Source organism: Nitrospirota bacterium (assembly GCA_016195565.1).
Lineage (GTDB): Bacteria > Nitrospirota > Thermodesulfovibrionia > Thermodesulfovibrionales > UBA1546 > UBA1546.
Map to the genome: position 1 here is coordinate 1 of JACPZK010000030.1, position 51,972 is coordinate 51,972.

The 51,972-nt window shown below is 43.5% G+C and carries 58 protein-coding genes and 1 tRNA gene; 24 read left to right on the top strand and 35 right to left on the bottom strand.

Annotation, left to right across the window (positions count from 1 at the left end; all coding sequences use genetic code 11):
* The 16 genes from HY035_09775 to HY035_09850 form a co-directional block, all read right to left on the bottom strand.
* Positions 1-281 (bottom strand): response regulator (locus HY035_09775; GenBank protein MBI3378666.1); only part of this gene is annotated, 281 nt, incomplete at its 3' end.
* A gap of 10 nt (positions 282-291) precedes the next feature.
* Positions 292-648 (bottom strand): four helix bundle protein, encoded by a 357-nt coding sequence (locus HY035_09780; GenBank protein ID MBI3378667.1) that lies wholly within the window; start codon positions 646-648, stop codon positions 292-294.
* Positions 649-720: 72 nt separating this feature from the next.
* Positions 721-1,533 carry a HAMP domain-containing histidine kinase gene (locus HY035_09785; GenBank protein ID MBI3378668.1) on the bottom strand — a complete coding sequence of 271 codons (813 nt, stop codon included), beginning with the start codon at positions 1,531-1,533 and terminating at the stop codon, positions 721-723.
* Positions 1,518-2,189 carry a hypothetical protein gene (locus HY035_09790; protein ID MBI3378669.1) on the bottom strand — a complete coding sequence of 224 codons (672 nt, stop codon included), beginning with the start codon at positions 2,187-2,189 and terminating at the stop codon, positions 1,518-1,520. The genes HY035_09785 and HY035_09790 overlap by 16 nt, the downstream gene beginning before the upstream one ends.
* Before the next feature lie 72 nt (positions 2,190-2,261).
* Positions 2,262-4,469 (bottom strand): 1,4-alpha-glucan branching protein GlgB, encoded by a 2,208-nt coding sequence (gene glgB / locus HY035_09795; GenBank protein MBI3378670.1) that lies wholly within the window; start codon positions 4,467-4,469, stop codon positions 2,262-2,264.
* A gap of 83 nt (positions 4,470-4,552) precedes the next feature.
* Positions 4,553-5,143, bottom strand: coding sequence for a UbiX family flavin prenyltransferase (locus HY035_09800; protein ID MBI3378671.1), 591 nt, complete (start codon positions 5,141-5,143; stop codon positions 4,553-4,555).
* 170 nt (positions 5,144-5,313) lie between these two features.
* Positions 5,314-5,982 carry a uracil-DNA glycosylase gene (locus HY035_09805; protein ID MBI3378672.1) on the bottom strand — a complete coding sequence of 223 codons (669 nt, stop codon included), beginning with the start codon at positions 5,980-5,982 and terminating at the stop codon, positions 5,314-5,316.
* 103 nt (positions 5,983-6,085) lie between these two features.
* Positions 6,086-6,937: an NAD(+)/NADH kinase gene (locus HY035_09810; GenBank protein ID MBI3378673.1), complete on the bottom strand. Its 852-nt coding sequence runs from the start codon at positions 6,935-6,937 to the stop codon at positions 6,086-6,088.
* Complete coding sequence (tsaE, locus tag HY035_09815) at positions 6,912-7,355, bottom strand: tRNA (adenosine(37)-N6)-threonylcarbamoyltransferase complex ATPase subunit type 1 TsaE (protein ID MBI3378674.1); 444 nt, start codon at positions 7,353-7,355, stop codon at positions 6,912-6,914. The genes HY035_09810 and tsaE overlap by 26 nt, the downstream gene beginning before the upstream one ends.
* 17 nt (positions 7,356-7,372) lie before the next feature.
* A complete protein-coding gene (gene pgeF, locus HY035_09820) occupies positions 7,373-8,077 on the bottom strand; it encodes a peptidoglycan editing factor PgeF (GenBank protein MBI3378675.1) in 705 nt (234 codons plus the stop codon).
* A 253-nt stretch (positions 8,078-8,330) separates the two neighbouring features.
* Positions 8,331-9,887 (bottom strand): NAD(P)H-hydrate dehydratase, encoded by a 1,557-nt coding sequence (locus HY035_09825; GenBank protein MBI3378676.1) that lies wholly within the window; start codon positions 9,885-9,887, stop codon positions 8,331-8,333.
* Positions 9,884-10,711 (bottom strand): DUF4384 domain-containing protein, encoded by an 828-nt coding sequence (locus tag HY035_09830; GenBank protein MBI3378677.1) that lies wholly within the window; start codon positions 10,709-10,711, stop codon positions 9,884-9,886. The genes HY035_09825 and HY035_09830 overlap by 4 nt, the downstream gene beginning before the upstream one ends.
* A gap of 105 nt (positions 10,712-10,816) precedes the next feature.
* Positions 10,817-12,172 (bottom strand): ankyrin repeat domain-containing protein, encoded by a 1,356-nt coding sequence (locus HY035_09835; protein MBI3378678.1) that lies wholly within the window; start codon positions 12,170-12,172, stop codon positions 10,817-10,819.
* 30 nt (positions 12,173-12,202) lie between these two features.
* Positions 12,203-12,469, bottom strand: a complete 267-nt coding sequence (locus HY035_09840; GenBank protein MBI3378679.1) for a hypothetical protein — start codon at positions 12,467-12,469, stop codon at positions 12,203-12,205.
* Complete coding sequence (locus tag HY035_09845; protein MBI3378680.1) at positions 12,466-12,657, bottom strand: hypothetical protein; 192 nt, start codon at positions 12,655-12,657, stop codon at positions 12,466-12,468. Before HY035_09845 ends, HY035_09840 begins: the two co-directional genes overlap by 4 nt.
* A gap of 93 nt (positions 12,658-12,750) precedes the next feature.
* The gene (locus HY035_09850; GenBank protein ID MBI3378681.1) at positions 12,751-13,395 is read right to left on the bottom strand and encodes a hypothetical protein; all 645 of its coding nucleotides are present in this window, start codon (positions 13,393-13,395) and stop codon (positions 12,751-12,753) included.
* 113 nt (positions 13,396-13,508) lie between these two features.
* Here HY035_09850 and HY035_09855 point away from each other — a divergent pair, with 113 nt between their 5' ends.
* From HY035_09855 to HY035_09865, 3 genes are all read left to right on the top strand, one after another.
* Entirely contained in the window at positions 13,509-14,954 is a 1,446-nt protein-coding gene (locus tag HY035_09855; protein ID MBI3378682.1) for a HAMP domain-containing protein, read from the top strand.
* On the top strand, positions 14,955-16,334 hold the full coding sequence (locus HY035_09860; GenBank protein MBI3378683.1) for a sigma-54-dependent Fis family transcriptional regulator: 1,380 nt from the start codon (positions 14,955-14,957) through the stop codon (positions 16,332-16,334).
* A gap of 108 nt (positions 16,335-16,442) precedes the next feature.
* Entirely contained in the window at positions 16,443-16,868 is a 426-nt protein-coding gene (locus HY035_09865) for a hypothetical protein (protein ID MBI3378684.1), read from the top strand.
* A 39-nt stretch (positions 16,869-16,907) separates the two neighbouring features.
* Here the strand turns inward: HY035_09865 and HY035_09870 are convergent, their stop codons facing one another.
* Positions 16,908-17,747, bottom strand: a complete 840-nt coding sequence (locus tag HY035_09870; protein MBI3378685.1) for a cyclic nucleotide-binding domain-containing protein — start codon at positions 17,745-17,747, stop codon at positions 16,908-16,910.
* 114 nt (positions 17,748-17,861) lie between these two features.
* Between HY035_09870 and HY035_09875 the strand changes: the two genes are divergently transcribed.
* The 8 genes from HY035_09875 to HY035_09910 all read left to right on the top strand — a co-directional run bounded on the left by HY035_09875 (position 17,862) and on the right by HY035_09910 (position 22,376).
* Entirely contained in the window at positions 17,862-19,028 is a 1,167-nt protein-coding gene (locus HY035_09875) for an LL-diaminopimelate aminotransferase (protein MBI3378686.1), read from the top strand.
* 298 nt (positions 19,029-19,326) lie between these two features.
* Complete coding sequence (gene folK / locus HY035_09880; GenBank protein MBI3378687.1) at positions 19,327-19,785, top strand: 2-amino-4-hydroxy-6-hydroxymethyldihydropteridine diphosphokinase; 459 nt, start codon at positions 19,327-19,329, stop codon at positions 19,783-19,785.
* A gap of 67 nt (positions 19,786-19,852) precedes the next feature.
* Entirely contained in the window at positions 19,853-20,125 is a 273-nt protein-coding gene (locus tag HY035_09885) for a DUF4258 domain-containing protein (GenBank protein MBI3378688.1), read from the top strand.
* 9 nt (positions 20,126-20,134) lie between these two features.
* Positions 20,135-20,356, top strand: coding sequence for a YgiT-type zinc finger protein (locus HY035_09890; GenBank protein MBI3378689.1), 222 nt, complete (start codon positions 20,135-20,137; stop codon positions 20,354-20,356).
* A 256-nt stretch (positions 20,357-20,612) separates the two neighbouring features.
* Complete coding sequence (locus tag HY035_09895) at positions 20,613-20,831, top strand: addiction module protein (GenBank protein MBI3378690.1); 219 nt, start codon at positions 20,613-20,615, stop codon at positions 20,829-20,831.
* Entirely contained in the window at positions 20,831-21,133 is a 303-nt protein-coding gene (locus HY035_09900; GenBank protein ID MBI3378691.1) for a type II toxin-antitoxin system RelE/ParE family toxin, read from the top strand. The genes HY035_09895 and HY035_09900 overlap by 1 nt, the downstream gene beginning before the upstream one ends.
* 186 nt (positions 21,134-21,319) lie before the next feature.
* Positions 21,320-21,643, top strand: coding sequence for a hypothetical protein (locus tag HY035_09905; GenBank protein ID MBI3378692.1), 324 nt, complete (start codon positions 21,320-21,322; stop codon positions 21,641-21,643).
* Between the two features lie 109 nt (positions 21,644-21,752).
* Complete coding sequence (locus tag HY035_09910) at positions 21,753-22,376, top strand: hypothetical protein (GenBank protein ID MBI3378693.1); 624 nt, start codon at positions 21,753-21,755, stop codon at positions 22,374-22,376.
* On the opposite strand, the gene hisH is transcribed toward HY035_09910, so the two are convergent.
* The 8 genes from hisH to HY035_09950 all read right to left on the bottom strand — a co-directional run bounded on the left by hisH (position 22,377) and on the right by HY035_09950 (position 31,676).
* Positions 22,377-22,991, bottom strand: a complete 615-nt coding sequence (gene hisH, locus HY035_09915; GenBank protein ID MBI3378694.1) for an imidazole glycerol phosphate synthase subunit HisH — start codon at positions 22,989-22,991, stop codon at positions 22,377-22,379. It lies immediately after the preceding gene.
* A 173-nt stretch (positions 22,992-23,164) separates the two neighbouring features.
* On the bottom strand, positions 23,165-23,677 hold the full coding sequence (locus tag HY035_09920) for an NADH-quinone oxidoreductase subunit B family protein (GenBank protein MBI3378695.1): 513 nt from the start codon (positions 23,675-23,677) through the stop codon (positions 23,165-23,167).
* Positions 23,674-25,248 (bottom strand): NADH-quinone oxidoreductase subunit C, encoded by a 1,575-nt coding sequence (locus HY035_09925; GenBank protein MBI3378696.1) that lies wholly within the window; start codon positions 25,246-25,248, stop codon positions 23,674-23,676. The genes HY035_09920 and HY035_09925 overlap by 4 nt, the downstream gene beginning before the upstream one ends.
* Positions 25,245-26,693: a hydrogenase 4 subunit F gene (locus HY035_09930; protein MBI3378697.1), complete on the bottom strand. Its 1,449-nt coding sequence runs from the start codon at positions 26,691-26,693 to the stop codon at positions 25,245-25,247. The genes HY035_09925 and HY035_09930 overlap by 4 nt, the downstream gene beginning before the upstream one ends.
* A gap of 1 nt (position 26,694) precedes the next feature.
* Complete coding sequence (locus tag HY035_09935; GenBank protein MBI3378698.1) at positions 26,695-27,360, bottom strand: formate hydrogenlyase; 666 nt, start codon at positions 27,358-27,360, stop codon at positions 26,695-26,697.
* 1 nt (position 27,361) lies between these two features.
* Positions 27,362-28,312, bottom strand: coding sequence for an NADH-quinone oxidoreductase subunit H (locus HY035_09940; protein MBI3378699.1), 951 nt, complete (start codon positions 28,310-28,312; stop codon positions 27,362-27,364).
* Positions 28,309-30,351, bottom strand: a complete 2,043-nt coding sequence (gene hyfB / locus HY035_09945; protein ID MBI3378700.1) for a hydrogenase 4 subunit B — start codon at positions 30,349-30,351, stop codon at positions 28,309-28,311. Before hyfB ends, HY035_09940 begins: the two co-directional genes overlap by 4 nt.
* Before the next feature lie 230 nt (positions 30,352-30,581).
* Positions 30,582-31,676 (bottom strand): nitronate monooxygenase, encoded by a 1,095-nt coding sequence (locus HY035_09950; protein MBI3378701.1) that lies wholly within the window; start codon positions 31,674-31,676, stop codon positions 30,582-30,584.
* Positions 31,677-31,844: 168 nt separating this feature from the next.
* Between HY035_09950 and HY035_09955 the strand changes: the two genes are divergently transcribed.
* The 8 genes from HY035_09955 (at position 31,845) to HY035_09990 (ending at position 39,329) form a co-directional block, all read left to right on the top strand.
* Positions 31,845-32,237: a DUF948 domain-containing protein gene (locus HY035_09955; GenBank protein ID MBI3378702.1), complete on the top strand. Its 393-nt coding sequence runs from the start codon at positions 31,845-31,847 to the stop codon at positions 32,235-32,237.
* Entirely contained in the window at positions 32,234-32,545 is a 312-nt protein-coding gene (locus HY035_09960; protein ID MBI3378703.1) for a YtxH domain-containing protein, read from the top strand. Before HY035_09955 ends, HY035_09960 begins: the two co-directional genes overlap by 4 nt.
* Positions 32,546-32,553: 8 nt before the next feature.
* Positions 32,554-32,898 carry a hydrogenase maturation nickel metallochaperone HypA gene (locus HY035_09965; protein ID MBI3378704.1) on the top strand — a complete coding sequence of 115 codons (345 nt, stop codon included), beginning with the start codon at positions 32,554-32,556 and terminating at the stop codon, positions 32,896-32,898.
* A 45-nt stretch (positions 32,899-32,943) separates the two neighbouring features.
* On the top strand, positions 32,944-33,591 hold the full coding sequence (gene hypB / locus HY035_09970) for a hydrogenase nickel incorporation protein HypB (protein ID MBI3378705.1): 648 nt from the start codon (positions 32,944-32,946) through the stop codon (positions 33,589-33,591).
* Between the two features lie 6 nt (positions 33,592-33,597).
* Positions 33,598-36,096 (top strand): carbamoyltransferase HypF, encoded by a 2,499-nt coding sequence (locus HY035_09975; protein ID MBI3378706.1) that lies wholly within the window; start codon positions 33,598-33,600, stop codon positions 36,094-36,096.
* On the top strand, positions 36,080-37,150 hold the full coding sequence (hypD, locus tag HY035_09980) for a hydrogenase formation protein HypD (protein MBI3378707.1): 1,071 nt from the start codon (positions 36,080-36,082) through the stop codon (positions 37,148-37,150). Before HY035_09975 ends, hypD begins: the two co-directional genes overlap by 17 nt.
* Positions 37,151-37,399: 249 nt before the next feature.
* On the top strand, positions 37,400-38,446 hold the full coding sequence (gene hypE, locus HY035_09985; protein MBI3378708.1) for a hydrogenase expression/formation protein HypE: 1,047 nt from the start codon (positions 37,400-37,402) through the stop codon (positions 38,444-38,446).
* Between the two features lies 1 nt (position 38,447).
* The gene (locus tag HY035_09990; protein ID MBI3378709.1) at positions 38,448-39,329 is read left to right on the top strand and encodes a patatin-like phospholipase family protein; all 882 of its coding nucleotides are present in this window, start codon (positions 38,448-38,450) and stop codon (positions 39,327-39,329) included.
* Between the two features lie 255 nt (positions 39,330-39,584).
* On the opposite strand, the gene HY035_09995 is transcribed toward HY035_09990, so the two are convergent.
* The 3 genes from HY035_09995 to HY035_10005 form a co-directional block, all read right to left on the bottom strand.
* A complete protein-coding gene (locus tag HY035_09995; GenBank protein MBI3378710.1) occupies positions 39,585-40,895 on the bottom strand; it encodes a hypothetical protein in 1,311 nt (436 codons plus the stop codon).
* Between the two features lie 2 nt (positions 40,896-40,897).
* Positions 40,898-42,391, bottom strand: coding sequence for a hypothetical protein (locus HY035_10000; protein MBI3378711.1), 1,494 nt, complete (start codon positions 42,389-42,391; stop codon positions 40,898-40,900).
* A 64-nt stretch (positions 42,392-42,455) separates the two neighbouring features.
* Positions 42,456-42,532 (bottom strand) — tRNA-Pro (locus HY035_10005).
* Positions 42,533-42,634: 102 nt separating this feature from the next.
* On the opposite strand from HY035_10005, the gene HY035_10010 reads away from it, so the two are divergent.
* The 3 genes from HY035_10010 to HY035_10020 all read left to right on the top strand — a co-directional run bounded on the left by HY035_10010 (position 42,635) and on the right by HY035_10020 (position 44,321).
* Positions 42,635-42,943, top strand: coding sequence for a zinc ribbon domain-containing protein (locus HY035_10010; GenBank protein MBI3378712.1), 309 nt, complete (start codon positions 42,635-42,637; stop codon positions 42,941-42,943).
* A complete protein-coding gene (locus HY035_10015; GenBank protein ID MBI3378713.1) occupies positions 42,943-43,698 on the top strand; it encodes a sugar phosphate isomerase/epimerase in 756 nt (251 codons plus the stop codon). The genes HY035_10010 and HY035_10015 overlap by 1 nt, the downstream gene beginning before the upstream one ends.
* A 218-nt stretch (positions 43,699-43,916) precedes the next feature.
* Positions 43,917-44,321, top strand: coding sequence for a hypothetical protein (locus HY035_10020; protein MBI3378714.1), 405 nt, complete (start codon positions 43,917-43,919; stop codon positions 44,319-44,321).
* Between the two features lie 146 nt (positions 44,322-44,467).
* Here HY035_10020 and HY035_10025 read toward each other — a convergent pair whose 3' ends face one another.
* The 7 genes from HY035_10025 to HY035_10055 form a co-directional block, all read right to left on the bottom strand.
* Entirely contained in the window at positions 44,468-45,001 is a 534-nt protein-coding gene (locus HY035_10025; GenBank protein ID MBI3378715.1) for an adenine phosphoribosyltransferase, read from the bottom strand.
* 10 nt (positions 45,002-45,011) lie between these two features.
* Complete coding sequence (mtnP, locus tag HY035_10030; GenBank protein ID MBI3378716.1) at positions 45,012-45,782, bottom strand: S-methyl-5'-thioadenosine phosphorylase; 771 nt, start codon at positions 45,780-45,782, stop codon at positions 45,012-45,014.
* An 84-nt stretch (positions 45,783-45,866) separates the two neighbouring features.
* Positions 45,867-46,637, bottom strand: a complete 771-nt coding sequence (locus HY035_10035; GenBank protein MBI3378717.1) for a ribonuclease H-like domain-containing protein — start codon at positions 46,635-46,637, stop codon at positions 45,867-45,869.
* The gene (locus HY035_10040) at positions 46,634-48,268 is read right to left on the bottom strand and encodes a phosphomannomutase (protein MBI3378718.1); all 1,635 of its coding nucleotides are present in this window, start codon (positions 48,266-48,268) and stop codon (positions 46,634-46,636) included. The genes HY035_10035 and HY035_10040 overlap by 4 nt, the downstream gene beginning before the upstream one ends.
* Positions 48,269-48,473: 205 nt before the next feature.
* Complete coding sequence (gene tkt, locus HY035_10045) at positions 48,474-50,525, bottom strand: transketolase (protein MBI3378719.1); 2,052 nt, start codon at positions 50,523-50,525, stop codon at positions 48,474-48,476.
* A gap of 23 nt (positions 50,526-50,548) precedes the next feature.
* Positions 50,549-50,980, bottom strand: coding sequence for a type II toxin-antitoxin system VapC family toxin (locus HY035_10050; GenBank protein ID MBI3378720.1), 432 nt, complete (start codon positions 50,978-50,980; stop codon positions 50,549-50,551).
* A gap of 3 nt (positions 50,981-50,983) precedes the next feature.
* Positions 50,984-51,157, bottom strand: a complete 174-nt coding sequence (locus tag HY035_10055; protein ID MBI3378721.1) for a hypothetical protein — start codon at positions 51,155-51,157, stop codon at positions 50,984-50,986.
* 294 nt (positions 51,158-51,451) lie between these two features.
* Here HY035_10055 and HY035_10060 point away from each other — a divergent pair, with 294 nt between their 5' ends.
* The gene (locus HY035_10060) at positions 51,452-51,688 is read left to right on the top strand and encodes a hypothetical protein (GenBank protein ID MBI3378722.1); all 237 of its coding nucleotides are present in this window, start codon (positions 51,452-51,454) and stop codon (positions 51,686-51,688) included.
* Between the two features lie 44 nt (positions 51,689-51,732).
* Positions 51,733-51,912 (top strand): RHS repeat protein, encoded by a 180-nt coding sequence (locus tag HY035_10065; GenBank protein MBI3378723.1) that lies wholly within the window; start codon positions 51,733-51,735, stop codon positions 51,910-51,912.
* Positions 51,913-51,972 lie beyond the last annotated feature (60 nt).

Here is a 51,972-nt window from a genome sequence, read left to right on the forward strand (position 1 = left end):
CCAAGCTTCTCCTTTTCCTCTGTCATTGCATATGCCGTAAGAGCTATTATCGGTATCTTTGCAGTGGACTGATTTGACTTGAGTATTTTTGCGGCCTCAAGGCCGTTCATCTTCGGCATCTGTATATCCATAAGTATGATGTCAGGGATTTCCTTCTTAGCGGTCTCAACAGCTTCTTTGCCGTCCCTTGCAAGAATAGCGGCATGTCCCCCGGATTCCACTATGACCTTAAAAAGCTTAAGGTTATCTTCATTGTCTTCAACAATAAGTATCTTGTTCACAGTTCACCGTTCACTGTTCACGGATAGAATTTTTAAGAGCGTTTATCCTTTTAACAAGTGTATCACATCTTTCATATAAGGCATTGAATTCCTCAGACTTTATATAATTCTGCTTTTTTGATATTTCAAGTAAAGGGATGCATTCATATCCGGAAGTTCTTGCCATATCAAGAAAATGCCTAAACTCTTTCTTTGTTCGCCCACTGCCCTCAGCAATATTCAGGGCTATAGACATAGCAGCCCGTCTTATTTGATTTGTTATTCCGAAGATTTCTTCTTTCGGGTATCGTTTAGTAACCTCATAAATTTCATTTGCAAAATCTAAGGCTTCTTTATACACCTCCAGTTTTTCAAAACTAAAACCCATGTCATCCTCTGTTCACAGTTGACAGTTCACTGTTCACAGCAAAAGACAGTTTCTCAATCTGTGAACCGTGAACTATTTTCTTATCGGTATTATAAATATAAACCTGCTTCCCTTTCCTTCCTCGCTCTCAACCCAGATTCTTCCGCCGTGAAGTTCAACAATCTTCTTGCTGATGCTGAGGCCCAGCCCTGTGCCTTCATATTTCTTTGTAAGCGTAGATTCAAGCTGCTGGAAGGGCTGAAAGAGTCTCTTCTGGTCTTCAGAAGAAATGCCGATGCCGGTGTCAGTGACACTGATTTCTATGAAATCAGCGAGTTCACGGTTCACTGTTGACGGTTCACTGTTCACAGCGGAAGACTCTTTTTCAATCTGTGAACTGTGGACTGTGAACTGTGAACTGCTTTGTCCGTGAACTGTGAACTGTGAACTTTTCTCTTCGCCGTGAACTGTGGACTGTGAACAGTGAACTAAGCGTGCTTGCACGGAGACCGAGCCTCCATCATCCATAAACTTGAAGGCATTTCCGAGGAGATTCAGGATAACCTGTTTTATCTTTCTTTCATCTGCTGTTATAAGGCATGTATCATAAGGAATATCTGATCTTAATCCGATACTGTGCTTTATGGACTTTTCTTTGAATAGCAACAGACATCCTTCAATAAGCTGTTTCAGGTCAAAGTCGCTCAATTCGAGTTCCATCTTGCCTGCCTCTATCTTTGAAAGGTCCATGATGTCATTAATAAGCCTTAAAAGGTGTCTGCCGCTCTTCCATATATTCAGGACATATTCTTTCTGCTCGTCTGTGATGCTGCCTGCCAGTCCTTCAGTCAAAACCTCTGAAAAGCCTATAACTGAATTCAACGGCGTCCTCAGTTCATGCGACATATTCTTTCAAGCTCCCCGGACTTTTCCTCTACTAATTTCAGCGCAGAGGAGCGGTCATGCAGCAATATCTGAAATGTGCGAGCCCTCGCTCGTTGTTGTAATAATACAAGTCCAATGAGGTATAAAAACAACAGACCTGCTAATGTCATAAGCGCATGGTTCGCTTTGCTCCCGGCTGAAATATCCTCGTGGATGGGTATCTCCCCATCACCTAACCTGCTCATGGTGTTCAGAAGCCTTTCGCTGGCTATGCCCAGGTCATAAAGCGAGATAGCGTGATAATAATCAAACAGATACCGTTCTGTAATCACCCATTCTTCATACACCTTTGATAGCTGAACCACATTCCTGAATAAATCGGGGTTGTATTGTGCAAGTTGCTTGTAACGAAAGAGGCGAGAATCTGCTGATTCAACTGCCTTTGAGAAATCACTGTAAGCGGATTTTATATTGCCGGTTTCAATCAGACGGCTTTCAGCTTCTTTGATCTCAAGGAACGGCCGCCTCATGTCATCCAGCATCTGAATCGCCTTCTGCCCATTTTCACCCTGTTTGATTTTTGAGGGAATATTAAGTATAAAAATTGTGCCAGTAAAGACAACGCATCCTGAAATTACTAAGAGCCAGAAATGATATTTTTTATCAAGGCTAATCATACTGGTATAAGTATATCAGAAAAAGTTAGAGCAATATAGCAAAACCCTTTTCAAATTAATATGCAAGCAGTATCAGTCTTTTAGCCTGTCAGACTTGAATACGACAACCGCCAGCGGCGGCAGTGTGATGCTTATGGAATGAGGCCTTCCATTCCATGAAATATCTTCCGATAAAATATCCTCCGCATTGCTGATTCCACTTCCCCAGTATCCGGCAGAATCACTGCTTAAAATCTCTTTATATAAACCCGATTCAGGCACGCCTATCCTGTAATTATATCTCGGCAAAGGAGTAAAGTTGCACACAAACACCAGAAAATCGTCAGCCCTTTTCCCCTTTCTTATAAATGATATTACGCTCTGTTCTGTATCGTGAAAATCTATCCACTCAAAACCTGAATAATTAAAATCAACCTCATGCAGCGGAGGCTCTGTCCTGTAAAGCCTGTTCAGGTCTCTTATATAATGCTGAAGTTTTTGATGAGGCTCGTACTGAAGCAGGTGCCAGTCCAGGCTGTGGTCAAAGTCCCACTCATCCCACTGCCCGAACTCGCCTCCCATAAAAAGCAGTTTTTTGCCCGGATGTCCGTACATGAAACCATACAGCAGTCTCAGGTTTGCAAACTTCTGCCACATATCTCCGGGCATCTTGCCGAGCATTGAACTCTTCCCGTGCACAACCTCATCATGAGAAAGCACGAGCATAAAATTTTCAGTAAAGGCATAAAGCAGGCTGAACGTAAGATTGCTGTGGTGATGTTTCCTGTAAATAGGGTCTTTTGAAAAATATTCAAGAATGTCATGCATCCACCCCATATTCCATTTAAGACTGAAGCCAAGCCCGCCAAGATGCGTCGGCCTTGACACCCCTGTCCACGCAGTTGATTCCTCTGCGATTGTGAGGATGCCGGGATGCTGCCGGTGAACAATTTCATTGAATCTTTTCAGAAAATCTATCGCCTCCAGGTTTTCCCTTCCTCCGAAAACATTTGGAACCCATTCGCCTTCTTTTTTTGAATAATCAAGGTAAATCATTGAGGCCACGGCATCAACACGCAAACCGTCTATGTGATATTTTTCAAGCCAGAAGAGCGCGCTTGATATTAAGAAATTCCTTACCTCATTTCTCCCGTAGTTGAATATCAGCGTGCCCCAGTCTTTGTGCTCGCTTTTCCTTGGGTCTGCATGTTCATAGAGCGCTGTGCCGTCAAAATTTCCAAGGCCATGCGCATCTTTTGGAAAATGCGCTGGAACCCAGTCAAGGATAACACCGATATTGTTCTGGTGGCATTTATCCACAAAGTACATAAAGTCTTCAGGCGCCCCGTGTCTGCTTGTCGGAGCAAAATACCCTAATGTCTGATAGCCCCATGAAGCGTCCAGCGGATGCTCTGTTACAGGCATAAGTTCAATATGGGTATATTCCATATCCTTTACATAGCCGATCAGTTTATCAGCAAGCTCTCTGTAAGTGAGAAAACGGTTTTCTTCCTCCGGCACACGCATCCATGAGCCAAGGTGCGCCTCATAAACAGAGACAGGAGATTCAAACCAGTTTTTTTCTGAACGCATTCTAAACCATTCGCTGTCATTCCAGCGGTATTTGTTGATGTCATATACTACAGATGCGCTTTTGGGCCTGGCCTCAAAATAAAATGCATATGGGTCTGCCTTCAGAAATATTTCGCCGGACTTTGACTTTATCTCAAACTTATAAACCTCTCCTTCATCAAGCCCCGGCACAAATATCTCCCACACGCCTGATGAGCCCAGGACGCGCATCTGATGCCTTCTTCCGTCCCAGTTGTTGAAATCACCCGCAACGCTGACCCGTTTTGCATTCGGCGCCCATACTGCAAAATGAATGCCTTTAATCCCATTAACCTCAATAACGTGGGAGCCGAGTTTTTCGTATTTCTTGTAGTGGCTTCCCTCGCCTATAAGATGAAGGTCAAAATCCGAAAGCACAGGCAGGAATGAATAAGGGTCAAAAAATTCAGCAATGCGGTTATCGGATGTTTTTACCTTGAGTTTATATTGGAAAAAATCATTTCTATTTTCAAAGTTTTTTTCAAAAAAGCCTGCTTTGTGGGTCTTTTCCATTTCATGGGATTTGTTTTGGACGACATCAACAACCCATGCCCTATCAGTTTCAGGCATGAATGCGCGGACTGTTACTGCCTTTTTGCCGCCGGTTTTTACTTCATGCATCCCAAGCGCTTGAAAAGGATCCCAGTGCTCCGCTTTAATAATCAGCTTGATATGTTCTTTAAGTGTCATTGATTTCAAGTTAAAAATTGAAAGTTAAAAATTAAAAGTTCATACAACTCCCAACTCTTAACTTTTAACTCTAAACTCTTTTTTTAGCCCCATCTCTTATAAATCTCATGTTCCACTCCGACAGCGTCAAGGATTTTGCCTGCAATGAAATCAACGATATCGTCAATCTTCTTGGGCTTGTGATAAAAGGCCAAAACAGGAGGCGCAATCTTCACCCCGATTCTTGAGAGCTTGAGCATGTTCTCAAGATGTATTACGCTGAACGGCATCTCCCTCGGCGAAAGAAGCAGTGCCCTTCCCTCTTTTATCGTCACATCAGCAGCCCGCTCTATGAGGTTATTTGCATAACCATTTGCAATGCCCGAAAGCGTTTTCATGGAACACGGCACAACGAGCATCCCGTCTGTTTTAAATGAACCGCTTGAAACCGGAGCGGCAAGATCGTATTCGCTGTGGTAATGGATTTGTTTTGAGTTGAAATGCTTTCTGATTTTTCTCTCAGTCTCAGCGCTTGTCTTTCCGCTAAAATCAATTCCGGTTTCATCCTTGATTATTGAGAAAGACTGCGAAGAAACGAGCAGATGTAACTCGGAATTTTTTATCAGTTCCTTAAGAACCCGTATCCCGATTATGGAACCGCTTGCACCGCTTATGGCAAAAACGTATTTCTTCATCTTAAACACCGATTGTCATTGCGAGCACCCAAAGGGTGCGTGGCAATCTTGTCTTTTGGGATTGCGGAGCCTGTTCCGAGCCTGTCTTGAGATTGCTTCGGCTCTCCTTGAGAGCCTCGCAATGACAGGCGAGGAATCTCACTCCTCGCAATGACATTTGTATTAGCATATTATTTCTTCAGCCTCTCAAGAACCTTCTGGGCATCTTCCCAGACAAGCCATTTGTCTTTCGGGTTTCTCAGGAGATACGACGGATGAAATGTCGGCATCAGCGGAATATTTTCAAACTGATAGAATTTTCCTCTCAGCTTGCCTATCGGAAGCTTCATGCCGATAAGCGTTTGTGTAGATATGCGGCCCAGCGAAACTATAACCTTCGGAGAGATTATATCCGCCTGTTTTTTTATGAACGGAGAACAGGCGCTAATCTCGTCTTCTTCGGGGTCTCTGTTGAAAGGAGGCCTGCACTTCACGATATTGCCGATATAGACATCCTCTCTCTTAAATCCCATCTTCTCTATCAGTTTTGTAAGCAGCTGTCCTGCCTTGCCCACAAAAGGCCGCCCTTGAATGTCTTCGTCTTCGCCGGGCCCCTCGCCAATGAACATTATTTCCGCATCTATGCTGCCTTCACCAAAGACAATGTTCTTTCTCCCCTTTGAGAGCTTGCACCGATGGCAATCGCCGATTTCATCGCGAAGCGTTTGCAACACATCCTTCTTTTGCTGTGAATTGAGCGCAGATGCACGATGCACGATGCACGATGCATGACTTTTTTTATCCTGAGTCTTGCATCCTGTATCCTGTATCGTGTTAAGAGGGATTCTCTCAATCCCCATCGCCTGATAGAATTCAAGCACGCTCTTTATGTCTTCAGCTATATTTTTCATTTTTAAATTTTCAACTCTTAACTTAAAACTTTGAATTTTGAATTTTGAATTTTTACCGTTCTCCCCATTTAAGCTTTGTCCTCAATATCTGGAAGTAATCCCTCTCAAACGGGATGATAAGCCTTGTCTTGAATGGCGACCTCTTGATCTCCACAACGTCATCCTTCATGAGAGAAAATCCAACCTGACCGTCAAGCGTAAGGAACACATCCTCACTTGCAGATTTAAGTATTATTTCTATAAGCGCGTCATCAGGAAGCACAATGGGCCTGTTTGTCAGCGTATGCGGGCATATAGGCGTAAGGATAATGCAGTCAAGCGTCGGATAAAGCACAGGGCCGCCTGCTGACAATGAGTATGCTGTTGAACCTGTCGGAGTTGACACGATAAGCCCGTCCGCCTTAAAGATGGTTACATAGGCCTTGTTAATATATGTTTCAAGGTCAATAATCCTTGCAAGGGCGCCTTTATTTATAACCACATCATTCAGCACAGTATATTCAGTAATTTTTTCCCCATGCCTGTGTATGTGCGCGGTAAGCATCATCCTGTCTTCAATGGAATATTCGCCTGAGAGTGTCTTGTCCATTGCATTGCACACTTCCTCTTTCTGAACCTCTGTAATAAAACCAAGCCCTCCGAGATTTACTCCGAGAATAGGAATGCCTTTTTCGCAGACAAGGCGTGCAGCATTGAGCATTGTCCCGTCGCCGCCAAGAACGATTATCATATCAACAAGGGCAGGCATTTCAGAGCGCGGATAGCCCTTCATCTTAAGCAAAGCGGCTGTTTCCGAATCCAGAAAAACCTCAAGCCCTTTATTATTCAGCCACGGCAGAAAATCTTTTAAAATCTCTGCCGGTTCTGTCCTTCCTGCCTTAGATATGATTCCAATCTTTTTCATCTATTCCCTCAATCGTAATGTCCCTTGCTTCTGTATCTATAATAGCAAATTTTACCCTTATAAAATCATCCTGAATTTCTCCGAGGCGTTCAGCCCATTCAATAACGGTAATGCCGTCGCTGTAAATATAATCCCATATTCCTGTTTCATCAATATCAGCGTCTTTTTCAAGCCTGTAAAGGTCTATATGATAGAGCGGGATTTCGCTGTTATATTCCGCAATTATAGTAAAACTTGCGCTTGTAATATCCCTGTCTGAAAAGCCCAGCGCCTGCGCAATGCCTTTAACAAATACTGTCTTGCCTGCGCCAAGTTCGCCATAGAGGCAGACAACACTATGAGGCTTCAGCAAATTCCCGAGCCTGAAGCCTATCATCTGCGTCTCTTCCGAATTTCTGCTTAAAAACTTTATAGCCATATTATTTTTTTATTCATTTAAAGAATCCCTATAAACCCGCCTTGCCTTCCTGTAGTCCCCTTTGCAAACCTGTATGAATAAAACTTGTCAGGATGACAATATGTGCATTCTTCAGATACCCATATATTTTCTTTGGGAACGCCGGCAGATACCGCCTGATACTTATTTGCCGATGCAAGGTCAAGACAATAAAATCCCCCCATCCCCCCTTTACTAAAGGGGGGCAAAGGGGGATTATGATATTCGCCATTGCCTGTTGCCTTTTCAACTGATTCAAGGACCTCATACCCTACATGGTAACAACACCATCTTATGCTCGGGCCTATGGCTATCTTAATATCAATAGGGAAAGAACTGAACCTCTCCTGCATTGCTTCTATTGTCTTCTTAAGTATTGAAGCTGCCGTGCCCCTCCACCCTGCATGAACAACGCCGATTACATTTTTCTTCGCATCATACAGAAGCACAGGAACGCAGTCCGCAACCTGAACACCAAGCAAAACACCCTTATTGTTAGTTATAACGGCATCTGCAATTGTGGGACTCAAATCTGAATCCAGCACAAGCACTTTGTCTGTATGTTTCTGTATCGGCAGATAAATCTTTTGCTTATCAATGGATGCAGCTCCGGATATTTTTTCAGGGTCAGCGCCCGGAGATTTGCCTGTAAAAAAGGCTTTCACATGACTGCCGAATATATCGGGGAATATAAGCGTTTCCATTAGTTATATAGTACAGATATATTGATAAGCAGGGTTATTTTGAGTGACTTTCGGGATTTTTCGGTAACGGTTCTTAACGAAATGCAGCGGCCACATCCTCGACTGTCTGAGACCAAAGGTCGAGTTTCGAGGATGTAGTGGAATGAGTTTAGAACTGTCGAAAAATCTCGCAGGAAACGAAAGGCAGCCCTGCTTATCATAAATGGAATAAGCGGAAATACTATGTCTTGCCTGTTGAAGCATAGTTCATAAATCATTTCTTCAGAAGAGAAAACGCCTCTGGAATCGCATCTATAATATCGGATGCAATCAGCGAATGCTCTCCCTTGCTTTTCGCAGCGATGTCTCCGGCAAGCCCATGCATATAAACTCCAAGAATTGACGCCTCAAGCGGGTTTAAACCCTGCCCTAAAAACCCTGAAAGCATTCCCGTCAGAACATCCCCTGTTCCTGCGCTCGCCATACCCGAATTGCCTGTTGGGTTGATGCATACCCTGCCTTCCGGCTCAGCAATAACCGTCGGCACACCTTTAAGAACAAGATACGTTCCGGTTTCTTTTGAAAATTTCATTGCAGTATTTATCCTGTTTCCTTCAATTTCAATAGTTTGTTTTTCTAACCCCTTATCCCTAACCTCTGACCTCTGAATTAGTCTCGCCATCTCTCCTGCATGAGGCGTAAGAATTATCGGTGCCTTCGCTTTTTTGAGAATCTGTTTATTACCCTGAAGTGAATTTATAGCATCAGCATCGATAAGTGCAGGCGCTGTTGAATTCAATAAAAGTTCTCTGACAAGTTTTTTGGTGTCACCGGTAACAGAAATCCCCGGTCCTATTGCAAGAACATCAGCCTTTTCAGAAAGAAATTCCAGAATCTTTTCCAATGCCTTTGACGAAAGCGTCCCGTCTCCTTTGTCAGGCAAAGGCAGGGTCATCTCTTCTGTAACCCTTGATTGGAAAACATCCAGCAGTGATTCCGGAACTCCTACTGTCACAAGCCCTGCGCCCACCCTTAGACATGCCTTTGCGCACATGAATGCAGCGCCTGTCTTGCCTCTTGAGCCTGCAATAACAAACACATGGCCATAATCGCCTTTATACGAATATCTCTGCCTCTCAGGAATTAACAGGGACACATCTCTTTTTTCAAGAAGCTCTGCTTTAAGCTTTTCCGAGTGAATGAGTTCTTCAGGAAAACCGATATCTCCAATAAAAAGTCTTCCGGTATGATCAGCGCCCGGATAAAGCAGATGCCCTCTCTTTGGAAGGCCGAATGTTACAGTATAATCCGCCCTGACAGCCTCACCCATAATCTGACCGGTATCAGACGATATGCCTGATGGGATGTCAACAGAAATTACAGGAGAATCCGAGGCATTGATAAACGATATAATCTCAGCCGTCTTTCCTGAGATATTTTTGCTTAAACCGGTGCCGAAAATTGCATCTACAACCAAAGCGCTGTGAAGGTCTTTTTCTGTGATATAATCCCGAAACTCAATCGGCACACCTGACTTCTTCGCTATCTTGTATTGCGTCAGACAGTCCGGGCTAAGCTTGTTTTCCTTTGAAAGAAGAATGATTTTTACATTCCAGCCCCATTCATGAAGATTTCGCGCAGCAACAATGCCGTCTCCGCCGTTATTGCCTCCCCCCGAAAGGACAATCACCTTTCTCCTTTCATACAATTCCCTTATTTCCTCCGCAACAACAAGCCCTGCCCTCTCCATAAGGACAGTTCCTGAGATGCCATAACCCTTTATGGTCATCCTGTCAATCTCTCTCATCTCTTCTGCTGTAACAACTTTCATCTTCTTTCAATCCTGTAAACCGTTGTCGCCTCTGCCCAGTCTGCAGGCTCAAGCTGGTTAAGTCGTTTGACGAGGTCGCTTATCATGCCAGTTGATTTTGCATCGTAAACCTTGAATGCCCCTTCCTGAAAACCAAGCGGAATCAGTTCCTCTTTTTTATTCGTAACTATTATTTTAATCCTCTCCTCTGCAATTTTTCCTTTAAAGTCAGGAAGGAACATTGCCGTCAATCGTATACGGCTTCCGGGTGTAGGAAAAGTGTAGGCAATAGAGGCTTTAATAAAATTTTCCTGATTTACTGAATTTGGAAGCAGGAGCGTGACAGAGCCATCTGCTGCTACCGAAAAAATATACACGTAAGAATCCCTGTTTGTTTGAAAAAAAATCTTTACTTCATCTCCCTCTCTTAAAACTGCCTTTGAAAGCGAGAGTTTTACAGATATGCCTTCGCCTTTTTCAGGATACACAGGCTCAACAAGCGCTTTGAGTTTAATTCTGTAAAGGTTTCTGTCTTTTTCATCCCATCCCTCTTTTATAATCTCTGTCTTTTTAATCTTTCCTCTTACTGCTGCATAAATCAAATCCTCTGCAAGCTGGCTGTTAGAAACAAGGGTATGAGACCTAAGAAATACTCCTACTGCCTTTTCCACTGCCTTATTTTGAGCATCAATCTTTGCCCGTTCTTTAACTTCTTTCTGGGTTTCTATCTCTCCCATAATTGCCATACCTTCCGATTCAACCCATACAGGTTTTTCAGAGGCAAAAGACAGTGTGCCGATCAACATCATCATGACGACTACAATAAGCAACACCAATTTCGTCATTCCTGCGGAAGCAGGAATCCAGTCTCTTTTCTTAAAGAATATATCTGGATTCCGCATCAAGTGCGGAATGACAGAGAGCAAAATAACCGCAAATAATCTTCTCATTTAATTCCTTAAAAACACCTTCTTTTTCTCAGGCGCTATCAACTGCGGAGTCTGTTCATTGTTATACACCTTTATGGCTGTGCGTCCAACATGAGGTTTTAAATAATCAAACAGTTTTCCTATTTCTATTATGCCGTCTTTGATTCCCTTTAGCAGAAAATAGGTAAACAGTCCGTGCCCTTTCTCCTCATAAGTTGAACTTATCTGATCTCCTGATGAGGCGGACAGGACTATCATATTTTTTGAAAGCTTTATATCATGTTCAAGGTTCATTACCAATGGCCTTGCTCCTTTTGCAATAACAGATTTCCCCCCTGCTCCTGAAAAGCACGAATCCAGTGCAACGATTATCTCCTTTGCCTGAAGTTTGTTGAGTGATTCATAGAGTTTCTTCAAAGGATAACCTGTCTGTTCAATAAATGACGGGTCTCCGTCATAAGGCACAAGATAGGCATCTCCTGTTTTTGGGTTAGGCGCGCCGTGTCCTGAATAGTAGATAAAGACTGTGCCGTCTTTCTCTGCATTATTCGGCAGCCATTTTTCAAAGTATTTTTCAAAATCGCTCTTTGCAGCATGTTCATTTGTTAGTGTTACAACATTCTCTTCTGGATAGCCCATTACCTTTGTTAGATATTCTGTCATTGTCTTTGCATCAGCTACCGCATAATCTGCCTTCGGAAGCTTCTGGCGGTATTGCTCAATGCCGATGACTATAGCATAGGAGTTTTTGTTTTGTTTGGTTTTAATTGCAGGAAGTTCGTCAACATCGGATTTAATGGCAGGAAAAACTTCTTGAGAGGGTTTGGATGCTGCTATTGCAGGCTGACTTGCTATTTCCTGCTTTGGCTTGAATTTTTTAAGCGATGCAATGCCCTGCTTGCAAGAAGGAGCAAACTGAGGATACTGAACTGCATATGCTTCTAACCATGCAATGGCTTCATTTATATCACTGCCCTTATCTATTAAGAGCCTTGCATTCTTTGTTTTGCCAAACAATGCAGCATACATCAAAGCAGTCATGCCCCAGCTGTCTTTTGCATTAACATCAGCGCCTCTGTCTATAAGGGTCTTTACAATCTCTGTATGACCTTCATATGCCGCCCCCATCAAAGCAGTCACGCCATAGCTGTCTTTTGCATTAACATCAGCGCCTTTTTCAAGCAAATCCCTTACCTTAACAATATCCCCATTTTTCGCCGCATCATATAGCGGTTCGGCATCGGCATACCCTGTCATCGCCATACCTACAAGCAGGATAAAGATTACGCTGATTAATAAAACAACACCCCTCTTAAATTCTCCCCTTGGCAAGGGGAGACACAGAGGGGTAATCTCTTTTAAGCCTTTCATTTTCATAACCCTGCCTCCTGAAAAACTGACATAAAATTATTTATATATGTTCCCTCTGAAATCTACTACATCAACAAAGATTGATTTGGATTCGATACGTGGCTTGAGGATAATTCTGATTTTACCTTTGCGGATACGATAATAACCGGCCCACTCACCCTTCAACTTCTTAACATCTATATTGATATTTAAGCCTGTTATTTTAAGAATAAAGTTCTTAATTGATTCTCTAACAACGTCTTTTATTCCATGTTCTTCAATGAAATCATCGGCCCTTTTCGAATATTCTATATTCCAGTTCATACATTTATTGCTTCTGCATGCGCTGATTTCTTTTCTGGCTTTCCATAGTGGCTGATAATTTCGTGCATCTCCTTATCAGAAACCTCGGGGAAAAACATAAGCCGCAGTTTTGCTAATTCCTCTTCCAAGGCTTCTTTTACTGATTCTTTTATAATAGTTTTTAGCTCCTCATGTCTTACAGCTTGCATATTGAAACCTCCTTTCCAATCCTATTTTATAAACCTACAATCTCATGCATTTTAAGTCAAGGTAATTTTCACATTTCCCAAGCCAAAGACTATTCAATCTGATTTAAGGATAAGATTCATCCATGCCATATTAAATACATCTCCGTAATCTCTGAGAAAATCCTTCATCGTACCATTTGGATTTTCGTTCTTTGTGTATCTCCTGAACATCCTGTTCACATACTCAAGAACAGTCTTTTTATCTTCAGCCCTGAACGGATAAACGCTTCCGCTCATCACATGCCCCTTATCAAGAGACAGAAGCCGTGCAGCGAATATATCGCCTTTTTTCAGGCCTTTTGTTAATGCCTTTTCCTTCAGGGAAACCTCTACTCCCATAAGCAGGTCTTTAAGCAGAACTCTCTTATCCTTGGAAACTGAGACTGCTTCATAGAGGCTCAATAAGGAGCCTTTTATTTTATTCAGAAGCGTAAGTTCACCGTCTTTTAATCCCGCGGCATTCTTTCTGTATAGGTCAATAAATGTTTCTCCATTATTATTGGCTTTGTAATCAAATATAAGCCAGTCCTCAAAATTTACAAATCCTATGTAGAGGGCATTCCCGCTAAGGAATTCATCAGGATTTTTATCATCCCAGAAATATGCATATGCCTTGTCTATTGCATCGGCATGATTTGCCCTTACATAATTTATGATTGATTGAATAAGTTCTGTTTTGAGCGCCTCTTCTTTGGACATGCATTTCTCCTTATAATCTCAAAAAATATATAGGAAATATATCATGTTGCAGAAGAAAGTAGCAAGCAAACCACTGCTTGATTTCCAATTTCCATACCTGATAAGCTAAATGCATGCTAAAAGACTTTTTTCTCGGCCTTTCTCTGAATAAAAAGCTCATCCTGATGATGATATTCCTGAGCTTCATCCTTACGTCAATCCTTATGGTTTTGTATTCGCAATCCGAGAAGGCGCTGCATAAGGCATTTGAGGCGCAGATTGTTGAGCTTTCAAAGGCAATTCAGATAGGCGTTAAAGAGATAACAAGCCAGGGTTCTACGGATGAGGCAAGACTCCAGCAATACCTTCAGAGCCTGAATGTAAAAGATGTAAAAGAAATCTCTATAATCAGCAATGCCGATGAGATCATTGCAAGTTCAAACCCTACAAAGATTGGCAAACCTCTGAGTCAGAAAAGGAAGGAACTGATTATCAAGGCAGAACTCGGCGAATCCGTATCGCGCGAAGAGGGAAAGACATACAATGTAATAGTGCCTGTTATCGCGGGCGAAGAGCATTACGGATATATTCATCTGAGAATCAATACTGATGATTTTTCAAAAGCGCTGCGCATCAATATTATAAAAAGGATTATAAGCACTCTTATGGTCTTCGGGCTCGGCATCGGCTTAGCCATGCTCCTTTCATGGAGATACACAAAACCGATACACAATGTAGTCTCTGCCGCAAACAGGATTGCGGCAGGAGACCTTGAACAAACCCTTGTAACTGACAGCAAAGATGAGATAGGAGAGCTTACGCAGAGTTTTAATTTTATGGTTCAGAAGCTGCGCGAGCAGAGGCAGATGGAGGAAAAACTGCGCGAGGCAGAACACCTTTCAGGCATCGGCCAGCTTTCCAGAAGCATTGCCCACGAGATAAGGAACCCTCTGAATTTTATAAGCCTGAGCGTAGACTATATAAAAGAAAAGTTCTCTCCTGACGGCAACATTAACGCAGAAAAATTCCACTCTCTTATAGCAAACATCAAACAGGAAATTCAGCGGCTGAACAAACTCGTAGAGGAGTTTCTTGATTACGGGAAACCGCTTAAACTCAACCTCCAAAAAGCAGACATCGGCAAACTCCTTGAAGAGACAATAGAAATAATCTGGGCCAAAGCAGAGGCAGAAAAGATAAAGATAATAAAAGACTGCGATTTCCTTCCAGCACTTAACATAGACTCTGACCTTATAAAAACATGCGTCTTTAACGTCGTATTGAATGCATTTCAGGCAATGCCTGACGGAGGCGTATTGACTATAAAAACAGAGCCCGCGGAAGGAATGCTTTCAATCACTATCAGCGATACAGGGAAAGGGATTCCTGAAGATGAATTAGCAAAGGTCTTTGAACCATTCTATACTACAAAGAGGAACGGGCTTGGGCTCGGGCTTGCAATGACAAAAAGAGTTGTTGAGGAGCACGGAGGAAAAGTGAACATCCACAGCATTGCAGGAGACGGAAGCACAGTGGTTATAACCTTGCCAGTAATTAATAAAGCGAACAGAGGAGAATAAATGCCGGGCATACTTGTAGTTGATGATGAGCCTCTCCAGAGAGACATCCTGAAAACAATACTTGAAGACTGCGGTTATGAAATTCGTACAGCGTCTTCCGGGGAAGATGCCGTAAAGATTTCAAGGGAATTCAACCCTGATTTAATCCTCACTGACCTAAAGCTTGGCGGTATGGACGGGGTAGAGCTTCTTGGAGAAGTGCGAAAAGATGATATCTCGCCTGCCGTGATTATTATGACCGCCTACGGGACCGTTTCATCAGCAGTTGAGGCTATGAAGAAAGGCGCTTTTGACTACCTGACCAAGCCGCTTGATAAAGACATAGTCCTGCTTACAGTTAAAAGGGCGCTTGAAAGGACTGAACTGCTTAAAGAAAATCAGCAGCTTCATAAGGCTTTATTTGACAAGTTCAAAATAGAAGGCATCATAGGCCATTCGAAAAAAATGACAGAGGCAGTGGAGATTATGAAAAAAGTATCTTCAAGCACCGCCACTGTGCTTATACTCGGCGAGAGCGGAACAGGCAAGGAGCTTGCCGCAAAGGCAATTCATTACAACAGCCCGCGGCGCACAAAACCATTCACTGCAATCAACTGCGCCGCAATCCCTGAAACCCTGCTTGAGAGCGAATTGTTCGGCTATGAAGCAGGAGCATTTACAGGCGCTGCATCAAGGCGGACAGGACTTTTTGAGGCAACAACAGGCGGCACACTTTTTCTTGATGAGGTCGGAGATCTGCCGCAGATAACCCAGTCAAAAATACTGCGCGTTCTTCAGGAAAAAGAAGTAAGGCGTCTTGGCGGAAGGGATGCGATAAAAGTAGACGTCAGAATCATTACCGCAACAAATAAGGATATAGAAAAAGAAATGCAAAAAGGCGGCTTCAGGGAAGACCTCTACTACAGGCTTAAAGTAGTGACCATTGAGCTTCCGCCTTTGCGTGAAAGAAAGGAAGATATTCCTGCATTAACAGATTTTTTTATCAGGAAATACAATCAGGAATTCGGCAAGAGAATCAAAGGCTCGGAAAACAGCGCGATGAAAGCCCTTGCAGAATACCACTGGCCCGGCAATATAAGACAGCTTGAATCCGTAATAGAAAAGGCTGTTCTAATGTGCGACTCTAACGCGATAACGCTCAAGGATATAAAGAACGAACTAAAATTGTCCCATCCATACGGCATTCTAAGCATTGAGGTCCCGGATGAAGGGATAAACTTTGAGGAACTTGAAAATGAACTTCTGAAAAAAGCCATGGCTAAGGCCAATAATGTTGCCGCAAAGGCAGCAAGGCTGCTCGGTATGAGCTATAAAACCTTCTGGTACAGGTGGGAAAAGCTCGAGAGCAATACCTCCCCAAAAAAGGATAACATTTCTTAATAGAGGATATTCCCCCTTAAAAATCCTGCGGTTCTAAGGCGCTTTTGCTTGGCATAGTTATTGCTTTTGATTATCTTCAGTATATCTCAATTGAAGGGAGGTGAATCCATGAAGAAGATAATAGCTCTTATCGTTGCAGTACTCTTTGTATTTGCAGTTGCTTCAGTCTCTATCGCAGCAGAGGAGAAGAAGGCTGCTCCTGCTCCTGCTGAGAAGAAGGCTGAACCGGCAAAGAAGGAGGAGAAAAAGGCTGCAGTAAAGGTTATGTCAGTAAGCGGCGAAGTTGCAGCAGTTGATGCAGCAGCAAAGACCATTACTGTAAAAGGTAAAAAGGGTGATGTTGTCATAACAGTTGACGCCAAGACACTTGCAGATGTAAAGGCTGGCGACAAAGTCAAAGCAACATACACATCAGCAGACGGCAAGAACACTGCAAAGACAGTAAAGAAAGCCGCAGCAGCAAAGAAAAAGGCTGAAAAGAAGGCAGAGCCTATGAAAGCTGAACCAGCAAAACCGGCAGAAAGTAAGAAATAATATTATTTCTTAAAAATAGGACACTGAAAATTCAGTGTCCTATTTTTTTATCCTCGTTCTTACCTTGCTGAGGGTATCTTCAAGATGGGATTGATAGAAGTCTTCTAATTTTTTCAGGATTTCAGGATATTTCTCAAATATCTCTTCGAGAATAAGCCTGTTAAATTCCATTACTCTAAGCTCATCATCAGCAATAACAGAAGCAGTTCTCGGCCTTCCTGTCAGAAACGCCACCTCGCCAAACACATCACCAACAGACAAGGTTGCAAGCTCTATTTCATTGCCGAGTATATGAGCGACAACCTTTGCCTTGCCTGATATTATGACGAATACGGAATCACCGAAGTCCCCTTCTTCAACAACCTTCTGCCCCGGTAAAAATGACTGTGTTTTAAGCCTCTCTGTTATCTGTTTTATTTCATCTTCAGGAAGGGATGACAAAAACGGAATATGCAAGGCAGGCTCTTCTACTTCTGCTTCAGGCTGAATATTAATATTTCCCTCAGCCTTCACTTCAATATCAGGCAGTGGCATGGAAGGCTCTTCAGCAGGTTTTATTTTTGCGCCTTCAATCTCCATCATCAGCTCTTTGGCGCTCCTGATTGCCTCAGCATTATTCGGGTCAAGCCTGAGTATCACTTTAAAAACAGCAAGCGCTTTCTGCGTGTAGCCGTCTTTCATTAAAAACCAAGCGGACTGCTGATAGGCTGACACAGCGCGGCTGATATCTCCTTTTTTCTGAAAGACGTCTCCAATCTTCAGATGCACCTGCGGATTTTTTGGCTCAGCTTTCAGGATAGCGTTAAGCGAATCCACAGCCTTTTGCCAGTTCTTGTTCTTTACAGCATCAAAATATAATTCCCATTGCTTGCTTTCCATATATCCGCCTTTTCGTAATTTTAATTGTTTGCGCGTTTCATGTCAATTTTACTTCATAACTTTTATTGTATATAATAAACAGGAAAAAATAATCGGGAAGGAGTTTTTGAATTCATGATATCAGTTCAGTTGTCAGACAGAGTGAAACACCTCCCGCCGTATCTCTTTGCGGCAATAGATAAAATGAAGCAGGACGCCCTTGCAAAAGGCATGGACCTTATAGACCTGAGCATCGGCGACCCAGACATTCCGACTCCAAAGCACATAGTTGATGCTATGAAAAAGGCGGTGGAGAATTCCGCTCATCACCGCTATCCTTCTTATGAAGGAATGCTTTCTTACAGGGAAGCGGTTGCAGGGTGGTATAAAAAAAGATTCAATGTCTCATTAGATCCAAAGACAGAGGTATTATCCCTTATCGGCTCAAAGGAAGGCATAGGACACATTCCTCTTGCGTTCATAAATCCCGGCGATGTTGTTCTGGTTCCGTCTCCGGGCTATCCTGTCTATCCTGTGGGAACATTGTTTGCAGCAGGTGAAAGTTACATCATGCCATTAAAAGAAGAAAACGGATTTCTCCCTGATTTCAAAATAATTCCCGAGGGCGTATTTAAAAAAGCAAAGCTCATGTTTCTGAACTATCCCAACAATCCAACGTCTGCAACAGCAGACGCGGGATTTTACAAAGAGGCAATAAGACTTGCGAAGAAATACAACATCATAATATGCCACGATGCGGCGTATTCAGAGGTTTATTACGACAATGAAAAACCGATAAGCTTTCTTGAGATAGAAGGCGCAAAGGATGTCGGCATAGAGTTTCATTCGCTCTCAAAGACATATAATATGACAGGCTGGAGAATCGGTTTTGCTGCCGGCAATAAAGATGTTATTGCAGGACTCGGAAAGATAAAGTCAAACCTTGACTCGGGTGTGTTTCAGGCAATTCAGGAGGCAGCAATTGCCGCATTTAATACTGATGATTCCATACTCTCAGGCATCAGAAAAACATATCAGGACAGAAGAGACGCTCTTTACAATGGGTTAAAGAGCCTTGGCTTCCATCTGATAAAACCAAAGGCGACATTCTATCTCTGGGCGAAAGTGCCTTCAGGATTTGATTCTTCAGGTTTTGTTGCTCATCTTCTTAATAAGGCAGGAGTGCTCATAACACCCGGAAATGGTTTTGGAGCGCCGGGAGAAGGATATGTCAGGTTTGCGCTCACAGTGCCCGTGGAGAAGATAAAAGAAACAGTTGAGAGGATTAAGAAGGTGTTGTAGATGGCAGAAGGGAATAATCTTCTCGCTCATTCCATTTATGATAAGCAGGGCTGCCTTTCGTTTCCTGCGAGATTTTTCGACAGTTCTAAACTCATTCCGCTACATCCTCGAAACTCGACCTTTGACCTCAGACAGTCGAGGATGTGGCCGCTGCATTTCGTTAAGAACCATTACCTAAAAATCCCGAAAGTCACTCAAAACAGCCCTGCTTATCAATACTTCAGAGTGTTTTGAGGTGAATATGGAATATCGGCAAAAAAAAACGCTCGAATGCCATATCCTTCTCTATTCTATCTAAATGTATATCGTATACATCAGCATAGGTTCAAATCTCGGAGACAGGAAAGAGAACTGCCGACAAGCAATAAAGCTGATTGAGAAAAACGGGATTGCTGTTAGGAAACAATCGCGCATGTGTGAGACAGAACCGTGGGGAGTCAATGACCAGCCGAAGTTTATTAATATGGCAATTGAGGTTGAGACAGATAAAAAGCCTGAAGAGCTTCTCGTGATTCTGAAAGAGATAGAGAAAGAGATTGGCAGAACAGAGACAACCAAATGGGGACCCCGCGTAATTGATTTAGATATTCTTTTTTACGATGATTTAATCCTTAAAACTCCAGACCTTGAAATCCCCCACCCTCTCCTTCAGGAAAGAGATTTTGTCCTGAAACCCCTTTCCGAAATTGCACCGGACAAAAGACATCCTGTGACAGGGAAGACCGTAAGAGCGATGCTTGCAAACCTTAAAGCATAATTTTCTTGACTCAACTCTCTGAATTCTCATAAAATTCTCTTAAAAGATGCATCTCGTATAAAATATAATGAAAACATTACAGAAAATTCGGCAAAAGGTTATAGAAAAGGACTACTACCTTTCCGATCATGCAGAAGAAGAAATGCTGGATGACGAGCTGGAAAGAATAGATATTGAAAATGCTATACTTAAAGGAATAATAGGAAAGAAACTAACCGAAGACATGCGTGGAACGAGATATAGAATTGAAGGCCCTGCAAGAGATGGTAGAATTATTCATGTGGTATGCAGGTTTAAAGAGCATGGCAATCTGATTCTTATAACGGCCTACGCTTTATAGGAGGAAATTATGATTTGTGAATTTTGCGGAGGACAAACAGCAAAAAAGAAAGTTAAAAGGCAGCATTGGCTTCATCGGCGGTTGTATATAATTGAAAATGTTGAGGCCGAAGTCTGCTCTGAATGCGGTGAAAGATATTTTCACGCAAAAGTACTTGAGGGAATAGACGGTATTCTTGAAGCCGCACATACTGTTAAGGAAAAGTTGGAAGTAGAAGTTGTTAGTTTATAAGCAGGGGCTGAAAGGAAGAGTATGAAATCTCTTAAAACCGCTTTCAGAAATTGCTCCTGACAAAAAACATCCTGTGACTGGGAAGACAGTGAAGGAGATGATTGAAAACCTTAAAGCATTATTTTCTTGACTCATTCCTCCCAATTCCCCTAAAATCCTCTTAAAAAGTGTATATAGATATAGAAAACCATGTTAGGTTTACAAAATTATCAATAATTGCAATAATAAAGTCATAAATCTTTGAGGAGGTTGTAAAATGCCTACAGATACAAAGCAGATATTAAAAGAGGCATTGGAATTGCCGGTAATGGAAAGGGCAAGTCTTGCAGACCATCTTTTGTCCAGCTTAGATCAGCCTGATGAACACATAGACTCTCTCTGGCGCAAAGAAGCTGAAGATAGAGTTAATGCCTACCAGTCCGGTAAAATCAGGGCTCTCTCACTTAAAGAAGTTCTATCAAAATACGGGAAATAGTGGAAATAAGATTTCTTGAGATAGCGCAAATAGAACTTGACGAAACTATTGAATATTACAATTCTGAATCTCCCGGGCTGGGAGATTCTTTTTTGGTGGAAACGCTAAATACTATTGAGCGAATCAGGCTTTTTTCAAAGGCTTGGCATCCCTTCAGCAGCACTACCCGCAGATGTCAATTGCGTCGCTTCCCTTACGGAATTATCTATCAGATACTGAATACGGAAATTCTTATTGTTGCAGTTGCCAATTTGCATAGAAACCCGGACTATTGGCAAGACAGGATAAAAGAATCAACCTAACAAAACATTTGTGCGAGATTGCTCCTTATAAAAAACATCCTGTGACAGGAAAGACTGTGAAGGAGATGCTTGAAAACATTAAAGCATAATTCTCTTGACTCAACTCCCCGAATTCCCCTAAAATCATTCAAAATGTGCATGTAGACATAAAAATAATGTTAGGCAGATAATAAAGGAGAATTATAGATGACATATCTCGTTTGGTTTTTTTTCATCGGTGCAGCAATCTTAGAGGTTGGCGGTGATGCGGTTATTCGTAAGGGACTACGCGGAAGCAACCTAATTATCATAATGATAGGATGCGCCATGTTGGGTTGTTATGGAATAGCTGTCAACATGGTGAAATGGGATTTTTCAAAATTGCTCGGAGTCTATGTCGCAATCTTTGCGCTGATAAGCATATTGTTTGGGCGATTCCTGTTTAAAGAAAATATACCAAATACGACTTGGGTTGGATTGATAGTTATAATTTGTGGAGCAATGATAATCCAGTTTGGAAATAAAATATAGTCACATACCAGTAGAGGAAACTTTAAAATTGCTTAAGAATGCATAACAAATTCATCCAGCCGACAGGGAATAACGCTTTTTTGTTATCCGTCCCAAGGTTTGTGGCCCGGTGGCTGATGACGGCGTTACGAAAGGAGAGACTACAATGAAGATATTTCGCTTTGGTTTATTATTTCTGCTGCTTGCCTGTATCACCATTAGTGCTGAGGCTCAAACAAATTCATACCGCCATCCTGCAACCGGACTGATAGTCCCTGACAGCGTGGAAGGGATTGTGAGAGGCGATGTGAAAGATTTTGAGGGGACAAATCCCGGACTGGGCGTAAGCGTGGCGTATGACAGGCCCGGCATTACAACAACAGTATACATATACACCTTTGGTTTCAAATCCATTCCCAGTGACCTCTTATCCCCTACTCTCAAAAATCACTTTGCCCAAGTCATACAGGATATATACGAAGTGGAAAAACGCGGATATTACAAGTTTGTAAAAAAGACTGCGGAGGGAATTACCTTTCTTAGAACAGACAAAACAGGCCCGCAGGCATTATCCGCATCTTTCAGCTATGTCCAGAATGGAGTAGAACGCTTGTCAAAGGTCTATCTGCTGGGACACAAACAGCATTTTGTGAAGATACGATTCACATATGACAAATCAGTGCAGGCTCAGGTAGAAGAAAAACTGACTGCATTTCTTAATGCGATGGCTGATATGATTGAGGGGAACTTGTAGCTACGCCTTTTTTACAAAATCTCCGTAACCCTTCAGTACCTTCAAGCCGAGTTCCTGACTTTTTTCAGGGTGAAACTGCATAGCAAAAACATTATCCTTCCAGACCATTGATGTAAAGTTTATTCCGTAGTCTGTCGTAGCTGCGATTATGCCTTCATCTTCCGGCGCAACATAGAAGGAGTGCACAAAATAAAAATATGACTCGCCCCCTATCCCGTTAAATATCGGCGGCTTCTTTTTTATGTTCAGGGTATTCCATCCCATGTGCGGGACTTTTAAATCCATTTTGGGGAACCTCACGACCTTGCCTTTAAAAACATTCAGTCCTTTGCATACTCCAAATTCCTCTGACTCTGTAAACAAAACCTGAAGACCGAGGCAGATGCCGAGATACGGCTTGCCTTTCTGAATTGATTTTATAATAGCATCTGTCAGTTTCATGTCAGTGAGGTTTTTTATGCAGTCCATGAATGCTCCAACACCCGGAAGGACTACGGCATCGGCATTATCAATTGAAGCAGCATCGGTGACAATGCGCGCATCCACGCCGACTTTGAGGAAGCCTTTCTCAACGCTCCTTAAATTACCCATTCCATAATCAACAATTGCAATCATGAATTAAATTACTTTTAAATGATGGTGTTTGTCAAATAAGAAAACTAAAAGAGCGATAGACAGAATCAAAAAATTAATTCTTCCGGGCACCATGGGAGAAACACACAAGGTCATAATGCAGTATAAAGGCAGCGGGAACCCTGCATTAAGAGGATTTACAATAAAAAACCGGCTCATTTCCCTTCGATTGCCTTGAGTATTCCATTGAACAAGGCTGCAGGTGTTGGAGGGCAGCCCGATATATAGGCATCAACCGGGATAACCTTATCAATGCCGCCGAGCGAAGCATAGGTCTCGCCGAAGATGCCGCCGTTACAGCCGCAGTCTCCGACAGCAACCACAAGTTTCGGCGTCGGAGTAGCATCGTAAGTTCTTCTGAGCGCAACCTCCATGTTTCTCGATACAGGCCCTGTGACAAGGAGCATGTCCGCAAATCTCGGAGATGCGGTGAAATGGATACCGTAACGCTCGCAGTTATATATGGAATTGTTCAGTGCATGTATCTCAAGTTCGCACCCGTTGCATGAGCCTGCGTCCACATGTCTTATAGCAAGGCTTCCACTAAAACGCCTTTTAACAACTTCTTCAAGCCTGTCACCAACTACTTTGATGTGAGCTTCCTCTTGTCCCAAAACATCTTCGGTGACAATGCCCGTGCTGAATATCTGGCGAAGGATTCTTATCATAGGTCATGCCCCGAATATGACTGATTAAAGCTTTTATTGCAGAGAGGAAAGTCAGGGACGATATTCCCCGGGATAGATTGTTCAAGCCCTAACCAGTTGACGCTGGAGGGGTCTCTGACCATACAGCGGTTTATCTCTCCGGCCGGTCCCGATTGAAGCCAATAAATTATCTCGCCGCGCCAGCCTTCGACCGCTGCAAATCCCGCCTTTTCAGACGAAGGAGGCTCAATGGTTCCGTTGATATTTCCGTCAGGAAGGTTGTCAAGAAGCCAGCGTATAATTCTGATAGACTCACGCACCTCATGAATGCGAACCCATGTTCTGGCATGCACGTCTCCCGTAACAAGAACCGGCACATCCAGCTCGATGCGGTCATACTGATCATAGGGAGGAAAAGGGTTAAATATGCGGCAGTCAAGATTCATGCCGCTCGCCCGCGCTACTATCCCCACGGCGCAGAGTTCTCTTGCCTTCTCAGGTAAAAGCACACCCGTATCCCTCACCCTGTCTTCAAGTGAAGGATTTTCATCATAGATTGTGACAAGTTTTTCAAATTCCTTCTCAAAACATTTTAATTCGCTCAATATCTTTTCTTTGCCTTTTACATCAATGTCAACAGCAACACCGCCCGGGATAATTCTGTCCATTATAAACCTGTGGCCGAAAAGTTCGCTGTTAGTGCGGAGAATCCCCTCTTTTAACCGCATAAGCTGATAGAACATAAAGGCGAATGCAGCGTCATTGCAGATAGCGCCGATATCTCCCAGATGGTTTGCAATGCGCTCACGCTCGAGAAAAAGCGCCCTAAGCCAGCAAGCCCTTTCCGGGGGAACAAAGCCGGACATGGACTCTAACGCCATGCAATATGCAAGGCTGTGGGCAACAGTGGTGTCTCCTGACACTCTTCCCGCAAGCCTGAAGCCATCCTCCCATCTCATTGACTCAAACTGTTTCTCAATGCCCTTATGCACATAACCAAGCCGTTCTTCGAGGTTGATAATCTGCTCGCCAACTGCCTGAAAACGAAAATGCCCCGGCTCAATAATGCCTGCATGAACAGGCCCAACAGGTATTTCATAAACCCCTTCTCCTTCCGCCCGTGCCCATCTGTATTCGCCTTCTACCCTCGGCATGGGTTTTGAAGCATCAAAGGACTTTCTCAAAGGGTATGCGTCTTGAGGCCAGTCCTCAAACTTTATCCAGGGTCTTAAATCAGGATGACCTTCAGGAATAACACCCATGAGGCTGTTCATCTGCCGCTCAAATCTATAGGCAGGCAGGTATTTTTTGGTAAGAGTTGGAAATGCCGGATCATCCATTGTTGTTACAGTCTTGACAATCAGATATTCTGAGCCCCATCTGTAACAGGCGAATATGCCGAACCACGGCGTCTCTTCCGTAGCCCATTCAGCGGCAAGCAGCGCATATGACTTTTTCATCGCCTTTGCAGCCTCGGCAAACTTCTCCTTCGGCACAGTACAAAATACCACAGACGCGGGATACTGGTAATTTTCCCTGAATCTTACATCCTCTCCAAGGGCTGAGATTATAGCGTCCTTTAATAAACTCATTTCAGTATCTGCACCGCCTTATGAAACCATTGATTAAGAAAACCGGGCATATACAGCCCTACTGCCAGAACAATTGCCATATGCAGAAGCATAGGCAGATGCGCTACTTTCATGGATTTCTGATATGGAGGAATCTCCCCCGCAACCATCGGCTGTACTTTTCTGAATACGGCGGCAAATGCAACAGCAAGCCCCAGAAGAAGAAACGGCGTCATAAGAGGCGCATCTTTTATAGTAGCGGTCAGGATAAGGAATTCGCTTGTGAATATCCCGAAAGGAGGCATACCGACAATAGCCATTGCCCCGAACATCATGCCCCAGCCGACAAGCGGTTTGCCCCTGATAAGCCCCTTTATTTTATCCATATCCTGAGTCCGGTGCATCTGAGATGCATGGCCGACTGTAAAGAATATGGAAGACTTTGCGAGGCTGTGAACAAGCATGTGCAAGAGCGCGCCGTAGGTTGCGATAGGGCCGCCCAATCCGAAAGCAAATGTGGCTATGCCCATATGTTCTATTGAGGAATAAGAAAACATCCGTTTGATGTCTTTTTGCCTGAGCAATGAGAAGGCTGCCACAAGTATGGAAATTATCCCGAAACCCATCATAATATTGCCTGCGTAATGCGTATGAGTTGAGCCGTCCACAATAGCCTTGCATCTTACAAGGGCATACAGGGCGATATTCAACAGTAAGCCTGAAAGCACTGCAGAAATTGGAGTCGGCCCTTCGCTATGCGCGTCAGGAAGCCAGTTGTGCAGCGGAACAAGCCCTACCTTTGTCCCGTATCCGACCATGAGAAACACAAAGGCAAGAGATAATATTGTAGGCTCCAGCTTGCCGCTTGACTGGATAAGATTTGTCCAGAGGAGCGCCTCCCCTCCTTCTCCGAGCACCTTTTCAGCGGCGAAATATAAAAGAACAGTTCCAAAGAGAGCCTGCGCTATGCCCACGCCGCAGAGGATAAAATATTTCCATGCAGCCTCAATAGCTGTCGGCGTCCGGTACAGCGATACCAGCAAGACAGTTGATAATGTGGCAAGTTCCATAGCTATCCACAATACACCTATATTATTGGTAAGAAGACAGAGAAACATTGCAAATATAAAGAGCTGAAACATGGCATGGTAAAAACGCATTCCCCAGTGTCCGACCCTTCCGTGCTCACGTTCACGCCTCATGTAGCGCCTGCTGAATATGGCTGTCGTCATCGAGACAAAGGATGTAAGCACAGCAAGATAAACATTAAATGCGTCAACAAAGAAAAACTTATTTCCGGCAAGCATGGGGCCGTTGTTATAGACATCCAGCGCAAGGGCAATCCCGGCAAGGAAGGTCGCGGCAGAACCCGCTATGTTTATCTCAGGGGCATATTTCCTGTCTCCTACAAAAGCAAGAACAACAGCGGCAAAAAGCGGAACAACCAAAAGAATAAGCAGCGGCATATCACTCCCCTTCCTTCAGCCTTGCCATCTGTTCCACATCCAAGCTGTCAAAGGTAGTATTTATATGGAAGAAGAATATGCCGAATATAAACGCTGCAATCAATATGTCAATTGCCACGCCCAATTCAACCACGAGGGGCATGCCATAGGTTGCGCTCGTTGCGGCAAAGAACAGGCCGTTTTCCATAGCCAGGAAGCCGATAATCTGCGTGACTGCGTGCCTCCTTGTAATCATCATCAAAAGCCCGATCATAACTGTTGCAAGGGCAATAGCAAGTATGGAGCGCGTGACTAACGTTGACATCTCACGCACCGGAGCAGTCAGGCTGTATGAGAATATTACAAGGGCAATACCGATGAGCATTGTGAGGGGCACATTTACCACGGTCTCTATCTCCTTGCGAATCTTCAGCTTATGTATCAGCGCATTCAGGATGTAGGGAAGCAGTATCACTTTCAGTGTGAGGGTTAATACGGATGATATGTAAAGGTGGGGCCTGCCCGCAGCATAGCCGACAATCGCTGTGCTGACCGAAAGGAAAAGCCCCTGCCACGCAAATAAATGAATGAGCCCGTAAATCCTTCTCTGAACAAGCATACCGAATGCCGTCAGAAGCACCATCGCCGCAAGAAAATTTATTATCTGCGCTACAGTCTGAATATCCATATCACTCCAATATAAAATGAGATAACATTCCGAGCGTTGCCAGCAGGAACGCCGCCCCTAAAAATTCCGTCACACGGAAAAGCCTCATCTTTGCAAGCCCGGTCTCTATGAGCACGAGCACAACTCCTGCAAAAGCAAATTTTATTATCAGATAAATCAATGCGACAGGTATTGCCGCCATATTCCCGGCTGCGGCAATTCCCCACGGGAAAAACGCCGCCGCACCCAATGACATAAAGAGGAAAAGTTTCATCATGCCAGCCCATTCAATAAGGGCCAGGTGCCTGCCTGAATATTCGAGTATCATTGCCTCATGAATCATTGTAAGTTCAAGATGAGTTGCCGGGTTGTCAACAGGAATCCTTCCTGTCTCTGCGATTGCGATCATAACAAAGGCAAGAAAGGCAAAAGCAAGAGACGGCCTCAGCGCCATATGAATATCGCTTTGCAAAATGGCCTGTGCAATGTGAGAAAGGGATGTGGACTTGCTCGCCAGAGACATTGTAAATACAGCCATGAGCATTGCAGGCTCTGCAAGCGAGGCAATCATCATCTCACGGCTTGAGCCCATTCCGCCGAAAGCAGTGCCGACGTCCATTCCGGCCAGCGCTGTAAAAAAGCGGGCAATGGCAAAAAGAGCAACGAGCGCAATAACATCCGCCGTGGCGGAAAGGGGCAGGTCCACCGACAGTATCGGGATAATCCCTCCGGCAAGAAGGGTGGCCCCGAAAACGAGATACGGTGTAAAACGGAATATCCACGAGGCATTTTCCGCCAGCGCCACGTCCTTTGAAAAAAGCTTTGCGATATCCCTGCAGGGTTGCAGCATGCTCGGAGAAGTCCTTCCCTGTGACCAGCACTTCACCATCTTTACCCAGCCGGCAAAAATAGGCGCCGCTGCAAGAAGCAGCAAAAGCTGCATTATCTCTATGAGTAACGGCGAAAAGTTCATTTCACAAACACCAGAAGCACAATAATCGTTATAAACGAATAAATCAGATATGTCTGAATCCTGCCTTGCTGAAGCATCCCCACCTTACGGGATAACCAGAAACTCACCCCGGCAATTGGTTTGTAAAGCCATCCCCAGAGACGGTCACGTATCTTGAGATAGTAATTGAGCCTCTTCGGGAATGCGCTGTGGGCGGACTGCGGACTCAAATCTACCTGTTCTTTTATATTGAAAAGATAGCCGAATATTCTCCTTATCGGCATGGAAAAAGATGTGGCATTATACTGCATCCTCTCAGTTAACTTTTCAAACCCGCAGTCCCATGCAGGGCCCCTGCGGATAGCTCCGGGTTTCACATGGAGCATGATGTACGCCGCAGCTACAACTGCGAGAATTCCTAAAAACACAATAATTCCGGAATATGAGGCGCGCTCAGGAGCCACAGGCGTAAGCCAAAGCCAGCCATATGTACCAGCTGAGGCGCTTATCGTAGATCCTACTAACTGCACCGGGATTGTGTCCATCCATCCGATAAACAGAGTCGGCAGGATTCCGAGGAGCAAGCAGGTGGCAGCAGCCAGCATCATCCCAATCCTCATAGGCCAGTTTACCTCTTGAATTTTGGGTTTATGTTGTCCGCGCCAGCGGCCTAAAAATGTTACTCCAAAAGCCTTTACAAAGCATGCCGCAGCAAGCGCGCCTGTAAGGGCAAGGATAGCAGCCCCCACCGGCATAAGCAGTTTTAATATAGGAGCGGGAAGAGACGGAGAGAGGAGAAATGCCTGAAAGGTAAGCCACTCGGATACAAACCCGTTAAACGGCGGCAAAGCTGATATGGATACGCATCCTATAAGAAAAAACACTGCGGTCCACGGCATTTTATGAATAAGTCCGCCCATCTCTTCCATATTTCTTTCATGAGTAGCATGAAGCACAGCCCCTGCGCCCATGAAGAGCAGGCCCTTGAACATCGCGTGATTTAATGTATGGTATATTGCTGCGGTCATAGCCAGTGCGGCTATAAGCGGCATGTTGAAGGAAGTAAAGACCATGCTGAGTCCTATTCCTATGAGGATGATTCCGATGTTTTCCACTGAGCAATAAGCGAGGAGTCTTTTCAAATCATGCTGCATAAGCGCGTAGAGAACGCCCATCACTGCTGAAATAAGTCCGAATACCAGCACAACAGCGCCCCACCACCATGGGAATACCTTGATGAGGTCAAAGGTAACCCTGAGGATGCCGTAAATGGCGGTCTTGAGCATTACACCGCTCATCAGGGCAGAGACATTGGACGGGGCTACAGGATGCGCTTCCGGCAGCCATACATGGAAAGGGATTACACCGGCCTTTGCCGAAAAGCCGAAGAATGCGAGAAAAAATGCGGCGGTTGCCAATTCAACAGGAAACTTTGACGCGCGCATAGCGTCAAAAGTGTATCCGCTGAAGTCCCTGAACCCTGTGGCAAGCCCTGCCATCACGCCGAATGACAGCAGAATAGCCACAGCTCCGATATGAGCAATGACCAGATAAAGAAAAGCGGCCCGTTTGTTTTCTGCCTTTTCATCCTCATACATTACGAGAAAATATGATGCAGCAGCCATCAATTCCCATGCTATAAGAAAGAACAATGCATCATCGGCAAGCACCACCATAAACATGCCTGCTATAAAAAGAGAATAAAAAATAATAAGCCGCACTACAGGCCTCTGTCCTATAAACCCTTTTACATAGCCTATAGAATAAACAGACACATAGAATGACAGCAGCCCTATGGTTGTGAGGAAAAAGCCTGAAAGCGGATCAAGCCTAAGGTGAAACGGCAGGTCTGGCAGGCCAAGAGCGAGAATTGCCCTGTCGGTTGTTCCGTCTCCCACGGCCCATATCCCTGCCGCAACCGCAAGCAGAGAAGCTGCTGCTGCAAGGGAAAAGCAGACATTGGCCATAACTCTCTCATTTTTTCTGAAAAAGGGAACAAGAAAAACCTGAAGCAAAAATAACAGAACAGATAAAGACGCAAGCTCAAGAGGGTTGAAAATCACTTTCTCCCTCCGAACATCTCAGTCTCTTTTCTGGAAATTAAAGAATAGAATTCAGCAGGCAAGGTAAACTGTCTTTTCTGATACATTAAAAAGCTCTGCCATATCTTTAACACTTAGGTTTATTTTTGTCTATCTTGTCCGAGATTAGATAAACGTGAGATTATATTAAAAACAAAGAACTTCCTTTGTCAAGGAAACAGCAAAAAAAGAAACCATAGAGGATTCAATCAGACAAGAACAGCTTTTCCTGTTAACTCTGCCATCAGATCCTTGACTGACAAAATCCTGTCAACCCTGCGAGCATTTGTGCCCACAGTATAAAGAGACTCTTCTTTATCCGGATTGTAGCCGGCAGAACTCAGCAGACCGTTGCATATGCAGAAATGATGCTCGTTGCTCTCTTTTGCAGGGCAGAGACTGAATTTGCCTTCTTTGTCCTTAAGCAGAACATAGCCTTTGTCGCATTTTGGCTTTCTCAGTTTCTGCAGGGTAGAGACATACATGGGCGATTGCTTTATGACCCTGAAAGGCATACCGCATGGAGAACCCGGATCGTATGCAACAATAATATCGTTCTCCCCCGCATTAAGAACAGCCTGTTTATATTCTACAGTGGCGCTGCTCTCCTCAGTAGCAAGGAACCGGGTTCCCATTTGCACACCATCAGCGCCCATTTTCAGGAATCTGATAATGTCGTCATAAGTATAAATACCTCCTGCGACAATGACAGGAAAACCTCCGTATTTGTTAGCCATATCTTTTACAGGCGGCAGCAGGCTTTCAAGCCTGTTTTCATTGCTGTCAATCTCGTCCATCTTAAAGCCGAGATGCCCTCCTGCAAGTGGCCCCTCCAAAACAACGGCGTCAGGCCTGTACCCGTTCTTCTCCCATTTCTTGCAGATGATATCGAGTGCTCTTGCAGATGAAACGATTGGAATAAGCGCGGTATCCTTTGGCGGTTGAATTGTAGGCAGTGAAATAGGCAGCCCTGCTCCTGAAATGATTGCATCTGCGTTTGCATCAAGAGCGCCCTTCACAGAATTGTCATAATCCCTGACAAGCGCACGCATAATGTTTATGCCTGCAAAACCGCCGTTTTCTTTAGCGCGGCAAACTTCTTCATATGCAGCTTCGTATGTATTGAGTTTTTTCCCTGTTCTCTTTGAGACAAGCCTGTCAAGAGCTGCGCTTGATACAATGCCCAACCCGCCTTCCCTCGCAACAGCGCTTGCAAGAGGATAAAGGGAAACACCTACGCCCATACCGCCCTGAATAATAGGAAGCGAAATGGCTTTGCCTTTTATAATCAATGGAGAAAGCATTTGAGAAATCAATTTCCTTATCCCGTTTATTCTACACTATTCACAGGCATATAAGATATTATAGTATCTATTGCTTTGTCAATTACAACTATTAAAATTAGACGCAGGAAAAAAAATTTACCATTGACCTTATTTATACTTGTGATATAATTGATTTGAGGAGGGACGATGAACGAGATATGGTTTGCGCTTATGACAATTGCTTTTTTAATAGTTGTATGCTTTCTCGTATATGTGCTGCTTGAACTGAGGAAATCAGCAAGGGCGCTCACAGATTTTCTCAGGACAATAGAAGATTCCCTGAAACCTGCGCTGGAAGAACTCCAACAGACACTGAAAAGCATGAGAAAGGTCACTGATGATGTGAATTCTGTCACAGAGGACATAAGGCTGGTATCAGGCAGCGCAAGGGATATCGGACATAACTTAAAAAAAATAAGCGTGCTTTTAAATGAAGTCAGTTCGGACGCCGTAATAAAGGTTTCGGGATTAAGGATTGGGATAAGAACAGCGCTTGAAGTCTTAATAAAAAATTTTCTGACAAAAGGAGGCACCAAATGAGAGACAATGACGGACACAGCGCAGGCACGGTATTTCTTTCCTTTCTTTTTGGAGGGATTGTAGGAGCGGGGCTTGCTATGCTTTTGGCGCCGCAGTCCGGAAGCGAGACCAGAAAAAGGATAAAGGAATTCGCAGATGATATGCGGGAAAAGGCAGAAGACTACGTTGAGGATATCAAAAAGGGCGTGACATCAACAGTGGAGGAAGGAAAAGACTTTTACGAGGAAAAGAAATCCGCCATTACTACAGCAGTTGAAGCAGGCAAAAAGGCATACGAAAAAGAAAAAGAGAGGCTCTCCAAGGGTTAGACCTGATAATGCATGAGGCTTCTATTGCGTTGAGCGTGCTTGAGATTGCCGTTGACAACTGCAGAAAAGCAGGTTATAACAGGATAGAATCAATACGGTTAAAGATTGGGAGGGCGTCGGGCATAATGCTCGACGCCCTCCTTTTTGCATTCAATGCCGTCAAAGCAGACACAATTGCGGCGGAAGCAAGCGTTATAATAGACGAGATACCTGTAAGCGGCTTGTGCAGCAGCTGCGGAAAAGATTTTGTTACAGAAGAAAAATACATCCTGTGCTGCCCTGAATGCAGCAGCGCCTCATTTAATATAAAAACAGGGCGTGAACTTGAAATCATTGATATGGAAGTATTTTGAAGAACAAACTAACGGCATGCAAAAAACTATCAGGGGGCAAATAAAGTGAAAGTTAAAGTCGTGACAAGAATACTTGAGGCAAATGAGAGAATCGCAGCGGAAAACCGCAGGCTTTTTGACGAGGCAAAGGTCTATGTCATTAATCTGATGAGCGCACCCGGCGCAGGCAAGACATCCCTGTTGGAAAAGACCATAAAAGAGCTGAACGGAAAAATAAAGCCCGCTGTTATAGAAGGAGACATTGCAGGCACAGCTGACGCCGAAAGGATCAGCAGTCTCGGAGTGCCTGTTATACAGATAAATACAGGCGGCGCATGTCATCTTGACGCTAACATGATTAACGAGGTTTTGGAATCTCTTCCTCTGAAGGAGACTGACCTGCTTTTTGTTGAAAACGTAGGAAATCTTGTATGCCCCGCGGAATTCAATATAGGCGAAGATATGAAGGCAATGGTTTTGAGCATAACAGAAGGTGATGACAAGCCGTTAAAATATCCCCTGATGTTTCAGGAATCATCAGCCTTGATATTGAATAAGATTGACCTTCTGCCGTATACAAATGCAAGCATGGAGAAAATCAGGAAAGACGCAAGGTCCTTAAATCCTTCGCTGAAAATATTTGAGGTTTCATGCAAAACAGGCAAGGGAATCGCGGAATGGGCGGACTGGCTGACAGAGAAAATTAGAAGTTAAGAGTTAATGGACCGTGTCCTCATCAATATCAAAGGCGTTGTGCAGGGAGTCGGCTTCAGGCCCTTTGTCTATAACCTTGCCAAATCCCTTAACCTGAAAGGCACAGTGACCAATACCTCTGACGGCGTGGCAATTGACATAGAAGGCGAAGACATCACGTCATTTATAGGCAGGCTTCCAAAAGAAGCGCCTCCATTATCAGAGATAAACAAGATTGATATTTCGCCTATGCCTTTTTACGGGCACAAAGATTTTGAGATAGTAAAAAGCAGAGACAGCGGAAGTTTTACGCTTATATCTTCTGACGTTTCAATATGCGATGACTGCCTTAAAGAGATGCTTGACAAAAACAATAGGCGTTATCTCTATCCCTTTATAAACTGCATTAACTGCGGGCCGCGTTATACCATCACAAATGCTGTGCCTTATGACAGACATAACACCACCATGTCTGTTTTTAAAATGTGCGATGAATGCGAAAGTGAATACAACAACACTTCCGACAGGAGATTTCATGCCCAGCCTAATGCATGTTCTAAATGCGGGCCGCATTTAGAATTCAAAATTCAAGATTCAAAGTTCAAAATTTATGAAAAAGAAAATCCTGTCGAATCAAGTATAAATCTTTTAAAGCAAGGCGGTATCGTTGCAATAAAGGGGCTTGGCGGTTTTCATATTGCATGCGATGCCGCAAACAAAGATGCGGTTGAAAGATTAAGAGAAAGGAAAAGAAAGAACAACAAGCCTTTTGCGCTTATGGCTCCTGACATAGAAACAATTAAAAAATACTGCGAGGTATCGGAGAAAGAGCAAGAACTCCTGACCTCCAATAAGAGGCCGATTGTGCTCCTGAAAAAAAAGGATACAGGATTCAGGATACAGGCTGAAGAAAATCATGCATCATGCATCATGCATCATGCATCAGTACTTCCTGATTCGATCAGCCCTAATAATCTGTACATCGGCTTCATGCTCCCCTATACGCCATTACATTATCTCTTGTTTTTTTATCCAGCGGTTTATAGCTCAATCACCCTCCCCACACCCCTCCCGTCAAGGGAGGGGATATGTCCCTCTCCCCTTGCGGGAGAGGGTAAGGGTGAGGGGAGAACAAACTTCGATGCCCTTATCATGACCAGCGGCAACATCTCAGAAGAGCCGATCGTTGTCAGCAATGACGAGGCAGCAGCAAAATTCTCCGATATGGTTGATGCCCTCCTTATCCATAACCGGGACATCTTCATGCGTGTAGATGATTCTGTTGTAAGAAATCATTTTTTAGCTCACAGAGCAAAACCTATCTTCATCCGCCGTTCAAGGGGCTATGCGCCTGAACCCATATCTCTGGACAATGATGGTCCCGAAGTGCTCGGCTGCGGCGCTGATATAAAAAACACATTTACCCTCACAAAAGGAAGCTATGCTATTCCAAGCCATCACATAGGAGATATGGAAAATTACGAGACTGTAAAATTTTTTGAAGAGAGCCTCCGTAATCTAAAAAAAGTTTACAGGGTGAACCCTGTTGCAATTGGATATGACCTTCATCCTAATTATCTTTCAACAAAGTGGGCGCTGGCTCAACAGTCAGAATTAAACACAAACTCTCCACTCTCGTTTTACGGCATCCAGCATCACTATGCGCATATTGCATCTGTCATGGCGGAAAAGGGGATAAAGAGAAAGGTCATAGGCGTGGCATTTGACGGCACCGGTTACGGAACTGACGGTAATCTGTGGGGAAGTGAATTCCTGATTGCCGATACAGACGGCTTTAAGAGGGCGGGACACTTTAAATACATCCCCCTTCCGGGAGGAGAGACGGCAATCAGAGAGCCGTGGAGAGTTTCGGTCAGCTACATAAGATATATCACAGGAGATGAGGTGATGGATTATCTGGAGTCCATAGGCTTCATTGAAAAATACGGCAGTGACAGGATAAACGCTATCTTAGGAATCATTGACAACAGAGATTTCTCGCCTCTTTCATCAAGCGCAGGAAGGCTCTTTGATGCAGTCTCGGCAATACTCGGGATTTGCGACACAAATACCTTTGAAGGCGAGGCAGCAATGGCACTTGAATCTTATACAATAGACGGCATAGACGAAGACTACCCTGCTGATATCGGATTGAAAGACAGAATTGAAATAGACTTTTGCCTGACTCTGTTCAGGCTGATACAGGATGTGACAAAAGGCATCGGAAAAGATATTATCGCCACTAAGTTTCACAACACCATAGTCACCATTATCGCCGGAGTCGTCCAGCGGCTCGGCATGGTTCATAAGCTGCATGATGTAGTTTTAAGCGGCGGAGTTTTTCAGAACATGTATCTTCTAAAAAATACTATAGACAGGCTGAAATCAATAGGGATGAATGTTTATACTAATGAAAAGGTGCCTGCAAATGATGCAGGCATATCGCTGGGGCAGGCATACATAGTGAGGGAAAGGATGAAAAAGTCATCCCGGACTAAAGGAGTTATCATTGAGCTTGGCAGTTGAGACGTTAAAAAATCTTTTAAAGCAAATCGGAAAACCGGTAAGGCTGATGGAAGTCTGCGGCACCCATACAGTTGCTATATTCAGGCAGGGCGTCAGGGAACTGCTGCCTGAGGGGTTAAGCCTTATAAGCGGTCCCGGCTGCCCTGTGTGCGTCACAGCAGTTGAGGATATTGAGAAGGCAATGGAAATCTCAGGAAAAAAAAATGTTATATTCACGACTTTCGGCGACATGATGCGCGTGCCCGGCATCAAGAAAAATCTCTCTGAAATTAAGGCGGAAGGCGCTGACATAAGGGTTCTATATTCTCCGATAGACGCTCTCAAGATTGCAGCTGAAAATAAAGACAAAAAAGTCGTATTTTTTGCAACAGGTTTTGAGACAACATCTCCCTCTGTAGCTGCCACGCTCTTTGAGGCGGAAAAAAGAGGAATCAGCAACTTCTACATATATTCTGTTCACAAGCTTGTCCCCCCTGCTCTGGACGCACTGCTGAGTTCAGGCGAAATAAAAATTGACGGGTTTATTATGCCCGGGCATGTCAGCACTATCATTGGAACCGGACCGTATGAGTTTATATCTGAAAAATACAGAAAGCCGTCAGTGATAACAGGCTTTGAGGCAGGAGACATACTTCAGGGAATAAACATGCTTCTTGAACAGATTGCATCCAACAGGGCAGATGTTGAAATACAATATAAAAAGGTTGTGAGGGAAGAAGGGAATCCCAAGGCAGTTGCGCTCATTAATGAGTATTTTGAACCGTGCGATGCATACTGGAGAGGTATAGGGACAATACCATTGAGCGGTCTTAAACTCAGAGAAAAATACAGGCACAGAGACATAAACTCAGTGATTAAGATTGAAACCTTATTTATCTCAGGCCCTCAGGAACCGAAGGGATGCTCATGCGGAGAGATACTTAAAGGCCTGCAAACACCTGACGAATGTCCGCTGTTTGCAGGCGTATGCACACCTGAAAACCCTGTCGGAGCGTGCATGGTAAGCACAGAAGGAAGCTGCGCCGCATATTACAAATACAGAGGTCATAAATGATAGTAAGCAGGACTGCCTTTCGCTTGCTGCGATATTTTTCGACAGCTCTAAGCTCACTCCGCTACATCCTCGAAACTCGTTCCGAAGGCATTCGGAACTCAGACAGTCGAGGCTGTGGCCGCTTCATTTCACTAAGAACTGTTACCGAAAAATCTCTGATGCCGCTCAAACCAATCCTGCTCACTTTAGATTTTGTGGGAGGATTCAGTGGATAAAATCCTTCTTGCGCATGGAAGCGGCGGAACTGCAATGCATAAGCTGATAAGGGAGTATTTTGTCCCAGAATTTGAGATGAAAAGCCTCGGAGACGCTGCGATTGTAGATTTGTCCCAAATTGCAGAAGATGTCATTGCGAGGAGCGAAGCGACGTGGCAATCTAATACTCATGGGATTGCTTCGCCTTCGGCTCGCAATGACAAAAGAAACAGACTCAAGCTTGCCTTTACAACCGACTCTTATGTTGTCTCTCCTGTTTTTTTCCCGGGAGGAAATATCGGAGAACTTGCGGTTTACGGCACGGTTAATGACCTCTCGATGGTCGGCGCAAAACCTCTTTGCATGAGCGCAGGATTAATACTTGAAGAGGGATTTTTAATGAAGGACCTGAAAAAGATTTTAGCGTCAATGGCGGACGCGGCTAAAAGATCAGGGGTAAAGATTATTGCAGGCGACACAAAGGTTGTCAACAGAGGAAAGGGAGACGGAATATTCATAAATACATCCGGCATCGGAATTCTTGACGACGGAGTAAATATCTCACCCTCAAATATAAAATCAGGGGATAAAATCATCGTAAGCGGAACAATCGGCAATCACGGAGTTGCTGTCATGGCTGAAAGAAACGGGCTGAGCTTCAATCCTCCTGTCTTGAGCGACACAGCGCCGCTGAATAAGATGGTGGAGGAGATTATCGGATACGGCGGCGTACATGCAATGAGAGACCCTACGAGGGGAGGACTGGCTACGACACTCAAGGAAATGGCTCTGGAATCAGGACTATGTTTTAATATAAGAGAAGCGTCAATCCCTGTTCCGGACGGAGTGAGAGGCGCATCTGAACTTTTAGGCATTGACCCTCTTTACATTGCAAACGAAGGTATTTTAATAGCTGTTGTCAAAAGAGATGCCGCTGAAAGCCTGCTTGCGATACTGAGGAAAAACCCTTTGGGAAAAGATGCTAATATTATCGGCGAAGTCTCTGAATCGCCCGAAGGCAAGGTCCTGCTGAAAACAAGAATCGGCGGAACACGCGTAATAGATATGCTTTCAGGCGAACAGCTTCCGAGGATATGCTGAGATGATTAATGCATCAAGATTTTTAATCTGTCTTTTTGTCATTGTCTTTATATTCTCATGCGCTCCAAAAGAAGAAGTTAAACCTCCTCTGCCTCCCGCAAAAATTGCGGTGGTCCTTGGCGCAGGAGCATCAAGGGGATTTGCGCATATCGGAGTTCTCAAGGTGCTTGAATCAAACAAGATTCCCGTACACATGATAATCGGCACAAGCGCGGGGAGTTTCGTCGGTTCGCTTTATGCCTATGGATATAATGCATTTGAACTCCAGAAACTCTCATTCTCCATAGAAAAAGGCGATGTCGCTGACCTGATGATACCTGACAACGGATTTATAAAAGGAGAAAAACTTGAGGCGTACATAAACCGCATTTTAAAAAACACACCGCTGGAAAAGCTGAAAATCCCTTTTTATGCTGTTGCAACTGATATTCAAAGCGGAAAAGAGGTCGTGTTCGGAACAGGCAATACAGGCACTGCTGTAAGGGCCAGCTGTTCAATCCCCGGCATATTCAGGCCCGTAAATATTTCAGGAAAAGTATATGTTGACGGCGGCGTTGTCAGTCCGGTTGCAGTTGACGCAGCAAAGAGGCTCGGCGCTGACATAGTTATTGCAGTGGATATAGCAGGCGATATTGATTCATCACGGCCTGAAGGGACTATTGAAACCATCCTGCAGTCAATAACAATAATGTACTCCAAACTCGCAGCCATACAGCTTTCAAAGGCGGATGTTGTGATAAAGCCAAAGGTCGGCTATATCGGAAGCGCTGACTTTTCAAAAAGGCACGAAGCTGTCCTTGAAGGAGAAAAAGCCGCAATTGAGGCTTTGCCGAAGATACAGGAAATAGTAAATAAGTTAAGATTGGAAGGAAGGCTGAATTAGTCGTTATCCCAACCACTCTTGCAACTCCTGAAGGGATACCAAAATCGTTGGCAGCAAATAGTGGATATTTACTAACTTCTTCCTTTGGTTTTTGAATTAAGAACGGCTCAGGGAAAGCGGGTTTTTTGAAAAATAAAAAAAGCTCCAATGCCGACGGCAAGGATTACAGTCACAATGATTGGAATGATTAGTTTGTTCATATTATTTTAATCTTCTCTTTTTTTAATATTTTTAGTTTCAAAACCAACTGTTATTTTATTTTTTATCAAAAATATAAATCTCTGATTTCTTATCACCCTCTTTCTCATTGGCGGCGTAAATCCTGCCAGAAGTTACTTCAAGAGACGGTCTCAAAGAACCGCGAGTTATAGTTCTGTATTTTTCAGTTAAAACCACTTTCCAACTCTTATCATAAATTTTAATAACGGAAGAAAATTCTTTGCCAAAAATTACCTGATTATAGGTTATATAAAAGTATTTGTCGTCCACTTTTAATCCTGTAACGTATCCCTCAGTATAGCCGGATTCCGAAGCAATAAGCTTTGATTCTTTAACATTCCAGTTTTTATCCAGCTTAACCATCAAAATATCCGCCGGGGCTGACAACGGCGCAGATTCATTTATAGCTGAACCGGTGCTTGTCGGCAATACGATGTAATAATATCCATTATCATAAATAATGCTTGATTGCCGGGCTCCGCCGTCAGCGTAAGCCGACAAGTCCAAACCAAATTCAGTTATTTTATTAAGGTTATTGTCAAATTTATATAGTCTGTATTTTGTTTCTCCGCTTTGGGAATAACTTGATTTATATCTTGTCATCACATAAATATTGCTTCCTTCAATCATTGGAGCCGGGTCGTCCAGTTTTTCATCGCCATTTTGGGCGAGCCTGAACATTACACTCTGAACAATCGGTCCCTGAGAAACAACCTTTTCAAAATTATCATCCAATTTATATTTCTCGCCAAAAAGATAACTTTTGTCGCTGGTGGCCATTTCATAAAAGGCATAAAGATATGTTCCGTCAGACACAATCCGAATATCCGTAGGATTGCCGTAAGCAGATGTTTTGGAAACTAAAGTTTTGGAAACAATTTCTTTAGTTAAATCGTTATCATAAATTTTCACTTTAAATGAATTGCCATTCATTGATGACTCAAGATAAACGACAAAAACCCTGTTATCGGTTGCAACAATCTCCGGCCTTGCGATGCCTGAAATTTCAATTTTTTTGACAAGTGATATGGAAGAAATTTCTTTCGCCTGCGTTGTAGTTGGAGTTGGCGATTCTGTTGCTGTGGTAGTTGGCGTTTTAGTTGGCTGTTCAGATATTGCGGCTTTCACTTTCTTGATGTCTTTTATGTTGCTTCTGTCAATCTCTATCTCTCCGCCTTCCCTATAGAACTTTATCTTGCCATTTGACTCTTTATAGTTATCCACAACAAACTCCCTGCCGTTTTTGAGGATGATTTTATAATCAGCGAAGGCAGAAGTAGAAAACAGGATAGATACAGAAAACAGAAGTAGAATCGACAGGGTTTTATTAATGCTTAGTTTGTTCATAATTATTTCCCCTCCACATACACCGGTTTATCTTTTAAGGTTATTGTTATTTTACCATCAGCAACAGATTCTGTCTCTGTGTTGAAAGCGGCGCTGTAGTCCGATACATCTTTCCCAGAATCGTATTTAGGCACGGCTTCGGTGATTTTCGCAGAACCGGAAGTTATGCTGGAAATCGTGATTTGCTTTTCTCCGCTATTGTCGTTCCAAGCGACATAGATTGGCTTGCCGTTCTTTGTGAATTTGTAGATATAGACGCCATCAGATTCCTGAATCGTCTGGATATTATTCCAATCAGACCCTTCCAATATCTCCACCATCTTTTTGTAGGTATAGTAAGCGAGTTTTTTGTGGGAGAGGCCGTCGGAATTATTCTGATTATGTATTAAACCATAATGGTTAAATGGATTTTGGGGGAAATTCCCCATTCCTGTTTTTCCTGATAGGTAGTCATTTCTTTCATAAAGTAAGTTCCAGAAAAATTTATCAATTCCAAATGAAACCCCGTATACATAATCTTTAATTAAACCAGAAGCTTGCTCCGCCTCTGTTTGTATTGGCAAGCCTTTTATTAAAGCTTTTGCAACGGGGCTGTTTGGATCGCCGTCATACATCGACCCTTCAACAAAAACAGGGATTTTTTTAATATCAATTCCATACTTGGATAAAACTCCTCCGATTAAATCGAATTTTTCCTTAAGCAAAAGATACTGGCTTGCGCTTATATGATGCTGCTTAAATTCCAAGCCATCAAAATATTGGACGCCTCCTGCTTTTAAAACCTCCTCCAAGAAAATACCGCTTTTATTGTCCAGATTCCTATTTATTCCGGATAATCCTCCGAAAATTACCTTGCAATCGGGACATTCAGATTTAATTGTTTTATAGCTTATTTTCAGAAGCTTTGCATATCCTGCAGGATTGCTGTTATACCCTCCTACCCCGTCAGGCTCTGTGCTAATCTCCCAATATTTTGTTCTGTTCTTATTTTTCTTGACGATTCCAGTCACTTCGGTTTTGTATTTTTCAACTATACTTTCATCATCTATTTTTTTAGGACTCATCCCTCCTTCCCGTCCGATTCTTGAATAAGAACCCATCTCTTGCGGAATTTGCTGGAAATACGATGTAAACGCTCCTTCTTGAACCCATTTTACGCCAAGGTCTTTTAAATATTTCGAAATTTCAGCTGCAGTTGTAAAATTAACCTTATCTCCTTCTAAGATTTCTGAATAAGGCGAATATATTCCAAAAGGAGAATCTTGGTATGACGATGGAGTTGTTGTTGGTGATGACGTTGGAGTGGGTGTAGGTGTTGTCTGCTGGCAATCCTTTGGGCATAATTTCGGATTTGCTTTTTCTTTATCATCGCAAATCTCGTCCCCGCATTTACCGGATTTTGCAATTGGCATCTTTGGTTCAGAAAAGGCGGGGGTTTGAAGGATAAAAAAGCCGGCAATGGCTATCACAAGAATTTGAATAATAAATTTGTTCATATTATTTCATTAAATCATCAACGCCCATGTTTAACGCCTTGACTATTTTTGCTAAAGTTTAAATTGGTCGGGGCGAAAGGATTTGAACCTTCGGCCCCACGGTCCCGAACCGTGTGCGCTACCAGACTGCGCTACGCCCCGATAGAGAATAATAAAAACCTTTCCTCATAAAGTCAAGCTGATTGACCGCAGTTCTATGATTCAGTTATATTAAATGAGTTTGTTTTTCAGGAGGATTGTGAAATGCCGATATATGAATACGAGTGCCTTGACTGCGGTGAGATGCATGAGGCGCTCCGGAAGTTCAGCGATAAGCCGCTGAGTAAATGCCCGAAATGCAAGGGGACATTGAAAAAGCTTATCTCAAATACATCATTCATTCTCAAAGGCACAGGCTGGTATAAGACAGATTATGCGTCAAAGCCCGCCGATTCAGGGAAAAAACCTCATGCAAAGAAAGACTCAGACGCTGAATCAAAAACAGAAACCAAGACAGAAACTAAAGCAGAGAGCAAAACAGAATCTAAGGCAGAGGCAGCAGTTAAAGCATAGTGATTAACCCGCAGATTCATATCCCCTATCACAAAATAGAAGAACATCTTTCGTTCATCAGGCGGGAAAAACTCAACCTCGAACTCTACATTGAATCAAATGCCCTTGACTCAATAAGCAGGGAAGATATATTACACCTTAAAGATCAACTTGATTATAACCCTTCCCTGTCAATCCATGCTCCGTTTATGGATTTATCGCCGGGCGCAGTTGATTCAAAGGTCAGGGCTGTGACAATGGAAAGGTTTTTCCATGTTATGAACATTGCCGAGGATTTGAAGGTAAAGGCTGTTGTATTTCATTCCGGATATGAGAAATGGAAATACGCCTTAAACATAGGCCTCTGGCTTGAGCAAAGCCTCCTTACATGGAGACCTTTGGTTAAAAAAGCAGAGGAGATCGGAGCCAAAATTGCTATTGAAAATATCTTTGAAGACGAGCCTGAAAACCTCAGGCTGTTGATGGAAAAGATGGGGAATAACAGCTTTGGAATTTGCTTTGATTCTGGGCACTTTAAACTTTTTTCTAAAGTATCACTTGAAGACTGGTTGGGGCATCTGAAGCCTTATATTATTGAGCTTCATCTGCACGACAACAACAAGACCTCTGACCAGCATCTTCCGATTGGCGAAGGGACATTTGATTTCAGCAAATTATTCTCGGCAATGAAAGGCAAAGACCTCATTTACACGCTTGAAGCCCACAACCCTGAGGACGCAAAAAAGAGCATGGAGAGATTGAAGCAATACTTCTAAGCTTTTCCCATAAAATACCAAGTGACGCTGTTTATTCATATTAACTTTAATGATTTTTCCTCTTTCTCTTTACAGCCAGATGTGCTATATTCGTCTCATAAACTCAGTAAATACCACCTTGGTATATAATGTTATACGTAAAATGATAAAAATAAAAGATGAAAAATGGGACGACCGACTGCCCCCTTTTAACTTTTTACATTGAGGAGGATAAAATAATGAAAAGCAGGTTTATATCTATGATGTGCGTGACAGTAACTATCTTCGCTTCATCTGCTGTCTTGGCAGAGACTATCATAGTAGAATGCCCAAAGGTCTACACAATAAATCCTTTTACATTGCTGCGGGTTGAAAATGGCGAGGGATGGGAAAAATCCGAATCGTCCGGTTATAACCTCTTCAACCGTTGCGGAGTTGATCCGCAGGGATACATGAAATGCTATTACGGGGCGGCGGCGCATGGGGCATCTGATATATATATGCTTAAAAAAATGCCTCCGGCAAATACAGTTTGTAAAGAGTCGAGTACTCCGAGTATTCCGTGCAAATTTGAGTGTACGCCTAAACAGTCATCTCAGCAGCCGATCAAAATGCAGCCTGTACAGCCTGTAAAAAAGCGCTGAGTCATGGAAGCAGGAAATTAATTAGGGGCACATTACATAAAAACCAGAAATGGGGACAGCCTGCCGTCCCCATTAACCCACTCGCTTGAAGCCTACAATCCTGAGAATGCAAAAAGCATGGGGCAATTAAATAAGTTCCTTGGTGTTTAATCCCCCTCAAACTCCGTCAGCGCAAAGACCTTGTATCCCTTTGCCTCAACTTTTTTTCTGCCGCCGACGTCAGGAAGGTCAACGATGAAACACATCTCTGAAACAGTGCCTCCGAGCTTTTCTATCAGGGCAGCAGCAGCAAGCGCTGTGCCTCCTGTCGCAAGCAGGTCATCAACAATAAGAACACGGTCGCCTTTTTTTATCGCATCCTTGTGGATTTCTATTGTGTCAGTGCCGTATTCAAGTTCGTATTCGTGTTTTATCGTCTCAGCAGGAAGTTTACCTTTTTTCCTTATCGGCACAAAGCCCCTGCCGAGGGTATAAGAAAGCGCTCCGCCTATTATAAATCCCCTTGATTCTATCCCGACTATAACATCAAACTTTATATCTCCCGTGATATATCTCTGTGTCAGGCTGTCAATGACAAGCCTGAATCCGACCGGGTCTTTAATGAGCGTTGTTATATCCCTGAACATTATGCCCTTCTTGGGATAATCAGGAACCGTCCGTATCTTTGATTTTATCGGCATCATCTTCCTCCTATGATTTGCAAGAGTCGCATCCGTTATATTTAATCTTTGCTATTGTTTTTAAAAGAAGCTTCTTAACATTCTCTGAGTTCTTGTTCATTATAGACAGTATCATTTCCCATGTTACAGGCTCTTCGCCCTCTTTCCAGCAGTCATAATCTGTTGACATGGCAATTGACTGATAACAGATGCCGAGTTCTCTTGCAAGGATTACCTCAGGCACAGTTGACATATTAATCACATCCGCGCCAAAGCTCCTGAACATGTGAGACTCTGCCTTTGTGGAAAATCTTGGGCCTTCAATTGTGATCACAGTGCCCTTCGTGTGATGCCTAAGATTAAGTTCCTTTGCAGTCTTCACTAAAAGGCTCCTGAGTTCTTTGCAAAAAGGCTCTGCCATGGGAGTATGTATAACCTTCTCATCATGGAATGTAAGGGCTCTGTGTTTTGTATGGTCTATGAACTGGTCCGTAAATACGAGGTCGCCGGGCTTTATTTTCTCTCTGAGGGAGCCCACCGCAGTTGTTGCAAGGATATGCGTGCATCCTTCTTTTTTAAGCGCATAGATATTCGCCCTGAAATTAACGCCTGTGGGGTAAATGGAATGGCCTTTGCCATGACGCGCAAGGATAAGCGTATCAACACCTTCTATTTTTCCGGCAGTCAGAGCGGATGAGGGATTACCGTAAGGCGTCTTTACCTTTTTTTCTTTCTTATTCTTCATAAGGCGCGGGTCATCCATACCCGAGCCGCCGATGATGCCGACTTTTATCTTAGCCATTATCGCTCCTTTGTGATGACATGAATTTGCTTAAACAAGATAAAAGAATGCGGCAGTTAAAGTCAAGGGGTTATAACAGGTATTTTATCTGAGATACTCTTCTATGCCGGTCTGCGCTCTTAATTGCTGATAAATAACTTCAGCTATGCCGAATAAATTTACGGTATCCTCCCTGTTATAAAGCTTTAACAGGTCAAGAGCCTCAGAGCTTCCGTTTTGAGCAGCTCCCCATAATTTCACTGCATCATACCCGTCCATGCCCTTGACAGCCTCGTCTCTTTCAACTCCCATGCTGGTTTCAAGTTTTTTAAGTCCGCCCTGAAATCCGAGCTTTCTTGAACCGAAACATATATCAAAATGAGGGATGTCAAACTTCAGCCCGGGCATGGAACGAAAAAGAAAAGGAATGTCAAATACAGCTCCGTAAAATGTTATAAGATATTTGTATCCTGAAAGCGCCTTATTAAGATTCTCAGGTGAAAGGCCGTTGCCTCTGACAAAGCACTTGTAATCACAGCCGTCATACATGCCGACCACAGTTACATATCCGCCCTTGTCGGGCATCAGGCCGCTTGTCTCTATATCCAGGCATACTGCCTCGCCTTTGAATTTATCAAACAGCCTCCAGTGCTCTTTCCTCTTTACTGTGCCGGCAAAATATCTCGCATTTGAATTTTTAAGCTCCTGCAAGGCGGAACAAAGACTGTTGTCAAAAACAGCTTTTTTGTCTGAACTTATAGAATTCATCCTCGGGGTATTCAAGAAATCTTTCCATGTGAGAATTCCGTTTTCCCAAAGCCTTCTTTCCAGTTTCACGCCAATTCCATTTAATATGCTGAAAGTGTTTTGTATCATATTAGCCCAAGCGCCTCTTTCGTTATTTTTTCTGCTGCTTCAAACACTGCCTTCTTTTCTTTTTCTATTCTTGCCTCAATGTAAAACCTTACCTTCGGCTCCGTACCCGAAGGCCTTATCATTAACCATGAACCATCGTCAAACACAAGTTTTGTTCCGTCAACTATAATAACATCACTGACGGTTCTTTTGTTTTCACCGATATTAAGCGCGGCTCCAACCTTGTAATGCTCTCCTATAACTGAAAGCTTTTTAATCAACGGCTCTCCGGCAAGAGAGCGGTCAACTGAAATGCCGGAGCGGTCAGGATAATAATGCCCGAACTCATCCATTATGTCTTTCAGGTAGCCGCTCAGGTTTTTGCCTGTTACTGCCATCATCTCTATTGCAAGAAGAAACCCGAAGATCGCATCCTTTTCAAGCGTATGATTATATCCTGTCATACCGTCTGATTCTTCAAAAGCAACCACTGCCCTTTCTTTTGATGACCGGAGCATATACGGCCTGAAATTCTTAAACCCTACTTTTGTCTCTTTTACGACTGTGCCGAGTTTCTTTGCTATGGCATTAACAAGATTGCTCGTACCAACAGATTTAACGCCTATCCCCTTAATCCCTTTATACACGCTCAGGAAATGAAATGCCATTGCTCCGAAATAATTCATCGGTATCTGCATATTTTCGTCAGCGTGTCTTATGCGGTCGCCGTCAGGGTCTATGATAACACCCATTCTGAACCTTGCATTGCTATCATGCAAAACCCTTTCAACGCCTTGCATGTTTTTCTCTGAAGGCTCAGGAGCCACACCTCCGAAAAGAAAATCGTCTTGTGTCCTTAGGTATTTAATCTTGGCGCTTTCACCAAGAATCCTCTGTATGCGTCCCCTTGTCGCTCCGTGAACATTGTCAATGCAGACAATACAATCCTCCTTACTTATAAAATTCTTTATTCTTTCTATATCCAGAGTCTTTCTCTCGTTTATGTATCTGATATAGAGTTCAGTTAAATCTATCTTTTCAACAGCTAACTGTGAACTATGAACTGTGAACTGTGAACTTTTTTTCATCATCCTGTTTGCTATCTCTTCTATTTTTGTTGTAACCACGTCTCCCGCAGGCCCTCCGTCCGAGGGATTAAATTTGAGCCCGGCATAATTTGCAGGATTGTGTGAAGGAGTTAAGTTAATCGAGCACGCTGCGCCCAACATCTCTATCCCTGCTGAAAACTCAGGCGTGGCCGCTTCGCCTGCATACCATGTTTTAATCCCTTCTCTCTGAAGAAGCCCTATGACTTCCATCGCAAATTCAGGGCCGAGGAATCTGTTGTCATGTCCTACAATAACGCCGCAGCTTTTCACACCTTCAAAACCTGAAACGCCGATTGCCTGCATTACTGACTCGTCTTTGCTTTTAAGCATTTCTATAATTGACGAGGTCACAATCCGCAGATTATTGAATGTAAAGTCCGTTCCTATCTCACCGCGCCAGCCTGAAGTGCCGAACACTATTTTTGCCGGTGCGGTATTTTCTCTCGCAAACCTTTCTATAACAGAAAGCAAATCCCTGTTTTTTGAAACATCTGACAGTATTTCTTTCCAGCAGGATGAGGCATCTTTAAAGCCCATTGTCATTAGTTCTCCCAAATTCAGTAGCCGAATAACTTTGAGCGGCATCAGAGAATTTTTGGTAACAAATCTCGGCGAAGTGGAAGATAAGCAATTTCAACTGTCTGAGCCCAAAGGGCGAGTTTTGAAATTGCCTGTAACGAGCCTTAGATTTGTCAAAAATTCTCTGCAAAAAGCGAAAAAGGATTCGGCTACAGCGCATTACTTCATGCTAAATCTTTTTTTCTAATAATTCCATTGCCTTCGTAACTATATTCTCTGCCGTAATCCCGAATTTTTCAAGCACTATCTCTCCGGGCGCTGACGCGCCGAACCTGTCAACCCCTATTATCACTCCATCCAATCCCACATACTTATGCCAGCCGTGAGTTGCGCCTGCTTCTATAACCACCCTTTTCCTGACGTGCGGCGGAAGCACTGTGTCTTTGTATTCTTTTGACTGCCTTTCAAACAACTCCCACGAAGGCATGCTCACAACACGCACATCAATATACTCTGCATTGAGTTTTTCATATGCGGCAAGCGCAATATGAACCTCTGAACCTGTTGCTATTAAGATAATCTCAGGCATGCATGAAGAACAATCCGCAATAACATATGCGCCCATAGCCAGTTCCGAAGCTGATTTGCATTTTTGCCTGTCAATCACAGGCACTTTCTGCCTTGTCATTATAAGCGCAACCGGGCCAGCCCTATGTTCAATTGCAATCTTCCATGCCTCTACAGCCTCATTTGCATCACACGGCCTTATAATCGTGAGATTTGGCATAGCGCGCAGGCTTGCAAGCTGTTCAACAGGCTGGTGAGTCGGCCCGTCCTCTCCAAGGGCTATGGAGTCATGCGTAAAGACATAGATGACATGGAGTTTCATTAATGCAGCAAGCCTGATGGCAGGCCTCATATAATCTGAAAATATTAAAAAAGTGCCTGCAAAAGGAATCAGTCCACCGTGAAGCGCCATTCCGTTTGATATTGCTCCCATTGCATGTTCGCGCACGCCATAAGCGATGTTCGCACCCCCGTATCCCCATTCACCTGATGCTGCGCCCTGAACATTTTTATTCTCTGAATCGGGAAACTGGAAATTGCCTTTTCCTTTAAGCTCGGTATTAGTTGAAGGATTTAAGTCAGCAGAGCCGCCTATCAGGGAAGGGATATGTTTTGCTATCGCGTTCATTGCCTGCCCTGAAGCGGCACGCGTCGCAATACCTTTCGGGTCAGGAGGGAAAATGGAAATGTTCTTATCCCAAGTATCAGGGAATTTAAAATTAATCATATTATCCCATTCAGATGCAAGCTCAGGATATGTTTTCCAATACGAATTAAATTTCTCCTTCCATTCTGATTCAAGCCGAGAGCCTTTATCTATTGCTTTTCTGAATTGTGCAAGAGCTTCTTCAGGAATATAAAATTTTGGTTCCAAGGGCCAGCCGAGGTTCTTCTTTGTGGCTGTGACCTCATCATGTCCGAGCGGAGAGCCGTGCACTTCAAAGGTATCCTGTTTATGAGGGCTCCCATAACCTATATGAGTTCTCACAGAGATCAATGAAGGCCTGTTAGTTTCTAACTGAGCATTTGCAATAGCTCTGGAGATATCTCTGATGTCATTTCCGTCTTCAACAAACTGCACATGCCATCCGTATGCCTCAAACCTCTTGCATACGTCCTCGGTGAACGTAAGTTTTGTCTCTCCTGACAGTGAGATGTGGTTATTGTCATAAAGATAGATAAGCCTGCCAAGTTTCAGATGTCCTGCCAATGAAGCTGCCTCAGACGAAATCCCCTCCATCAGATCTCCATCGCTCACTATCGCATATGTGCAGTGATTCACTATCTCATGCCCATGTTGATTAAACTTTGCCGCAAAAAATCTTTCGGCAATCGCCATTCCCACGCCCATTCCGAACCCCTGCCCCAGAGGGCCTGTTGTGCATTCAACTCCGGGCGTATCTCCATACTCAATATGCCCGGGCGTCTTGCTTCCCAATTGCCTGAATTTCTTAATTTCTTCAAGGGACAGATTATATCCGGTTAAATGCAGAAGCGCATAAAGAAGAGCGGAGCCGTGCCCCGCAGAAAGTACAAACCTATCCCTATTATGCCATTTTGGATTTTCAGGATTATGTTTAAGAAACCTGGTCCAGAGAACATATGCCATAGGAGCCGCGCCCATCGGCATTCCGGGATGGCCTGAATTGGCTTCTTCCACCATATCAACAGAAAGCGTCCTGACAGTGTTTATGCAGAGTTCATCTACATTCATAAAAAGTCCTTTGATTAATTTTATTAAGGGGTCAGGGTCAAAAGACCTTCAGCCTCAGCAATTTTGCATAGCCTCTGGTCAGACGAAACAAATGTAACATCATCCTGCTGTAAATTCAGGGCTAATGCCAGCTGAATACTATCAATCGGCTTCATATATCGCTTCAAGATAAGGCTTTCGGCGTTTATGATATCATCGGCAGTCACATCCAGAATTGCAATTCCGAGAGCTGGAATATCCTGATAAAAGAATGCGCGCTGCTGCAAAAACTGTTCTTCTGTAGTAATCTTATCTATCTCAAAAAGCCTTCTCAGGTTGGAAACGATTTCAATAATGCTTATAGAGGAGATATATACCGGCTGATTGGACTCTTCAAGTATCTTACAGACAAGGTCTGTTCCGCTCTCAGGCTGGTATCTCTTGAAGAGTGCGCTCGTGTCTATGAAGAAGGGCATCAGCTATCGCTTTTCCCTTTCTTCAACAACCCTATTGGAAAGAGAAACACCGATGCCTGCCAAGCCTTTCTGAATGTCCTTTAGTGAAACATTTACATGTTCCTGTTTTTTCAGGTGACGGTGCATCTTTGAGCTTACATGAGCGTGACCTGCAACTTTTTCAAGGGCTTTTGCCATTTTACCTCCTTGTTATGACTTAAGTTTATCAAGTGAGAAATATAAAGGTCAAGCTCACCTGTTTTGATGTGACCTGCCACCTTTTAATAAATTCAGATATGCTGAGAGAAAACAGCGTTATGGCTGTATATCATCCCTTGATATTTATCCGGGCGTTTTATTGATACTGCAATTTTATTGTGAAAAATCTTATTTTCTTCTTGACTTTTATATTCTGTAAATGCAAAAATTTTCTTGCTGTTCAGGTAGGAGCTTTCTGTTGTTGACACTTTTGTTAACACTTGGGGGATAGCAATGAAGCGGCTTAGATCGGTCATAACAGTTTTATTCGTATTAATAACAATAGTTTTCTTCCTTTCATTTACAACATCTTCTCATGCAATAACCATAAGCGGCACTGAAACAATAACAACAAACAGCAGTGCAACATATACGGCAACAGATTGTAGCGGCACTGTATCATGGAGCGTTACAAGCACAGGCGCAAGCATCAGTTCAAACGGCGTTTTGACTACAGGTCTTTACTCTTGACATTACTTCAACCAGAAAAGGTAACGGTTCTGATTAAATGAAAAATCTGTCAATACAGAGTAAATATCAAATCAAAGGCTGCATATGCGGATGGGAGTTATACATCATATACTTATGATTCAATGGACCGGCTTATCACCATCACTGTCCTGCTCGACTTTTTCGGAACAACTATTTCGAGTTTAAAGTTAGTCCCACCAGATTTTCAAGTTTATAATAATTAGCCGGGATATCATATCCCAGCGCCTCATGCGGCCTATAGGTATTGTATTTTATCCTGTAGG

Coding starts and splice junctions, on each gene's coding strand:
- HY035_09780 (MBI3378667.1), bottom strand. CDS start 648: ATGGGTTTTAGTTTTGAAAAACTGGAGGTGTATAAAGAAGCCTTAGAT.
- HY035_09785 (MBI3378668.1), bottom strand. CDS start 1,533: ATGTCGCATGAACTGAGGACGCCGTTGAATTCAGTTATAGGCTTTTCA.
- HY035_09790 (MBI3378669.1), bottom strand. CDS start 2,189: ATGATTAGCCTTGATAAAAAATATCATTTCTGGCTCTTAGTAATTTCA.
- glgB (MBI3378670.1), bottom strand. CDS start 4,469: ATGACACTTAAAGAACATATCAAGCTGATTATTAAAGCGGAGCACTGG.
- HY035_09800 (MBI3378671.1), bottom strand. CDS start 5,143: ATGAAGAAATACGTTTTTGCCATAAGCGGTGCAAGCGGTTCCATAATC.
- HY035_09805 (MBI3378672.1), bottom strand. CDS start 5,982: ATGGGGATTGAGAGAATCCCTCTTAACACGATACAGGATACAGGATGC.
- HY035_09810 (MBI3378673.1), bottom strand. CDS start 6,937: ATGAAAAAGATTGGAATCATATCTAAGGCAGGAAGGACAGAACCGGCA.
- tsaE (MBI3378674.1), bottom strand. CDS start 7,355: ATGGCTATAAAGTTTTTAAGCAGAAATTCGGAAGAGACGCAGATGATA.
- pgeF (MBI3378675.1), bottom strand. CDS start 8,077: ATGGAAACGCTTATATTCCCCGATATATTCGGCAGTCATGTGAAAGCC.
- HY035_09825 (MBI3378676.1), bottom strand. CDS start 9,887: ATGAAAGTTGTTACAGCAGAAGAGATGAGAGAGATTGACAGGATGACC.
- HY035_09830 (MBI3378677.1), bottom strand. CDS start 10,711: ATGACGAAATTGGTGTTGCTTATTGTAGTCGTCATGATGATGTTGATC.
- HY035_09835 (MBI3378678.1), bottom strand. CDS start 12,172: ATGAAAATGAAAGGCTTAAAAGAGATTACCCCTCTGTGTCTCCCCTTG.
- HY035_09840 (MBI3378679.1), bottom strand. CDS start 12,469: ATGAACTGGAATATAGAATATTCGAAAAGGGCCGATGATTTCATTGAA.
- HY035_09845 (MBI3378680.1), bottom strand. CDS start 12,657: ATGCAAGCTGTAAGACATGAGGAGCTAAAAACTATTATAAAAGAATCA.
- HY035_09850 (MBI3378681.1), bottom strand. CDS start 13,395: ATGTCCAAAGAAGAGGCGCTCAAAACAGAACTTATTCAATCAATCATA.
- HY035_09855 (MBI3378682.1), top strand. CDS start 13,509: ATGCTAAAAGACTTTTTTCTCGGCCTTTCTCTGAATAAAAAGCTCATC.
- HY035_09860 (MBI3378683.1), top strand. CDS start 14,955: ATGCCGGGCATACTTGTAGTTGATGATGAGCCTCTCCAGAGAGACATC.
- HY035_09865 (MBI3378684.1), top strand. CDS start 16,443: ATGAAGAAGATAATAGCTCTTATCGTTGCAGTACTCTTTGTATTTGCA.
- HY035_09870 (MBI3378685.1), bottom strand. CDS start 17,747: ATGGAAAGCAAGCAATGGGAATTATATTTTGATGCTGTAAAGAACAAG.
- HY035_09875 (MBI3378686.1), top strand. CDS start 17,862: ATGATATCAGTTCAGTTGTCAGACAGAGTGAAACACCTCCCGCCGTAT.
- folK (MBI3378687.1), top strand. CDS start 19,327: ATGTATATCGTATACATCAGCATAGGTTCAAATCTCGGAGACAGGAAA.
- HY035_09885 (MBI3378688.1), top strand. CDS start 19,853: ATGAAAACATTACAGAAAATTCGGCAAAAGGTTATAGAAAAGGACTAC.
- HY035_09890 (MBI3378689.1), top strand. CDS start 20,135: ATGATTTGTGAATTTTGCGGAGGACAAACAGCAAAAAAGAAAGTTAAA.
- HY035_09895 (MBI3378690.1), top strand. CDS start 20,613: ATGCCTACAGATACAAAGCAGATATTAAAAGAGGCATTGGAATTGCCG.
- HY035_09905 (MBI3378692.1), top strand. CDS start 21,320: ATGACATATCTCGTTTGGTTTTTTTTCATCGGTGCAGCAATCTTAGAG.
- hisH (MBI3378694.1), bottom strand. CDS start 22,991: ATGATTGCAATTGTTGATTATGGAATGGGTAATTTAAGGAGCGTTGAG.
- HY035_09920 (MBI3378695.1), bottom strand. CDS start 23,677: ATGATAAGAATCCTTCGCCAGATATTCAGCACGGGCATTGTCACCGAA.
- HY035_09925 (MBI3378696.1), bottom strand. CDS start 25,248: ATGAGTTTATTAAAGGACGCTATAATCTCAGCCCTTGGAGAGGATGTA.
- HY035_09930 (MBI3378697.1), bottom strand. CDS start 26,693: ATGCCGCTGCTTATTCTTTTGGTTGTTCCGCTTTTTGCCGCTGTTGTT.
- HY035_09935 (MBI3378698.1), bottom strand. CDS start 27,360: ATGGATATTCAGACTGTAGCGCAGATAATAAATTTTCTTGCGGCGATG.
- HY035_09940 (MBI3378699.1), bottom strand. CDS start 28,312: ATGAACTTTTCGCCGTTACTCATAGAGATAATGCAGCTTTTGCTGCTT.
- HY035_09950 (MBI3378701.1), bottom strand. CDS start 31,676: ATGCTTTCTCCATTGATTATAAAAGGCAAAGCCATTTCGCTTCCTATT.
- HY035_09955 (MBI3378702.1), top strand. CDS start 31,845: ATGAACGAGATATGGTTTGCGCTTATGACAATTGCTTTTTTAATAGTT.
- HY035_09960 (MBI3378703.1), top strand. CDS start 32,234: ATGAGAGACAATGACGGACACAGCGCAGGCACGGTATTTCTTTCCTTT.
- HY035_09965 (MBI3378704.1), top strand. CDS start 32,554: ATGCATGAGGCTTCTATTGCGTTGAGCGTGCTTGAGATTGCCGTTGAC.
- HY035_09975 (MBI3378706.1), top strand. CDS start 33,598: ATGGACCGTGTCCTCATCAATATCAAAGGCGTTGTGCAGGGAGTCGGC.
- hypE (MBI3378708.1), top strand. CDS start 37,400: ATGCATAAGCTGATAAGGGAGTATTTTGTCCCAGAATTTGAGATGAAA.
- HY035_09990 (MBI3378709.1), top strand. CDS start 38,448: ATGATTAATGCATCAAGATTTTTAATCTGTCTTTTTGTCATTGTCTTT.
- HY035_09995 (MBI3378710.1), bottom strand. CDS start 40,895: ATGAACAAACTAAGCATTAATAAAACCCTGTCGATTCTACTTCTGTTT.
- HY035_10000 (MBI3378711.1), bottom strand. CDS start 42,391: ATGAACAAATTTATTATTCAAATTCTTGTGATAGCCATTGCCGGCTTT.
- HY035_10010 (MBI3378712.1), top strand. CDS start 42,635: ATGCCGATATATGAATACGAGTGCCTTGACTGCGGTGAGATGCATGAG.
- HY035_10020 (MBI3378714.1), top strand. CDS start 43,917: ATGAAAAGCAGGTTTATATCTATGATGTGCGTGACAGTAACTATCTTC.
- HY035_10025 (MBI3378715.1), bottom strand. CDS start 45,001: ATGCCGATAAAATCAAAGATACGGACGGTTCCTGATTATCCCAAGAAG.
- mtnP (MBI3378716.1), bottom strand. CDS start 45,782: ATGGCTAAGATAAAAGTCGGCATCATCGGCGGCTCGGGTATGGATGAC.
- HY035_10035 (MBI3378717.1), bottom strand. CDS start 46,637: ATGATACAAAACACTTTCAGCATATTAAATGGAATTGGCGTGAAACTG.
- HY035_10040 (MBI3378718.1), bottom strand. CDS start 48,268: ATGACAATGGGCTTTAAAGATGCCTCATCCTGCTGGAAAGAAATACTG.
- tkt (MBI3378719.1), bottom strand. CDS start 50,525: ATGAATGTAGATGAACTCTGCATAAACACTGTCAGGACGCTTTCTGTT.
- HY035_10050 (MBI3378720.1), bottom strand. CDS start 50,980: ATGCCCTTCTTCATAGACACGAGCGCACTCTTCAAGAGATACCAGCCT.
- HY035_10055 (MBI3378721.1), bottom strand. CDS start 51,157: ATGGCAAAAGCCCTTGAAAAAGTTGCAGGTCACGCTCATGTAAGCTCA.
- HY035_10060 (MBI3378722.1), top strand. CDS start 51,452: ATGAAGCGGCTTAGATCGGTCATAACAGTTTTATTCGTATTAATAACA.